The organism is Loktanella sp. DJP18, assembly GCF_049310965.1.
Lineage (GTDB): Bacteria > Pseudomonadota > Alphaproteobacteria > Rhodobacterales > Rhodobacteraceae > Loktanella.
The window spans coordinates 1-56324 of sequence record NZ_JBMERN010000018.1; the positions used below are offsets into that span (position 1 = coordinate 1).

General features: G+C 65.5%; 50 protein-coding genes, 1 tRNA gene and 1 pseudogene (1 of these 52 running past the window's edge). 25 read left to right on the forward strand and 27 right to left on the reverse strand.

All coding sequences use genetic code 11. From position 1 onward, the window contains the following. Positions 1 to 49: 49 nt before the first annotated feature. The 4 genes from ACOI1H_RS07460 to ACOI1H_RS07475 form a co-directional block, all read right to left on the reverse strand. Positions 50 to 126: transfer RNA gene (locus tag ACOI1H_RS07460), tRNA-Arg, on the reverse strand. Between the two features lie 60 nt (positions 127 to 186). Continuing rightward, entirely contained in the window at positions 187 to 1587 is a 1401-nt protein-coding gene (locus ACOI1H_RS07465; protein WP_422436315.1) for a sensor histidine kinase, read from the reverse strand. 12 nt (positions 1588 to 1599) lie between these two features. Beyond that, positions 1600 to 3018 carry a dihydrolipoyl dehydrogenase family protein gene (locus tag ACOI1H_RS07470; RefSeq protein WP_422436316.1) on the reverse strand — a complete coding sequence of 473 codons (1419 nt, stop codon included), beginning with the start codon at positions 3016 to 3018 and terminating at the stop codon, positions 1600 to 1602. A gap of 2 nt (positions 3019 to 3020) precedes the next feature. Further along, positions 3021 to 3773 carry a TVP38/TMEM64 family protein gene (locus ACOI1H_RS07475; protein ID WP_422436317.1) on the reverse strand — a complete coding sequence of 251 codons (753 nt, stop codon included), beginning with the start codon at positions 3771 to 3773 and terminating at the stop codon, positions 3021 to 3023. A 281-nt stretch (positions 3774 to 4054) separates the two neighbouring features. Here ACOI1H_RS07475 and rpmH point away from each other — a divergent pair, with 281 nt between their 5' ends. Genes rpmH through yidD form a run of 3 tightly spaced genes read left to right on the forward strand, consistent with a single transcriptional unit; the run spans position 4055 to position 4811 of the window. Then, a complete protein-coding gene (gene rpmH / locus ACOI1H_RS07480) occupies positions 4055 to 4189 on the forward strand; it encodes a 50S ribosomal protein L34 (protein WP_422436319.1) in 135 nt (44 codons plus the stop codon). A 23-nt stretch (positions 4190 to 4212) separates the two neighbouring features. Further along, positions 4213 to 4593 (forward strand): ribonuclease P protein component, encoded by a 381-nt coding sequence (gene rnpA, locus ACOI1H_RS07485; RefSeq protein WP_422436409.1) that lies wholly within the window; start codon positions 4213 to 4215, stop codon positions 4591 to 4593. Beyond that, a complete protein-coding gene (gene yidD, locus ACOI1H_RS07490; protein ID WP_422436321.1) occupies positions 4590 to 4811 on the forward strand; it encodes a membrane protein insertion efficiency factor YidD in 222 nt (73 codons plus the stop codon). The genes rnpA and yidD overlap by 4 nt, the downstream gene beginning before the upstream one ends. A 73-nt stretch (positions 4812 to 4884) precedes the next feature. Here the strand turns inward: yidD and ACOI1H_RS07495 are convergent, their stop codons facing one another. Next, on the reverse strand, positions 4885 to 7350 hold the full coding sequence (locus ACOI1H_RS07495) for a heavy metal translocating P-type ATPase (RefSeq protein WP_422436322.1): 2466 nt from the start codon (positions 7348 to 7350) through the stop codon (positions 4885 to 4887). Between the two features lie 135 nt (positions 7351 to 7485). Here ACOI1H_RS07495 and ACOI1H_RS07500 point away from each other — a divergent pair, with 135 nt between their 5' ends. The 5 genes from ACOI1H_RS07500 to ACOI1H_RS07520 all read left to right on the forward strand — a co-directional run bounded on the left by ACOI1H_RS07500 (position 7486) and on the right by ACOI1H_RS07520 (position 10347). Beyond that, a complete protein-coding gene (locus ACOI1H_RS07500) occupies positions 7486 to 7683 on the forward strand; it encodes a heavy-metal-associated domain-containing protein (protein WP_422436324.1) in 198 nt (65 codons plus the stop codon). Between the two features lie 84 nt (positions 7684 to 7767). Then, a complete protein-coding gene (locus ACOI1H_RS07505; protein WP_422436325.1) occupies positions 7768 to 8520 on the forward strand; it encodes an energy-coupling factor ABC transporter ATP-binding protein in 753 nt (250 codons plus the stop codon). Next, positions 8495 to 9097, forward strand: a complete 603-nt coding sequence (locus ACOI1H_RS07510) for an energy-coupling factor transporter transmembrane component T family protein (RefSeq protein ID WP_422436327.1) — start codon at positions 8495 to 8497, stop codon at positions 9095 to 9097. The genes ACOI1H_RS07505 and ACOI1H_RS07510 overlap by 26 nt, the downstream gene beginning before the upstream one ends. Positions 9098 to 9121: 24 nt before the next feature. Continuing rightward, on the forward strand, positions 9122 to 9667 hold the full coding sequence (locus ACOI1H_RS07515) for a biotin transporter BioY (RefSeq protein WP_422436328.1): 546 nt from the start codon (positions 9122 to 9124) through the stop codon (positions 9665 to 9667). Beyond that, positions 9664 to 10347, forward strand: coding sequence for a nitroreductase (locus ACOI1H_RS07520; RefSeq protein WP_422436330.1), 684 nt, complete (start codon positions 9664 to 9666; stop codon positions 10345 to 10347). The genes ACOI1H_RS07515 and ACOI1H_RS07520 overlap by 4 nt, the downstream gene beginning before the upstream one ends. Here ACOI1H_RS07520 and ACOI1H_RS07525 read toward each other — a convergent pair. From ACOI1H_RS07525 to ACOI1H_RS07540, 4 genes are all read right to left on the reverse strand, one after another. Further along, positions 10344 to 11438, reverse strand: coding sequence for an acetyl-CoA C-acyltransferase (locus ACOI1H_RS07525; RefSeq protein WP_422436332.1), 1095 nt, complete (start codon positions 11436 to 11438; stop codon positions 10344 to 10346). The genes ACOI1H_RS07520 and ACOI1H_RS07525 overlap by 4 nt on opposite strands. Beyond that, positions 11435 to 12553, reverse strand: a complete 1119-nt coding sequence (locus tag ACOI1H_RS07530; RefSeq protein WP_422436333.1) for an ANL family adenylate-forming protein — start codon at positions 12551 to 12553, stop codon at positions 11435 to 11437. Before ACOI1H_RS07530 ends, ACOI1H_RS07525 begins: the two co-directional genes overlap by 4 nt. A gap of 67 nt (positions 12554 to 12620) precedes the next feature. After that, the gene (locus tag ACOI1H_RS07535) at positions 12621 to 13418 is read right to left on the reverse strand and encodes a metallophosphoesterase family protein (protein ID WP_422436335.1); all 798 of its coding nucleotides are present in this window, start codon (positions 13416 to 13418) and stop codon (positions 12621 to 12623) included. Further along, positions 13418 to 14329, reverse strand: coding sequence for a diacylglycerol/lipid kinase family protein (locus ACOI1H_RS07540; RefSeq protein WP_422436337.1), 912 nt, complete (start codon positions 14327 to 14329; stop codon positions 13418 to 13420). The genes ACOI1H_RS07535 and ACOI1H_RS07540 overlap by 1 nt, the downstream gene beginning before the upstream one ends. A 151-nt stretch (positions 14330 to 14480) precedes the next feature. Between ACOI1H_RS07540 and ACOI1H_RS07545 the strand changes: the two genes are divergently transcribed. Continuing rightward, positions 14481 to 15305, forward strand: a complete 825-nt coding sequence (locus tag ACOI1H_RS07545; protein WP_422436339.1) for a phosphogluconate dehydrogenase C-terminal domain-containing protein — start codon at positions 14481 to 14483, stop codon at positions 15303 to 15305. Here the strand turns inward: ACOI1H_RS07545 and nanR are convergent. Continuing rightward, a complete protein-coding gene (gene nanR, locus ACOI1H_RS07550; protein ID WP_422436341.1) occupies positions 15298 to 16017 on the reverse strand; it encodes a transcriptional regulator NanR in 720 nt (239 codons plus the stop codon). The genes ACOI1H_RS07545 and nanR overlap by 8 nt on opposite strands. 120 nt (positions 16018 to 16137) lie before the next feature. Here nanR and ACOI1H_RS07555 point away from each other — a divergent pair, with 120 nt between their 5' ends. The 3 genes from ACOI1H_RS07555 (at position 16138) to ACOI1H_RS07565 (ending at position 19392) form a co-directional block, all read left to right on the forward strand. Beyond that, the gene (locus ACOI1H_RS07555; protein ID WP_422436342.1) at positions 16138 to 17481 is read left to right on the forward strand and encodes a four-carbon acid sugar kinase family protein; all 1344 of its coding nucleotides are present in this window, start codon (positions 16138 to 16140) and stop codon (positions 17479 to 17481) included. Further along, positions 17478 to 18740 (forward strand): ribulose-bisphosphate carboxylase large subunit family protein, encoded by a 1263-nt coding sequence (locus ACOI1H_RS07560; RefSeq protein ID WP_422436343.1) that lies wholly within the window; start codon positions 17478 to 17480, stop codon positions 18738 to 18740. The genes ACOI1H_RS07555 and ACOI1H_RS07560 overlap by 4 nt, the downstream gene beginning before the upstream one ends. Before the next feature lie 94 nt (positions 18741 to 18834). Continuing rightward, positions 18835 to 19392: a L,D-transpeptidase gene (locus tag ACOI1H_RS07565; RefSeq protein ID WP_422436344.1), complete on the forward strand. Its 558-nt coding sequence runs from the start codon at positions 18835 to 18837 to the stop codon at positions 19390 to 19392. A 58-nt stretch (positions 19393 to 19450) separates the two neighbouring features. Here ACOI1H_RS07565 and ACOI1H_RS07570 read toward each other — a convergent pair whose 3' ends face one another. From ACOI1H_RS07570 to ACOI1H_RS07580, 3 genes are read right to left on the reverse strand one after another with little or no spacing between them, the layout of a single operon-like run. Next, a complete protein-coding gene (locus ACOI1H_RS07570; protein ID WP_422436346.1) occupies positions 19451 to 20548 on the reverse strand; it encodes a C45 family autoproteolytic acyltransferase/hydolase in 1098 nt (365 codons plus the stop codon). After that, entirely contained in the window at positions 20545 to 21588 is a 1044-nt protein-coding gene (locus ACOI1H_RS07575) for an alpha/beta hydrolase family esterase (RefSeq protein ID WP_422436347.1), read from the reverse strand. The genes ACOI1H_RS07570 and ACOI1H_RS07575 overlap by 4 nt, the downstream gene beginning before the upstream one ends. Positions 21589 to 21627: 39 nt before the next feature. Then, the gene (locus ACOI1H_RS07580; RefSeq protein ID WP_422436348.1) at positions 21628 to 22044 is read right to left on the reverse strand and encodes a CopG family transcriptional regulator; all 417 of its coding nucleotides are present in this window, start codon (positions 22042 to 22044) and stop codon (positions 21628 to 21630) included. A gap of 167 nt (positions 22045 to 22211) precedes the next feature. Here ACOI1H_RS07580 and ACOI1H_RS07585 point away from each other — a divergent pair. Next, positions 22212 to 23499, forward strand: a pseudogene (locus ACOI1H_RS07585) (PQQ-dependent sugar dehydrogenase). Between the two features lie 12 nt (positions 23500 to 23511). Here ACOI1H_RS07585 and ACOI1H_RS07590 read toward each other — a convergent pair. From ACOI1H_RS07590 to pobA, 5 genes are all read right to left on the reverse strand, one after another. Then, positions 23512 to 24399 carry a transglutaminase family protein gene (locus tag ACOI1H_RS07590; protein ID WP_422436350.1) on the reverse strand — a complete coding sequence of 296 codons (888 nt, stop codon included), beginning with the start codon at positions 24397 to 24399 and terminating at the stop codon, positions 23512 to 23514. 4 nt (positions 24400 to 24403) lie between these two features. After that, a complete protein-coding gene (locus ACOI1H_RS07595; RefSeq protein WP_422436352.1) occupies positions 24404 to 26830 on the reverse strand; it encodes a circularly permuted type 2 ATP-grasp protein in 2427 nt (808 codons plus the stop codon). Further along, positions 26788 to 30135: a DUF2126 domain-containing protein gene (locus ACOI1H_RS07600; RefSeq protein WP_422436354.1), complete on the reverse strand. Its 3348-nt coding sequence runs from the start codon at positions 30133 to 30135 to the stop codon at positions 26788 to 26790. The genes ACOI1H_RS07595 and ACOI1H_RS07600 overlap by 43 nt, the downstream gene beginning before the upstream one ends. Positions 30136 to 30239: 104 nt before the next feature. Further along, the gene (locus ACOI1H_RS07605) at positions 30240 to 31241 is read right to left on the reverse strand and encodes a zinc-binding metallopeptidase family protein (RefSeq protein ID WP_422436356.1); all 1002 of its coding nucleotides are present in this window, start codon (positions 31239 to 31241) and stop codon (positions 30240 to 30242) included. Positions 31242 to 31434: 193 nt separating this feature from the next. After that, the gene (gene pobA, locus ACOI1H_RS07610) at positions 31435 to 32604 is read right to left on the reverse strand and encodes a 4-hydroxybenzoate 3-monooxygenase (RefSeq protein WP_422436357.1); all 1170 of its coding nucleotides are present in this window, start codon (positions 32602 to 32604) and stop codon (positions 31435 to 31437) included. 78 nt (positions 32605 to 32682) lie between these two features. Here pobA and ACOI1H_RS07615 point away from each other — a divergent pair, with 78 nt between their 5' ends. Beyond that, positions 32683 to 33510: a helix-turn-helix domain-containing protein gene (locus ACOI1H_RS07615; RefSeq protein ID WP_422436359.1), complete on the forward strand. Its 828-nt coding sequence runs from the start codon at positions 32683 to 32685 to the stop codon at positions 33508 to 33510. Positions 33511 to 33546: 36 nt separating this feature from the next. Here ACOI1H_RS07615 and ACOI1H_RS07620 read toward each other — a convergent pair whose 3' ends face one another. The 3 genes from ACOI1H_RS07620 to ACOI1H_RS07630 all read right to left on the reverse strand — a co-directional run bounded on the left by ACOI1H_RS07620 (position 33547) and on the right by ACOI1H_RS07630 (position 36490). Continuing rightward, entirely contained in the window at positions 33547 to 34323 is a 777-nt protein-coding gene (locus ACOI1H_RS07620; RefSeq protein WP_422436361.1) for an ATP-binding cassette domain-containing protein, read from the reverse strand. Next, a complete protein-coding gene (locus ACOI1H_RS07625) occupies positions 34323 to 35333 on the reverse strand; it encodes an ABC transporter permease (protein WP_422436363.1) in 1011 nt (336 codons plus the stop codon). The genes ACOI1H_RS07620 and ACOI1H_RS07625 overlap by 1 nt, the downstream gene beginning before the upstream one ends. A gap of 134 nt (positions 35334 to 35467) precedes the next feature. Continuing rightward, positions 35468 to 36490: a substrate-binding domain-containing protein gene (locus tag ACOI1H_RS07630; RefSeq protein ID WP_422436365.1), complete on the reverse strand. Its 1023-nt coding sequence runs from the start codon at positions 36488 to 36490 to the stop codon at positions 35468 to 35470. A 160-nt stretch (positions 36491 to 36650) separates the two neighbouring features. On the opposite strand from ACOI1H_RS07630, the gene ACOI1H_RS07635 reads away from it, so the two are divergent. Then, the gene (locus ACOI1H_RS07635; protein WP_422436367.1) at positions 36651 to 37847 is read left to right on the forward strand and encodes an ROK family transcriptional regulator; all 1197 of its coding nucleotides are present in this window, start codon (positions 36651 to 36653) and stop codon (positions 37845 to 37847) included. A gap of 2 nt (positions 37848 to 37849) precedes the next feature. Here ACOI1H_RS07635 and ACOI1H_RS07640 read toward each other — a convergent pair whose 3' ends face one another. Beyond that, positions 37850 to 38923: a Hint domain-containing protein gene (locus ACOI1H_RS07640; protein WP_422436369.1), complete on the reverse strand. Its 1074-nt coding sequence runs from the start codon at positions 38921 to 38923 to the stop codon at positions 37850 to 37852. Between the two features lie 119 nt (positions 38924 to 39042). After that, positions 39043 to 39954, reverse strand: a complete 912-nt coding sequence (locus ACOI1H_RS07645; protein ID WP_422436370.1) for a lipid A-modifier LpxR family protein — start codon at positions 39952 to 39954, stop codon at positions 39043 to 39045. A gap of 273 nt (positions 39955 to 40227) precedes the next feature. Here ACOI1H_RS07645 and glgB point away from each other — a divergent pair, with 273 nt between their 5' ends. Genes glgB through comE form a run of 8 tightly spaced genes read left to right on the forward strand, consistent with a single transcriptional unit; the run spans position 40228 to position 51380 of the window. After that, positions 40228 to 42432 carry a 1,4-alpha-glucan branching protein GlgB gene (glgB, locus tag ACOI1H_RS07650; RefSeq protein WP_422436411.1) on the forward strand — a complete coding sequence of 735 codons (2205 nt, stop codon included), beginning with the start codon at positions 40228 to 40230 and terminating at the stop codon, positions 42430 to 42432. 19 nt (positions 42433 to 42451) lie between these two features. Further along, on the forward strand, positions 42452 to 43723 hold the full coding sequence (gene glgC, locus ACOI1H_RS07655; RefSeq protein ID WP_422436372.1) for a glucose-1-phosphate adenylyltransferase: 1272 nt from the start codon (positions 42452 to 42454) through the stop codon (positions 43721 to 43723). 3 nt (positions 43724 to 43726) lie between these two features. Continuing rightward, positions 43727 to 45160 (forward strand): glycogen synthase GlgA, encoded by a 1434-nt coding sequence (gene glgA, locus ACOI1H_RS07660; protein WP_422436374.1) that lies wholly within the window; start codon positions 43727 to 43729, stop codon positions 45158 to 45160. Beyond that, the gene (glgX, locus tag ACOI1H_RS07665; RefSeq protein ID WP_422436375.1) at positions 45157 to 47283 is read left to right on the forward strand and encodes a glycogen debranching protein GlgX; all 2127 of its coding nucleotides are present in this window, start codon (positions 45157 to 45159) and stop codon (positions 47281 to 47283) included. Before glgA ends, glgX begins: the two co-directional genes overlap by 4 nt. A gap of 45 nt (positions 47284 to 47328) precedes the next feature. Further along, positions 47329 to 48954: an alpha-D-glucose phosphate-specific phosphoglucomutase gene (locus tag ACOI1H_RS07670; protein WP_422436377.1), complete on the forward strand. Its 1626-nt coding sequence runs from the start codon at positions 47329 to 47331 to the stop codon at positions 48952 to 48954. A 55-nt stretch (positions 48955 to 49009) separates the two neighbouring features. Next, entirely contained in the window at positions 49010 to 50329 is a 1320-nt protein-coding gene (hisD, locus tag ACOI1H_RS07675; protein ID WP_422436379.1) for a histidinol dehydrogenase, read from the forward strand. Beyond that, entirely contained in the window at positions 50326 to 50829 is a 504-nt protein-coding gene (locus ACOI1H_RS07680; protein ID WP_422436381.1) for a sulfopyruvate decarboxylase subunit alpha, read from the forward strand. The genes hisD and ACOI1H_RS07680 overlap by 4 nt, the downstream gene beginning before the upstream one ends. Continuing rightward, on the forward strand, positions 50826 to 51380 hold the full coding sequence (comE, locus tag ACOI1H_RS07685) for a sulfopyruvate decarboxylase subunit beta (RefSeq protein ID WP_422436382.1): 555 nt from the start codon (positions 50826 to 50828) through the stop codon (positions 51378 to 51380). The genes ACOI1H_RS07680 and comE overlap by 4 nt, the downstream gene beginning before the upstream one ends. Here the strand turns inward: comE and gcvH are convergent. After that, the gene (gene gcvH, locus ACOI1H_RS07690) at positions 51377 to 51736 is read right to left on the reverse strand and encodes a glycine cleavage system protein GcvH (RefSeq protein WP_422436384.1); all 360 of its coding nucleotides are present in this window, start codon (positions 51734 to 51736) and stop codon (positions 51377 to 51379) included. The two genes, comE and gcvH, sit on opposite strands and share 4 nt — an antisense overlap. A gap of 121 nt (positions 51737 to 51857) precedes the next feature. Between gcvH and ACOI1H_RS07695 the strand changes: the two genes are divergently transcribed. Then, a complete protein-coding gene (locus tag ACOI1H_RS07695; protein ID WP_422436386.1) occupies positions 51858 to 53045 on the forward strand; it encodes an acetyl-CoA C-acyltransferase in 1188 nt (395 codons plus the stop codon). On the opposite strand, the gene ACOI1H_RS07700 is transcribed toward ACOI1H_RS07695, so the two are convergent. From ACOI1H_RS07700 to ACOI1H_RS07710, 3 genes are read right to left on the reverse strand one after another with little or no spacing between them, the layout of a single operon-like run. Further along, positions 53042 to 53152, reverse strand: coding sequence for a DUF2474 family protein (locus ACOI1H_RS07700; RefSeq protein ID WP_422436387.1), 111 nt, complete (start codon positions 53150 to 53152; stop codon positions 53042 to 53044). The two genes, ACOI1H_RS07695 and ACOI1H_RS07700, sit on opposite strands and share 4 nt — an antisense overlap. Further along, a complete protein-coding gene (cydB, locus tag ACOI1H_RS07705; protein WP_422436389.1) occupies positions 53152 to 54156 on the reverse strand; it encodes a cytochrome d ubiquinol oxidase subunit II in 1005 nt (334 codons plus the stop codon). Before cydB ends, ACOI1H_RS07700 begins: the two co-directional genes overlap by 1 nt. Before the next feature lie 12 nt (positions 54157 to 54168). Beyond that, positions 54169 to 55581 carry a cytochrome ubiquinol oxidase subunit I gene (locus ACOI1H_RS07710; RefSeq protein ID WP_422436391.1) on the reverse strand — a complete coding sequence of 471 codons (1413 nt, stop codon included), beginning with the start codon at positions 55579 to 55581 and terminating at the stop codon, positions 54169 to 54171. Positions 55582 to 55834: 253 nt separating this feature from the next. On the opposite strand from ACOI1H_RS07710, the gene ACOI1H_RS07715 reads away from it, so the two are divergent. After that, positions 55835 to 56324, forward strand: partial view of a TRAP transporter substrate-binding protein gene (locus ACOI1H_RS07715; RefSeq protein WP_422436392.1) — the 5' portion only. It continues 560 nt past the right edge of the window; the window shows 490 of its 1050 coding nt (coding positions 1-490); its start codon is at positions 55835 to 55837; its stop codon lies beyond the right edge, outside the window.

Below are 56324 nucleotides of genomic sequence, written 5' to 3' on the forward strand. Positions count from 1 at the left end.
ACAAAACGTTGATTGTAAACCTAAATAAAAATTTCATAACGAAATTTAATGGCGGACTGGGGAGGATTCGAACCCCCGACCCCTTGATTCGTAGTCAAGTACTCTATCCAACTGAGCTACCAATCCGCGTGGGTTGGGATTTAGCGGGCGCGTCCGGGTGATGCAAGGGGCTAATCGCAGAAACTTTCAGGCTGCCGCGGGGGCAAGGGCGAAGTCGGCTTTGGGAAGGGCGACTTCGAATGCGGTGCCGTCGGTGCCGGTGCGCAGCAGCGTCAGTCGCCCGCCATGACCGCGTACCAGATCGCCGGATATCACCAGACCAAGCCCGGCCCCACCCTTGCGGGCACCACCCTGGAACGGCTGGAACAGGTGATCCCGCGCCTTTGGCGGCAGGCCCGGTCCGGTGTCGGACACGATGATCCGCCAAATCGTGTCGTCCTCTTCTCCGCGCAGGCAGATTTCGCCGGGCTCACCGGTGGCCATGATTGCCTGGCGCGCGTTGCGCACGAGGTTCGACAGCACGCGGTAGATCTGTTCGCCGTCCGCCCGCAATGTCATCGTGGCCGGAATGTCCTCGGCAAAGGACAGGGCGTAGTCGCCAGCGGCAAGGCGTTCGCTCTCCACGACCTCGTCCACGATCTGCGACAGGTTCACGCGGCTCAGGCGCGGGGCAGGCTCGTCCGCCCGACCGAAGGCCAGCGTGCTTTCGCACAGGTGGACGGCACGAGTGATGGACCCCACGAGCTTGGGGGCCATGCGTTTGACAAGCGGATCGTCCGATCCCTCGATCCGGTCCGTGAACAACTGCGCCGAGGTCAGGATGTTGCGCAGATCGTGGCTGACCTTGGCAACCGCCCCGCCCAGTTGGGCCAGCCGATCTTTCTGCCGCAGCGCCGACGTCAGCTGCGTCTGCATCATCTGCAAGGCATTCTCGGCGTCGCGCAGTTCGCGAACCCCGGCGCTTGGCTCGATGATGCGGCGCGCATCCTCGGGCGCATCGGCATAGCTTTGCATGTGACCGATGACGCTCTTGATCGGCCGCACGAGGAAGGCCTGCACGGCAAGAAACAGCAGGAACGCGGTGATGACAGAGATGATCGCGGACAGGGCCAGCACGTTCAGCCCGTATTCGATCATCGCGGCGCGCAGCGGCATCTGCATCATCGTGACCTCGATCAGCACGCCCGCCCCTTGCACGGGATTGCCGATCACACGGATGATGCGCGGTTGGGTATCCCACAGCGTCGCAAGCGCATCGCGGATCAGCCGGACGCCAGAGGGATCGCGCATGTCGTAGGTAGCGGCAATGGGCGAAGGGATGGGAGAGGACAGCGCCAGTTCGCGCATGTCGTCACGCCGCAGCACCACATTGAACACGCCCGCGTTCTTCAGGAGTTCCGCCTCGAGATCGGGTGCGATCATGTCGGTCGCCTCGACCGCGAGGGACGCGATCTGCGCCCGTTCCAGACGCGACAGCAGGTAATCCTCGCGGAACCGGGCGACGGAAGGAACGAAGATGAATACCTCGGCCAGCATCACGAAGACGATGGTCAGGATCAGGAACCGACCTGAGAGGGTATTCAGCATTCCGCCTCCGTGTTACGGGATCCAGCGCTGCACCAGACCCACGATCCGTTTTACCATATCACTTTCGAACAGCTTGGGGCTGAAATACGCCCCGGCGGCCCGTTTGTTCAATTCCATATAGGTCGGATAGGGCAGAACGGTATTGCTGATTGCCGTCATCTTCAGCCTGTTGGCAATCGCCATCGCCCACATCCCGATCAGTTCAGCCGCGAGATGTCCGACGATAGAGGCACCGACCGGCTTGCCGCCGACGACCATGACCTTGATCAGGCCCGTCGTGCGCAGTTCGGTGTTTGCGCGGTCGTTGTGCGCATATTCGGACCGCACGACCGTCAGCTTCTGGCCGTGTTTCTTGCGTGCCTGCGCCTCTGTCAGGCCGACATGCGCCAGTTCGGGGTCGGTGTAGGTCGCCCAGGGCAGGTGGTCGGTGCGCGCCTTGGCGGGCAGGGCGAACATCAGCGACCGGACAAGCTGGCCACCATGATAGCCCGCGACATGGGTGAATTGCAGGCCGCCGGCGACATCGCCCGCCGCATAGACGCGTTTGTTCGTGGTGGACCGCAGGCTGGCATCGACCTTCAGTCCCTTCCTGTCATGAGCCACGTTGCCTATTTCCAGACCGAGCCCGTCGACATTCGCCGCGCGTCCTACGGCCACCAGCAGATGAGAGCCGGTGAATTCGCCTTTTGGCGTGTAAACCGTGATCGCGCCGTCGCTTCCGCTGACGCGGCTGGCTTGTGCATCCTCGACAATCTCGACCCCCTCCGCGCGAAGCTTGTCCAAAACGATCGCCGCCAGTTCCGGGTCGTCCTTGCCCATGGCCTTGGCCCCTTCGATCACCGTGACCTTGCACCCCAGCCGCCGGTGCGCCTGCGCCATCTCCATGCCGATGGGGCCGCCGCCGATGACCAGCAGGTGGTCTGGCTTGTCGCGCAGATCGAAGATCGTCTCGTTTGTGTGGACGATCACGTCGTCCAGCCCGTCTATCGGCGGCACGAAGGGGCGCGACCCGGTCGCCACGACAAAGCGGCGGGCGGCGATGATGGTGTCACCGGCCTGCACCTCGGTCTCGGAAATGAACCGGGCATGGTCGCGGATCACGGTGCAGCCCAACGCCTCGAAGCGGTCCTGGCTGTCGACCGGGGCTATGGCATCGATGACGCGGTGGACGTGATCCTTGGCGGCGGAATAGTCGACCTGCGGGCGGACTTCTGCGACGCCGTAGGCCGGATTGTCGATTCCCGAATGGGCGTGCTTGGCCGATGCAATCAGCGCCTTGGACGGGATGCAGCCGTAGTTCAGGCAGTCGCCGCCCATCTTGTGACCTTCGATCAGAACGACGTTTGCGCCCATCTGGGCGGCCCCTGCCGCGATGGACAGGCCGGCAGAGCCTGCCCCGATGATGCAGAGGTCGGCTTTGATGCGTGTCATGGTCACAGGCCTTTCTTGCCGCGCAGGGCATTCAGGATCAGCGGCAGCGCCGCCAGAAGGGACAGCCCGAGGATCGGCAGCAGGATCGCGGGCTGAAAGATGATGCCGAGGTCCGGGGTCTCGCCACGGGCAAAGACCTCGCCGAGACCCGCCCCGACCGAGGTATAGACCACGGCCCCCGGCATGATGCCGAAGAAGGTCGAGACGGCAAAGCGGTAAAGCGGCACGCCGACCAGCGCGGGCACAAGGTTTGCCACGAAAAACGGCACGGCGGGGACGAGGCGGATCAGGAACAGCATCGACCACTGATTGCCCTCGTCGTCGATGCCGTCCTTGATTCGCTTTACCACGCCGTCGCTGGCATTCATCCGCTGCGCCAGCGTCTGCCCCAGCCCCCAGCGCGCGGCCAGAAACAGCAGGATCGCGCCGACAGTGGCTCCGGTGACATTGTAGATTGCACCGGGCAGGACCGGAAAGGCGTCGGGAAAGCTGCCGAACAGGAATCCGCCCGTCAGGGTGGCGATGGTCGACCCCGGGAGGCTGAAGGCGACGATGACCGCATAGGCCGCGATGAAACCCAGCACACACAGCACATAGTTCGCATCGCGAAAGGCCAGAAGCGATTCCCGGTTCTGGCGCAGCGCGTCGAATGACAGGTAATCGCGCAGCAGCCACGCCCCCAAAGCGGCCACCACGATGAGGCCGATCAGCGGCAGGCGGCGCAGAACGGAGTTGGCGGCAATAGGGTCTGACATGGCGGCTCTTTCTGCCGCAGGCGGCACTGGTCTGGCAACCTACATGGCGCAGCATGGCCCGGTCGCATAGCAGGTTCACGGGCCATTGATCGGATCGGTCCTGGATTTGGCCCGCGGGGTAAGAACTGTAACATTTCGCGTGACCGGAAAGTGTGGCCTGACACAAAACTTCCCCCGAACCGGCGTTGACACAACACCGTGCGCCACTTAAAGGGCAGGTCTGAATGAATGACGGGCCTCGAATCCATCCCGGGTTTGGCCCCCGAACCGGAGGACACGCGATGAAGCGCACGTTCCAACCCAGCAACCGCGTCCGCAAGAACCGTCACGGCTTCCGCGCCCGGATGGCGACCCCGTCGGGCCGCAAGATCATCAACGCCCGCCGCGCCAAGGGCCGGTCCAAGCTGAGCGCGTAAGCGCACCCTTGACGATGACCGACATGCCGCCGCCGGATGCGCCCGATCAGGGTGCCCCGGCGGTTTTGTCATGTCCGCAAGTCCTGACGAAGCGGCGTGATTTCATCGCGGCCAGTCATGGTCGGCGGCACGGCACACCCGGTATCCATCTGCAAGGCCTGCGCCGCGATGACGGCGATGACCTGATGCGCGTCGGTTATACCTGTTCCAAGAAGGTCGGCAACGCCGTCGCCCGCAACAGGGCCAAGCGGCGCCTGCGCGAGGTCGCCCGCCGCGTCCTGCCGCACCACGGCAAGCCCGGATGGGACTATGTCCTGGTCGGTCGGCCCGATTCGACAGCGTCACTCCCGTTCGAGCAGCTTCAGCGCGATCTGATCCATGCGCTGGCCAAGGTGCACGCGTGACGCCGTTGGCGCATGTGATCGCTCTGCCGGTCCGCGCCTACCGCTTGTTGCTGTCGCCCTGGGTCGGTCATGGGTGCCGCTTCCACCCGACCTGCTCGGCCTACGCGCTCGAGGCATTGCGCCGTCACGGTGGCATCCGAGGCACATGGTTGACGCTGCGCCGGATCGGCCGATGCCATCCCTGGGGTGGCTCTGGCATCGACAACGTCCCGGACTAGAGGCCGCACCGATGTGCGTCGCGGCCGGGGTTGGGCCGCGATCCCGCCATGTTGTCACAATGCCAGGCCCCGATCACCCCGGCGTGGCAAAGGACTTCAATCCCCGCAACCGCAGGGCATTCGTCAGCACGAAGACGCTGGACAGCGCCATGGCACCCGCAGCAAGCGCCGGCGACAGCAGCGTGCCGTTCAGCGGATAAAGCACACCAGCCGCGACGGGGATCAAGGCGACGTTGTAGCCAAAGGCCCAGAACAGGTTCTGGCGGATATTGCGCATTGTTGCCCGACTCACATGCAGCGCGTCCACGACCGCCCGCAGGTCGCCGGACATGAGGACCACGTCGGCGGTCTCGATCGCGACGTCGGTGCCGGTGCCGATGGCAAGGCCCACGTCGGCGCTTGCCAGCGCAGGCGCGTCATTGATCCCGTCACCGACAAAGGCGATCGGGCCATGCGCGGTGCGCAATCGGTCGAGCGCCGCGACCTTGCCGTCCGGCATGACCTCTGCCACGACGTCGTCGATCCCAAGGGTGTCCGCAATGGCCCGTGCGGTAACCGCGTTGTCGCCCGTGATCATCGCGACCGTCAATCCCATGTCCCGCAGGGCCGCGACGGCGGCGGGCGTGCCCGGCTTCACCGGGTCCGCGACGCCCAGCAGTCCCGCAAACCGTCCGTCGATGGCCACGTAAAGCGGCGATACGCCCCGCGCGGCGAGTCCGGCGGCGTTCGGTGCGGCGGTCATGTCCACACCCTCGCGCCGCATCAGCCGATCGGCACCGGCCAGCACCTTGCATCCTTCAACGGTGGCCGCGATGCCCAGACCCGTGATCGACACGAAGTCGGTGGCGGGCGGGATGTCGAGCCCCTTTTGAGCGGCACCGCGCCGGATCGCGCTGGCGACGGGATGCTCCGACGCGGACTCGGCCGCCGCCGCCAGCGCCAGCACCCGGTCAGGATGGAAGCCGTCGGCATAGATCGCATCCGTCAGTTCCGGTCGCCCGGCGGTCAGGGTGCCGGTCTTGTCCAGCGCCACGACCCGCACACCCTGAAGCGTTTGCAGCGCATCGCCGCGCCGGAACAGCACGCCGGCGTCGGCCGCGCGCCCGGTGCCGACCATGATCGAGGTCGGCGTTGCAAGGCCCATCGCACAGGGGCAAGCCACGATCAGAACCGAAACCCCGGCGACCAGCGCATGTGCCACGGTCGGCGCGGGCCCCAGGATCAGCCAGACGGCGATGGTCAGCGCGGCCAGTGCGATGACGGCCGGCACGAACCACAGGGTGATACGGTCCACCAGTCCCTGAATGGGCAGCCGGGCCGACTGCGCATCCTCAACCATCTGCACGATCCGGGCCAGAACGGTGTCGGCCCCGACTCGGGTGGTGCGAAAGACCAGCGCGCCTGTGCCGTTCACGGTGCCGCCCGTCACCGCCGCACCCTCTCGCTTGTCCACCGGCACGGGTTCGCCGGTGATCATGCTTTCGTCGACCCAGGACGCACCCGCGGTCACGATACCGTCCACGGCCAGCCGTTCGCCGGGGTGGACATGGACCAGATCTCCGACCGCAATCTGTGCCACATCTAGGCTCGCGACCTGCCCGTTTCGTTCAACTTGGGCGGTAGCGGGCCGCAATCCGACAAGGCGGGCGATAGCCGCCCCGGTGCGGCCCTTTGCGCGCGCCTCCAGCGTGCGGCCCAGCAGGATCAGCACGACGATCACGGCCGCCGCTTCGAAATAGACGACGCGACCCTGCGGCGGCAGAAGGCCCGGCGCAAAGGTCGCGACCGTCGAATATCCCCAGGCCGCAGCCGTGCCCAATGCCACGAGGCTGTTCATGTCGGGGACCGCGCGCAGCAGGGCAGGGATGCCCTTGGCAAAGAACGACCGGCCCGGCCAGGCCAGCACCAGCGTCGTCAGCACGAACTGCATGATCCAGGCCGTCTGCATCCCGATGGATGTGGCGATAAGGTGATGCCAGGCCGGAAAGACGTGGCCGCCCATCTCGGTCACGAAGATGGGCAGGGTCAGGACCGCGGCGATGATCATGCGCCGCCGCAGGTCGGTGGCCTCGGCGTCCTTGCGGGCGGCGAGGGCGGTGGTGGCGTCGCCACCCTGCGCCCCCTGCGCGATGGTCGCAGGGTAGCCCACAGCCGTGGCCGCCGCGATCAGGGCTGCATCGGTCACGGCACCGTCGATGTACTGGACCTGTGCCGTCTCTGCCGCAAGGTTCACGCTGACGGATGTCACGCCGGGCAAAGCCAGCAGGGCACCTTCGACGCGGCCTACGCAGGACGCGCAGGACATGTCCGCAATGGTCAGGACGGTGGTCGCGGTGCGGGTGGGATAGCCCGCCTGCGCCAGCACGTCTGCCAGACGTACCGGCCCGACGCTGCCGGTGATCCGCGCGGTCTCGGTCGCAAGGTTCACCTCGGCGTTTGTGACGCCCGGTTCTGCCGCCAGCGCACGTTGCACACGACCGACGCAGGACGCGCAGGACATCCCCGTGACGGGCAGGGTGATTGCTTGGGTATCAGACATCATGACCTCGGGTGGCGGGATACCTCACAGAAAGGGTCCCTGCAGGACGGGGTCAAGGATCGCGCCCGGCGATTTTACAGTTGACCCTGTCGGCAGACATGCGCCCATGAGCCTGACAAGGCAAGGAGGCCCGCCATGACGACCTATGGAGTTCCCGACATGAGTTGCGGTCACTGCAAGGCCACGATCGAACAGACCGTACTGGCGCAGGACCCCGGCGCGACGATGTCGTTCGACATGACCGCCCGCACCGTGACCGTGCGGACTGCCACAGATGAGGCGGCGCTGCTGCGATCCCTCCACCAGGCCGGCTATCCCGCGACCCCGGTCTAGCGTTCCCCGCGTCCCAGCGTCGTCCAAGACTTGAAACTGTGCCGTGGTCCGGCGATACCCCGGCGGGACAAGAAGGGGACGCGCATGACGCAGGGTGCGGCAAATGGCGGGCAGGGGATTGCGGATATCGCACTCTCCTCTGTCTGGCTGGCGCGGGGAGACCGCGATGTGCTCTGCGACGTGACCCTGTGCAGCGATGCGCGCCGGATCGGCATCGTCGGCCGCAACGGGTCCGGCAAGACGACACTGGCGCGGGTCATGGCAGGGCTGGTCCCGCCGGATCGCGGCACCCTGCGCCTGTGCGGCGTCGACGTGGTCCGCGACCGCAAGGCCGCACTGCGCACCGTTGGCATCCTGTTCCAGAATCCTGACCATCAGATCATCTTTCCCACCGTGCAGGAGGAGCTGACTTTCGGCCTGGCCCAGATGGGGCAACCGAAAGACGCCGCCGCCGCCCGCGTCGCCGCGATCCTGTCTGATTTCGGCAAGGCGCATTGGGCAGACGCCAATATCCACACGCTGAGCCACGGACAGAAGCAGCTTGTCTGCCTGATGGCCGTCGTCGCGATGGCCCCGCGCATCGTCGTTCTGGACGAACCGTTCTCGGGCCTCGACCTCGTGACGCGAATGCAACTTGGCCGCTATCTTGATCGGCTGGACGCCACCGTCGTGCATGTGTCCCATGATCCCGAGGTGTTGCGCGACTACGATCATGTCGTCTGGCTGGACGCGGGTCGCGTGCAGCAGCAGGGACCGGCCGATGCGGTTCTGGACGCCTATATCGCTCGAATGACGGCATTGGGGGCGGGCGATGATCTCTCTCACCTCGCCGGTTAGGACCCGCGCGCACGACTGGCCGGCGGGGGTGAAACTGGCGCTTTTGTGCGCTGCGACCGCCGTGTTGTTCGCGCGGAATGATCTGGCGTTCCACCTCGGCGCCTTTGCGTCAACGCTCGTGATCCTCGCGCTGCCGGGCCGGCGCTTTGCCGGTGTCGGGCTGCGCGCACTTTGGCGGTTGTGGCCCTTCGTCCTGTTGCTCGCTGGCTGGCACTTTGTCACGGGCACACCGCAGGCCGGCGCGGTGATTGTGCTGCGCCTGCTGACCGCTTTCGCGCTGGCGAACCTCGTCACCATGACGACCAGTCTGTCGCAGATGATCGCCGTGGTGATGCGGCTGACCGCACCGCTGGCGCGGTTGGGCGTCAACACCCGTCCATTGGCCCTTGGCATCGCACTCGTCGTGCGCTTTACACCCAGCCTGGCGGACAAGGGCGCGGCCTTGATCGAAAGCTGGCGCGCGCGGTCGCCGCGCCGGGCCAGCTGGCGGATCGTGATGCCATTCACGGTGCTTGCCATCGACGACGCAGAACACGTGGCCGAGGCGTTGCGCGCTCGCGGCGGCCTGAACCCTTGAGCTGAACCCCTGAAAGGGACACCGATGGAACGACACCTGACACTGATCGCCCTCTTTGCCGCGCTGATCGCCGCGCTGGGCCTGATCCCGCAACTGACGCTCGCCTTCGGCGTCCCGGTCACGGCGCAAAGCCTTGGTGTCATGCTTTGCGGCACCGTGCTGGGCGCCCGGCGCGGCGCGCTCGCGGTGCTGCTGTTTGTCCTGCTGGTGGCGTTGGGCTTGCCTCTGCTGGCCGGCGGTCGCGGCGGGCTTGCGGTCTTCGTCTCGCCGACGGCCGGGTTCGTCATCGGCTTTCCCTTCGCCGCCTTCGTCACCGGGCTGATCGTCGAAAACTTTCGCAACGGTCCGCTGGCGCTGGTTGCCTCCATTGCCGCGATCTTTGGCGGCATCGTCGTGCTTTATGCCTTCGGCGTCACCGGAATGGCCTGGGCGCTGCAGAAATCGCTGCCCGAGGCGGCCTTGCTCATCACCGCCTTCCTGCCAGGCGACGTGATCAAGGCCGTGCTGGCGGGCCTGATCACCGCCGCACTCGCCCGCGCGCGCCCCGACAGCGTGTTGTCGCGCGCATGACGCAGACCGGGGTGGAACAGCTTCTGGCCCAGCGGCGATCGGTCCGCGCCTATCTGCCCATGCCCGTTGCCGCCGCCGATGTGACGGCGATCCTGACTGCCGCCCGCCGCGCGCCCAGCGGGGCCAATCTGCAACCGGGCGGTTTTGTCGCACTGACCGGTGCCCCTTTCGCCGACCTGAAGGCGGCGCTGGCCGACGGCATCGCGCAGGACCGGCCCACCGTCAGCGAATACGACTACTTTCCAGATCCGATGCCCGCCCACCTGAAGGACCGGCAGCGTGCCGCGGGCTTCGGACTTTACGCCGCGCTGGGCATCGACCGGCGGGATACGGCGGGGCGGCGGGCGCAATTCGCCCGCAACTATGCCTTCTTCGATGCGCCGATCGGCATCGTCGTGACCATTGACCGGGCGATGGGCAAGGGCTGCTGGATGGACCTTGGCATGGCGCTGATGGCGCTGTTTCTCGCGGCCGAGGCGCGCGGGTTGGCGACCACCGGCATCGGTGCGTTGGCCCGATACGCGGACCTTGTACATGACGCGCTGGAGCTGCCGGACGACCAGATGGTCGTCTGCGGCATAGCACTGGGTCACGCGGACCTGGACGCCCCCGTCAACGCGTTCCGCACCGACCGGGCGGTCTTGGACTCCTATGCGACGTTGCGCGGCTTCAACACCTAGACCCGCAGCAACAACGCCGTGCCGATTCCGCCTGCCGCCGCGATGGCGGCCAGTCCGTTGCCGCCCCGGCTTTGTAACGTATGGAACAACCGCACCGCGTTGATCGCCCCCGATGCCCCGATGGGATGTCCCCGCGCCAGTGCGCCGCCGCCAATGTTCACGCGCGCGGGATCGAGGCCGATCCCCTGCACGCAGGCGATGGCCTGCACGGCGTAGGCTTCCATGATCTCGGCCACCGCAAGGTCATCGGCTGTCAGCTGCGCGTCCTGCAAGGCACGCCGCGCGGCGGCAATAGGGGCAAGGCCGGGGAGGTCAGGCTGACCGCCCAGGGTACGACCCCCGACGATCCGTGCCTGCGGGCGGGCCAGCCTCTTGGCGATGCGGGCCGACACGACAACGACGAAAGCGGCAGCATCGGCGGCGACGGCGGTATTGGCGGCGGTCACGTCACCGGCCAGCACGCGAGCACGCGCGCAGGTGCGCGCGGTCAGGACGCGGGTGAAGGCATCTTGCGTCAAGCCGGCGAGCGCGACGACCTCGGCCGCAGGCCCGGCAGTCCGCGTCTTGGCGTGGCTTTGAACCGCCCAGTCGTCCTGCGCTGCGCGCGTGATCCCAAGGGCGCGCGCCAGCCTGTCTGCCGCCTGCGCCATGGCGGGGTCGCGGTCCGGCCATGGGGTAAAGGCGGCCTGATCGTAGGCCTCGGGTGATCGCCCGTCCGGGAATGTCCGCAGGCGCAGTGGGCGGCGTGATGTGCTTTCGGTACCGCCTGCGATGACGACTTCTGCCCGCCCCGCGGCGATCAGTGTGTCGGCTAAAAGGATCGCGTCCAGTCCGCTGACGCACTGGCGGTCGATGGACAGGCCCGCGACCGCCTCCGGCAGGTCCGCCGCCAGCGCGCAAAGCCGTGCGGGGTTGCCACCGGCCCCAAGGGCATTGCCGACGATGACCTCATCCACCTGTGCCGCATCCAACCCCGCGTCAGACAGGCACGCAAGGATCACCGGGGTGGACAGCGCATGGAACGACAGGGCGACAAAGGCTCCGCCTGCCGGCGCGACAGCGGTGCGACGGGCGGCGACGATCACGCTCATGCAAGCCACTGCGCGACGGCGGTGATCGCGGCATAGTCGGGTTTGCCGGACGGCAGCATCGGCAGGACATCCATCAGGTGGATGCGGTGCGGTGCCGCGTGGGGGCCAAGGGCGGCGCGGCAGGCGCGCGCCAGATCCTCTGGCGCAGCGGCAACGGGACCGGCGATGCAGGCCACGAGCCGGTTGCCACGTAGGTCGTCCGGCAGGGCGATGACGGCCACGGTGGCACCGGGCACCATGTCGGCCAGGCAGACCTCTGCCGCTTCTGGAAATACGTTGTGATCGGCGACCGTGACCATGCGGCTGCGGCGCCCGAGGATGAAGAGGTTGCCAGCGTCATCGCACCGCCCCACCTCGCCCACCGATAGGAATCCGTCCGACCATCGCGTGTCTGCGCTGCTGCCGGCGGCATAACCCTCGAACAGGTAGGGGCTGCGCACCCAGATCAGACCGTCGTCGTCCAGTCGCAGGGTCACGCCGGGATAGGGCTTGCCCACCGATCCCGGCGGCGTGGCATCGTCGGTCCAGGTGACGAAGCTCGTCTCGGCGGCGCCATAGAACTGGGTCAGCCGCGCGGCAGGGCAGATCGTGCGCGCCGCAGCAGCAGCCGCAGGGGACAGCGTGCCGCCGCCGACAAGGATGTGCCGCACATCGGGCAGGATGCGGCCCGGCTTGCACAGCAGCGCCAGCTGCGTCGGGGTGATGTAAAGCGTTGCGTCGCCATGATCCGCGAGCGTGCTGGCCCAGTGCTGCGGCGGGGTCGTGGCCAGCGAGACGAGCGAGGCACCGTGATGTGCGCCCTCCAGCGCGCCATAGAGCGCCAGCGACGCACCGAAGCCCGAAAAGACCGCGACACAGTCCTGCGGGCCAAGCCCGAGGGCGACACTGTTCACCGCGAAACTGGCCTGCCAGGAACCGACGCTGCGGCGGATGACCTTGGGCCGGCCGGAGCTGCCGGAGGTTTCGCACAGCAGCCCTGACCCCTCATGCGTCGTGACCCCGTCCTGCCCGCAGCGCAGTCCCTTGCGGGACAGAACGGCATCGCGCAATGCCGCAAGGTCGCGGGACGCAAGGGCGATGCGGGCGCTGGTGTGCCAGTGAAACGTGGCGGGCATGATCTGCGGGTCCTGCAAGTGGTCTTGTCGGACAAACCGCATTTGGCGGGTCTGCGCAATCGCGGCGTCAGACCTGCTCCTGCCACCCCTGCTCCATCTCGCGATAGACGTGCCGGCTTTCCTGCGCAAAGGTCAGCGTTTCGGCGGTGGCGGTCATCCGCGTCGCCGTGACCTGATGGCCCGCGATGTCGATGACCGCGTATTCGTTCGGATCGCCCCGCAGCCGCGTCGACAGGCCGGTGCCGCAATGGACCTGCAACGTCATCGACCGGCTTTTCTGCGCGACGAAAGGCTCGACCGTCCAGGTATGCAGGTGGCCGGACAGTATTACGTGCGGGCCGCAGTTGGTCCAGTGTTTCAAGGCGCGGGCACCGCCCTTCATCACCTTCTTCTCGACCTCGGGGCGCTGGTGGAACGGGTGATGCGCCATGACGATCACCGTGCGGTCGCCGGCATCGGCGATGATCCGGCAGACCCGGTCGATCTGCCGATTGGTGATCAGGCCGCGCTGATGGCTCCATCGATGGGTCGTATCGACGCCGACGATGATCGCAGTCTCTGTTTCCACCATCGGTTCCGTCTCTGGCGCAATCCAGCGGCGATAGGCGGCACGGGGCCACAGGGCGCGGGCAATCGGATTGAACAGTGGGATGTCATGATTGCCCGGCACCGCGATCCACGGATGCCGCAGTCGTGCGACGAAATCGCGGGCGTCGCGGTACTGGCTGGCGCGGGCGCGCTGCACGAAATCGCCCGCAATCACCACAAGGTCCGGATCGGCCGCCGATATGCTGTCAAGCAGGGGCGGCACAAGGTCGGGCAGGGCGCGTCCGAAATGCAGGTCGGTCAAAAGCGCCAGCCGCATCAGGCCGGTGTCCCGTCATCCCGTGGTCCGCGCACCATGATGGCATTGCGGCGCGTGGTGAACCTGTAGGGGCCCTCCATGCGGGCGTTCTCTCCGTCGCGCGCCACGAGGCGACGTTTGTGCCGCGTTTCGATCGTGATCTCGTTGCCGATGTGCATGATGTAATCTTCATCGCGATGGATCGCGCCGACCAGGATCTTGGCCGACCGCCAGAGCAGGCGGAGGCGGTTGGAATCCGGCGCGAGGATCAGCGCCAGCTTGCCCTGTCGCACGGCATCGGCCCCGTCGAACTGATACTGTTCAAGCTGGTAGGCGCTGCTGGCCACGAAGGCCATCGGGGACCGCAAACGCATGGACTTTCCATCGACCGTGACGGTCATGTGCAGGGGTCGATACAGGGTCAGCATCGCCTTGATCACCGACCAGTAGGCCGCGATCCGGCTGCGGCCCCACCGCTTGTAGACGCCTTCGCGCACGTCCAGCACCGTGGCATAGGCCCCAAGACTGGCGTTATTCAGAAAGATGCGGCCATTGACATCGCCAAGGGTCATCGGGCGGGCTTCGCCGTCCAGCGCGATTTCAAACGCTTCTTCAGGGTCTTCGGGAATGCCCAGACCGCGTGCCACGAAGTTGAATGTCCCCATCGGCAGCACGCCCAGTGTGACGCCGGTATCGACGAGACAGGCGGTCACGCCGCCGATCGTGCCGTCGCCACCGGCGGCGACGATCGTCTCGTAGCCATCGGCCACCGTGTCCCGCACGATACGATCAAGATCGTCCGCCTTGTCGAGAACCTTGAGGTCCGCGCGAGGATCGTTGCGGATGCGGTCGATCAGGGCCGCGGTGTGTGCATCGTCTTTTTTCTTGCCTGAGGAGGGGTTCAGGATGACGCAGGTCTTTGGCTTCGCCATCGCAGGTCCCTTTGTGTCGTGACGGTCTGAAATGCACTGGACCGCCCGGATGTTCCATCGGTCCCTGCGATTGGTGCAGGTTGATCCCGATTGACGTCGGCACGACAACTTATCATACCAGTTGACAAGATCACATAAGGGAGGGGCGGGCATGAAGCTGGCATTGTTCGGGGCAGGCGGAAAGATGGGCGTGCGGTCGGCTCGCAATCTGACGAAGACGGATTTCGACGTCGCCCACGTCGAGGTGTCGGAGGCCGGGCGGACCCGGCTGAAAGACGCCATCGGTGTCGACTGCGTGTCCGCCGACGTTGCGCTGAAGGGCACCAAGGTCGTCGTGCTGGCCGTGCCGGATACCTTCATCAGGCAGGTCGCGGCGCAGATCATCGACCGGGTGGAACCGGGGGCGATGATCGTCTGCCTGGACGCGGCAGGTCCCTTTGCAGGGCATCTGCCGGCGCGGGACGATGTGACCTATTTCGTGACGCACCCTTGCCATCCGCCGATCTACAACGACGAGTCGACGCCGGAAGGGCGGCGCGACTACTTTGGCGGGGTCGCGGCGCAGCAGGGAATCGTGAACGCGCTGATGCAGGGGCCAGAGGAACACTACGCCATCGGCGAAAAGGTCGGGCGCGCGCTCTATGCGCCCGTCGCCCGCAGTCACCGTGTCACGGTCGAGCAGATGGCCCTACTGGAGCCGGGCCTGTCGGAAACCGTCTGTGCCTCACTTCTCGACGTGATGAGAGAGGCGATGGACGAGGTCGTCGCGCGGGGTGTGCCGAAGGAAGCCGCCCGCGATTTCCTGCTGGGTCACATGAACATCCTGGGTGCCGTGATCTTCGGTCAGGTAGAGGGCGTGTTTTCGGACGCCTGCAACAAGGCCATCCAGTTCGGCAAGCCCGCGCTGATGCGCGACGACTGGAAACGGGTGTTCGAGCCGGAGGAAATTGCCGCCAGCATCCAGCGGATCACCTAGGGGCGTGCCTGATCTGATCGGCAGAGCGTTCGAGATGCACCCGCATCAGGCGTGCTGCTTCATCCCCATTGCCTTGTGCAATGGCGCCGATGATCTGCGCATGTTCGGTCAGGGTGACATCCTCTTGCCCTGACCGGATCAATTGCGCCGTGTGATAGCGGAACAGCCAGTGCAGCATCGCGTCGGATACGGCGCTGATGATCGGATTGCCGGCAATGCCCGCAATCGCCCGGTGCAGCGCGATATCGGCCGCGACAAAGGCACCGGGGTCGCCAAGTTGCGCCACTTGCGCCGCATGAAGATCGCGCAGCCGGGCGATGTCGGGGTCCGTCCGCCGCTCGGCGGCCTGACGGACCATCCCGACCTCGAACAACAGGCGCGCGGACTTCAGATGGTCCAGATTTTCGGGCACCGCCGACAGCAGAAGTTGCGCGATGGCGTCGGCTTGCTGCATCGCAAGGCTGGCGTCCAGCGGGTTCACGCGGCTGCTTTGGCCATGTGATACGGTGATCAGGCCCATCGTGTGCATGGTCTGCAACGCCTCGCGGACGGCCGGTCGCCCGACGCCGAACCGGTCCATCAGGGCGCGTTCCGAGGGCATCGGGTCGTCTGGCCTGATTTCACCGCTCAGGATCATCTGGCGCAGACGGTCGAAGACTTCGTCCGACAGCTTGCGGCGCACGATCCTGTCCTGTGAGGTCTCGTTGGGCATGGGTTCCAGCGTCCTTTGCACCGCACTATCGGACATGGGCTCGGGGCAGGCAATGCGATATCAGGTTGACCACTGGTATGATGAGTCGATAAGTCCGCTGCAACGGATGAAGGAGGCCCCGTGACGCGTCTGATTGCATGGCTGGGCGACGATTTCACCGGTGCCGCCGCCGTGATGGAGGCGTTGGCCTTCGCCGGTCTGCCCGCCGTCCTGTTCCTTGACCCGCCCACGCCTGACCAGATTGCGACATTTCCGGCGGACGCCAGCATCGGCATTGCCAGCATGGCGCGCACGCAATCGCCCGACTGGATGGAGGCGAATCTGCCGGACCTTTTTTCGGTCCTGCGCGGCACCGGTGCGGCATTGCTGCACTACAAGGTCTGTTCCACCCTCGATTCCGCGCCGCACATCGGGTCCATCGGGCGCGCGATGGAGATCGGGGCGCAGATGACGGGCGCGCAGGTCGTGCCGATCGTCGTGGCGGCCCCGCAGATGCGGCGGTATCAGGCTTTCGGGCATCTGTTCGCAGGTGCGCCGCAGGGGGTGTTCCGGCTCGACCGGCACCCTGTCATGGCGAATCATCCGGTGACGCCGATGGCCGAATCCGATGTCGCCGCGCATCTCGCGCGGCAGACGGACATGCCTGTTGGATGCCTTGATCTGGAAATGCTGCATGATCCGGTTGCTGCCGCGCGTGCCTTCACCGATGGGCCGACAGCGCGCGGCCTGACCTGCGACATGATGGGACCGTCCGACGAGGCGGCAGTCGGCACTCTGATCTGGACGCACCGGGGCGAGAACCCCTTTGTCGTCGGTTCACAGGGGGTCGAATATGCCCTCATCGCGCATCTGCAAGCCACCGGCGCATTGGACCCCGCACCCCGCGTCGCCAGTGCCGGACGGGTGAACCGGATGGCGGTGGTGTCCGGCTCGGTCTCGGGCATCACGGCGGACCAGATCGGCTGGGCGGCGCAGCACGGTTTTGCCACGATCCCCTTCGCCGCCGAGGCGGTCTGCAGCGATCCGGCCACGCTAGCCGACACCGAGGCCCGGTGCCTTGCGGTGGCATTGGCCGCGCTGGACCGGGGTCAGGTTCCGCTGATCCAATCGGCCGCCGGACCGCAGGACGCCGGCATTGCACGGCTGACGCAGGCGGCGGCGGGCCGCGACATGACGCAGGTGAACGATGCGATCGGCAAAAGCCTCGGGCGGATGCTGCGGGCGCTGGTGGACCGGGCGCGACTGACGCGTGTCGTGGCCTCTGGCGGCGACACTTCGGGCCATGTGACGCGGGCGTTGGATGTCTTCGCGCTGACGGCGCTGGCTCCGACCATTCCGGGTGCCGCGTTGTGCAAGGCCCACGCGATGGGGGCGACACACGGGCTGGAGGTTGCCCTGAAAGGCGGCCAGATGGGCAGCGCCGACTATTTCGGCTGGATCAGGGATGGGGGCGGCGCGCGATGACCGACAGGTTGACGGCAACCTATGACATCGAAACCCCGGTGGGGCTGGACCGCGCCGCCGCCGTGCTGGCGGGCGAGCAGTCGACCGGCACCTTCGTGCGCCTTGCAGCCGAGACCGACGCCCTGCGAGACCGGTCGGCCGCGCGGATCGAAGGCATCGTCCAGACCGATGAGCGCGATCGCCCGTCGCTGCCCTGCCGCCTGTCCGGCACGACCTTCACGCGGGGGCGCGTCACGGTCAGCTGGCCCACCGGGACGTTCGGCACGTCCCTGCCGAACATCATGGCCACCGTGGCGGGCAACCTCTTCGAGCTTGCAGAGCTGAGCGCATGCCGCCTGCTGGACCTGCACATTCCCGACAGCGTCACTGCGGGTAATCCGGGGCCACAATTCGGCATCGCGGGCACCCGCGCGCTGATGGGCGTCGTGACCGGGCCGATGATCGGGACCATCGTGAAACCGAGCGTCGGGCTGAGCGTAGACGAGACGGCGGCGCTGGCGGCGACGCTGGCCCCTGCGGGCATCGATTTCATCAAGGACGACGAGTTGCAGGGCAACGGCCCCTTCAACCCGCTGCCCGACCGCGCACGTGCCGTGATGCGGGTGCTGAACGATCATGCCGAAGGGACAGGGCGCAAGGTGATGTATGCCTTCAACATCACGGACGAGATCGACGCGATGAAGCGTCACCTCGACCTGCTGGCGCGACTGGGTGCGACCTGTGCGATGGTGTCCTTGCAGTCCGTCGGTCTGGCGGGGCTGCGGGCGGTGCGCGACCACGCGGCGCTGCCGATTCACGCGCACCGCAACGGCTGGGGCCTGCTGTCGCGGTCCCCCGACATCGGGATCGCCTTTCCCGCGATGCAAAAGCTGTGGCGCATGGCGGGCGCGGACCATCTGCATGTGAACGGTCTGAATAACAAGTTCACCGAAGACGATGCGACCGTGATCGCCTCGGCCCGTGCGGTGCAGTCGCCTGTCGGTGCCGCTGGTCCGGGGGCCGTGCCGGTCTTCTCTTCGGGTCAGACGATCTGGCAGATCGGCCCGGCGGCACAGGCGCTGGGCAATGACGATTTCCTGTTCTGCGCCGGTGGCGGCATCATGAGCCACCCGGCCGGTCCGGCGGCGGGGATCGTGGCGCTGCGGCAGGCCGCAGAGGCGCATGGGTCCGGTCGCGACATCCGCGATCATGCGCGCGATCACCCGGAACTTGCTGCAGCACTGGCGGCGTTCAAAGCCCCGCAAATCGCAGGAACGTGACCGATTTTCTCTGCCGTGGCTTGCCGTTTCATGGTATGGGCTGCGCCAACGGGCACCGCGAAGCCGGGCTTGGGCAGAAGACAGGAATTTCCTCATGACACAGACATTCACACGACGCACGGCGCTGGGCATCGCCCTTGGCGGTCTGGCAGCCCCGACATTGTTGCGCGCACAGGAACTGCCCGGCGGCGTGACCCGCAACGTGGCGGCCTTTCGCACCTACGGGTGGCAGGACCATTTCGACGCGCTTTCGGGAATGCCGATGCTTGTCGCGGACACGCAGGCCCGCGCATTGCACTACTGGGATGCAGATGGCATCGACTACCGCGTCTATCCTACCTCCGTTCCCAAGACCGATGAGCTGACGAAGCGTGGCTATACCGAGATCGTGCGCAAGAAGGTCGGACCGGACTGGACCCCGACGCAGTCGCAACGCGAGCGTTTCGGCTGGGAATACATTCCGCCGGGGCCGGACAGCCCGATGGGCACGCATGCGATGTATCTGGGCTGGCCCGCCTATGCGATCCACGGCACCCATGACACGCGCAAGATCGGCCGCCCGTCGTCGGACGGCTGCATCGGCCTGTATAACGAGAAGATCGCTGAACTGTTCGAGTTGTGCCCGATCGGGTCCAAGGTCCGCGTCATCTGACTTCGGCCCCATGCCGGGCAAAGGGCCGCCGGGGATGACCCCGGCGGCCCTTTTCGTTTCAGGCCGGTAAGTAGGTCTCGATCGCGCGGCCTTGACCCGCGGCATAGTCGTTGGCGACCTGCGTCCAGTCGATCCGCGCTGCCGCAGTCCAATCCGGTTGACCCTTTCCGACATCATCCGCCGTGCCGCTGAGATAGGTCACGACGCGCTGGCCGTCGCGAAAATCGTCAAGGCTTTGCGACCAGGTGCCTTCGGGCAAAGTCAGCTCCAGCGTCAGCGCCCTGGGGTCATAGGCGGCGGTGAACAGCGTGCCAAAGCCCGCTGTGTAGCGGTCCTGCAGCAACGGCGCGCGGCGGAAATGATGCGACAGGGTCCGGGGGGCCGCGCGCAGCCCGCGCAGGTGGCCGTGGCGTTCGTGAGTGCGGGTGAACGCGGGGCGATCCGGTTGCGATCCATCGCTTTGATGATTGGTTGCGATGGCCTGCGGCATCCGCCGTGCGCCGCCCCCCGGCGAGAGTTCGACGCTGGCGGTGTCGCCACCCGCATCCGCGATCACGACGTTGTAGGCCATGTGCGACGGCACACGGTCCAGCACGGCAAGCGCCTGTTCCACCGTGTCGCAGGTTTCCAGGACGTAGCGCAGGATCGTCGTGATGCCGAAGCCACGCCCGGTCTGCGTGCGCCCGCCGTAGGCCAACGCGATGGACAGGCCCGCGTCGTTGATCCCGTCTGACAGGCCCCACAGGAATTCGACCATCCCCATGACCCGCCGTCCGGTCCAGGCGGTGTGCAGCATCAGGCCCTCGTTCAGATCGGGCGACAGGTCGTAGTTGCGCACCAGCCGCACGTCGGTCCCGTCCGACAGGGCCGCCAGCGAACAGCCGCCAAGGTATTGCGGCGGGCACCAGGTCGACAGGAACCGCGCGGCGCGATCGCCGCCGCCGGCAAGGGCGCACAGGCGGTCGTAGGTCGCCAGCAGCTCTGGCATGTGATCGGCGATGGCCGATCGGCATTCCGCACGGCTGGGTCCGGCGTCGCCGCCGCGGGCAACGAACCACGGCTCGTAGGCGGGCCAGGATCGCGCCCAGCGGGCCGCCCATTTCGGGCCGGGGGTCGCCTCGGACACGGCGTCGAAGGTCAGGGTCATTGCGGTCATGTCAGCGCCTTTCCGGTCGTCTCGAAGAAGAAGCGCAGCATCTCGGCGCTCGCATCGGGGCCCTTGGCGTCGGTATAGCTGCCGCCGGGTTGTCCGCCGGACCAGGCGTGGCCCAGCCCGTCGACGACCCAATGTTCCAGCACCGCACGACTTTTCATGTCGGCAGAGGTGCGCAGGTGCCAGCCGCGCCCATTTGTGGTGCCCGTTGCCTCTGTCTCGATGGTCTGGCCGGTCCGGCTGACGGCGTGGGCGGCGATGCGCTGACCGTTCACCGGATTGACGGTGCTGTCCCCCGTGCCGTGGAACACGATGGTCGGGATCGCCGGTCCGTCGGGTGCCGCAACGTCCGCCCCTTGACCGCCCATCGCGGCAAAGGCTGACGGCACGTCCCGCGCGGCGGAATAGGGCAACCCGGAGTGTGCACCGACAGCGGCGAAGACGTCGGGGTAGGTCTGACCCAGGATCACGGCCATCGCGGCCCCGGCGGACAGCCCGGCGACAAAGGTCAGGTCCGCGCCGATGCCGTGCTGCGCCGCGATCTCTTGCGTCATGCCGGCCAAGATCGCGGGTTCGCCCTTGTCGCGCAATTGGTCGCCCCGGCTGAACCAGTTCCAGCAGGACTGCGCGTTGTCGCCGCGCGATTGCTGCGGGTAAAGCACGATGAAGCCGTCCCGGTCCGCCAATGCGTTCATGCCCGTCCCGGTGGCGAAATCCGCCGGGTTCTGCGTGCAGCCGTGCAGCATGACGACCAACCCCTTTGCCCCGTCCTTTGCAGAGGACGGCACGTGCACCAGGTAATCCCGGTGACCGGACGCACAGGTAAAGGTGCCAGCTGTCATGCCGTGGGGCATCGCGCCCGAGCGGTCGGTCATGCCGGTCCATTGGGACAGGTCGGGCATCGCCATACGGGGCAGCCCGGAGGGCATGCTGCCCGTCGTGATCCCGTTCTGCGCCAGCGTTCTGCTGACAAGGTCGTTGGCAGCGGCAAGGCGTGCATCACCGGTCGCCGGGCGCATAGCGCTTGCGTTGAACTTGAACATTTTTTCTTCCTTGTGATGGCCCGCGTCGGGGCCGAAAAATTACTGGATCCGGTCGGCGAGGGCCGCCTTCACTTCTGCGCTGGCCTGAAGCGCGCCCAGCACGGTGATCGAACCGATCGTGGCCAGCGCCAGCTCTGGCGTGACGTCACCGGCGATGCGGGCAAGCCCCACCACCTTCACATGCAGCACCTCGCCGGCGCGTTGCAGGCTTTCAAGGTCCGCGCGGGTGTAGTCGCGCAGCCCCAATTCCATCGTGTGCCGCTCGATGGATTTTGCGACCGCCTCGGTGTGAGTGCCAAGCTGGTTGCGGATCGCCGTGCGGATGAAGTCCGTCCGGTTGGAATAGAACCCTTCCTGCACCAGAAGATCGACGCGCCCCAGATCGACGTAACCGAGGTTGATCGTGATCTTCTCGCTGTCGGGTGTCTTTTCGCGCAGCTGTCTGATGTTGCTCATGGTCCAATTCTCCATCTGTATGGATGGTATATGGATGTCACGTCCTGCCGCACAACCCCTGCGCCGCGCATTGTCGAAAGAACGCGCCAACCCTTGCGGTTTCGCAAGATTGACGATTGTATCGCGCGGTGCCGCGATGGGCACGCAGATGACAGGGAACGACACGCATGGACTTCATGGCACGCGCAACGGCACTGGTGGGCGGCACGATGGTGATGATGCGTCGCATGTCCGCCCCGCGCGAACAGGCCTTCGGCAACAGCCCCACGATCCCCGAGGCGAAGAAGCAGGGCCTGATGACGCTGAAGATGCCGACGGCACAGGGCTGGGGGCAGGGACAGACGCCGACCCCAGCGCCGGGTTTGGCGGTCAATGCCTTTGCCAGTGACCTGCTGCACCCGCGCTGGATCGAGGTTCTGCCGAATGGCGACGTCCTCGTCGCCGAGGCACTGCAGGAGGCGGGCAAGCCCACCAGTCTGATGGACCGGGCGATACAGGCGACCATGCGTCGCGCCCGTGCACTGGGCATCAGCGCGAACCGGATCACCCTGTGGCGCGATGCGGATGGCGACGGCGTAGCCGAGGAGCGGCACGTCTTCCTTGAGAACCAGAGGCAGCCCTTCGGCATGGCGCTGGTGGACGGCACCTTCTACGTCGGCAACACGGACGGCATCGTGGCCTTCGACTATACGGATGGCGCGACAAGCCTGACCGGTCCGGGGCGCAAGCTGGTGGATTTCAAGCCCGGCGGCCACTGGACGCGCAGCCTGATCGTCTCGCCCGACCGCACAAAGATCTACGCCGGCGTCGGATCGCTGACCAACATCGCGGACGAAGGGCTCGCGGCCGAGGATGGCCGCGCCTGCATCTGGGAACTGGACCTTGCGACCGAAAAGGCGCGCGTCTTTGCCACCGGCCTGCGCAACGCGGTCGGCATGGCGTGGGAGCCTGCGACTCAGGCGCTATGGACCGTGGTGAACGAACGCGACGGATTGGGGGATGAAACGCCGCCCGACTACCTGACGCGCGTGCAGGACGGTGGATTCTACGGCTGGCCGTTCTGCTACTGGGGTCAGATCGTGGACGACCGTGTGCCGCAGAACCGTGACCTCGTGGCGCGGGCGATCACGCCCGACTACGCCTTGGGCGGACATACGGCCTCGCTGGGTCTGCTGGGTGCCGGACGGCACGCTGCCCGGCTTCGGCGCAGGCATGGCGATCGGCCAGCATGGGTCGTGGAACCGGTCGACCCTGTCCGGCTACCGGCTGATCCATGTGCCGTTCAAGGACGGTAAACCCTCTGGTCCGTCGCGGGACATCCTGTCGGGCTTTCTGTCCGCGGATGAAAAGGTGTCCTACGGGCGGCCCGTCGGGGTGACGGTGGGCGCTGACGGCAAGTCGCTGCTGATGGCGGACGACGTGGGCGATGTCATCTGGCGCGTCACAGGGGCCTGACACCTCGAGGGCCTATGCCCCTTCGTCCAAGGGGATCACGTCAACCGACTGGCGGCTGCGCTGGCCGCCGGTGACGCGCAGGATGCCCCGGATCGGCGGCACGTCGTCGTAGTCGCGCCCATAGGCCACGACGATATGCGACGCGTCCGCGATCCGGTCGTTGGTGGGGTCGAACGCCAGCCAGCCCGCCTGCGGCCCGCACCAGGCCCGTACCCAGGCGTGCATGGCATCGGCCCCTTCCAGTCGCGGCTTGCCCTTGGGCGGGCGCGTGCGCAGATAGCCGCTGACATAGCCCGCCGGTATCCCGATCCCGCGCAGGCACGCGATCAGGATGTGGGAATAGTCCTGACAAACGCCGTGCCGCTTGGCAAACGCCTCTGACGCCGGGGTGTCGACGGTGGTGGCCTTGGCGTCAAAGGTCATGGCGGCGCACAGTGCGCGACCGACGGCCACGACAGCCTGTGCGGCATCCATGCCCGGCGAGATCTGGCTGCGGGCAAAGCGGATCATCGCCGGGTCATGCGGCACGCGGGACGAGGTCGCGATGTAGTGGACTGGGCTGTCCGGCCCCATGTCGCGGCAATCGGACAGGGCCGCTGCCAGACGGTCCAGAGACAGCGCCCCGGCGGACATGTCGCCCGCAGCGTGTCGTTCGACCCGCGCCGTGACCGCGACCTCGACCGCGTTGTGCGATCCGTCGATCGCGAAATCGACCGTCGCGTTGCCGAAGAAGTCGGTCCGGTCGTGGCGCTGACCGGGCAGGGGGTGCAAACGCAGCAGACCCGCGACCAGACGCTGTTCCGGCCCGAGATCGCGCGGCATGACGCAGACCAAGTGCCGACCCGACGACGCGGCCCCTGCGTAGTCGTAGGCGATGGTCAGGCGTATGTCGTAGATCATGGCATCAGTGCAGGAATGCGGCGTTCAGCGTGACCGACAGCGCCCAGATATCCGACAGCGCCTTGCGCAGCGCGGCGGTGTCCAGCGTGTCGACGGTGTGGACGGCGAACGCTGTCTGCAAGATGCGCACCCCACGTTCGAAATCCGTGATGTGTCCCTGCGGCGCATCGTGGGTCATGTCGGCGACGCGCACCAGCAGCGCGTCAAGCTGGAAGCGGATCGCGCGCGGATTGCAGGGATCAAGTGCCAGCAGGTCGATGACGGTGTCGCGGCTGATGCCCATCGCATAGCGCTGGCGGTGGACGATGATGCTGTCGCCGATCTCGACCGCGAGGTCGAGCGCGCCGCCGGGTGCAGCGGGATCGGCCAGATCCGCCAGTAGCCCCGCGGTCATCGCGGCACGTTCCAAGGCGCGCCCGACGGACAGGAACTGCCAGCCGGCGCTGCGATACATGTTCTCATGCGTCAGACCGGCAAAGCCGGCTGCCTTGCGCAGCAGGACCCCGGTGGCCAGGGCCGCATCGTCGCCGGGCCGCGCGGTGACCTGCATCCGGGACAGGGTCTTGTCCATGTCGGTCAGGGCCGCCCAACCGTCGACGCTGAACCGGTCGCGGATCTGGCTGGCGGACCGCACGGCGGACCACAGGGTCTGGCGCAGCCCGTCGGGGATCGGCGCTGCGGCCTCTACCCCGTAACGGTCCAGCATCTCGACAATCAGGTCGGGCAGGGCACCACGCACGCCTTCGGACCGACGCCCGTGATAGGCCCTCAGCAGGCGCAGCAGGCCCTCCGTCCGCTCGATATAGCGGCCAAGCCAGAACAGGTTGTCGGCCGCCCGGCTGGGCAGCGCCTCCGGCGTGGCGCGGGTGAATGGCGTTGCGGGGTCAGAGACCAGCAGCGTCGGCGTGGCAACGGGACGGTCCGCGACGACCCAGACGTCCGCCACAGCGCCGCCGCGGCGCATCGACACGGCGGATGTGTCGCGCCCCGTCCCGATCCGCGCAAAGCCGCCGGGCATGACCTGCCAACCGTCCGCCCCCCGTGCCAGAAAGACCCGCAGGGTCATGGGGCGTGGCACCAGCGCGCCCTTTTCGTAAACGGGCGTCGTGGACAACGTCACGAGTTCCTTGGCCATCAGGTTCTGTGCGTTTGCGGACAGCCAGGGGGCGACCTTTTCGCCTTGGGCCCCGAACATCGACCCGCCGATCGCATGGGCGGCCTGCGTGTCATAGGGCATCCGGGTGGCCAGGGCCGGGCCGATCATCATGCGCGAGGCGTGGCGCTGCACATGCTCCAGCTCTCGCGGTTGGCCGCACCACCAGGTCGCGACGTTGGGCAACTTCAGGTCCGCGCCGGTCAGGACCTGCGCGATGGACGGCAGGAAGGCCATCAGCGCCTGAGTCTCCAGCACGCCGACGCCCAGCGCATTGACCATCGTCACATGCCCTTCGCGGATCGCCGAGATCAGGCCCGGCGTGCCGAGGCGGCTGTCGCTGCGCAGTTCCAGCGGGTCGGACCAGATGCCGTCCATCCGGCGCCAAAGGACTTCGACAGGGATCAGGCCCTTGACCGTACGCACGAAAAGTCGCCCGTCGCTGGCGGTCAGATCGCCGCCTTCCAGCAGCGACAGGCCAAGGTAGCGCGCGATATAGGCTTGTTCGTAATAGGTATCCGTCAGCGGTCCCGGCGTCAGGATGCCGACACGGCTGTCCGGGCTATCCTTCAACCCGGTCAGCGCCTGCCGGAAATCCTGAAAGAACCCGGCAAGGCGGTGCACGTTCGCCCGTTCGAACAGGTCGGGAAAGACATGGGTCGCGGCGATCCGGTTTTCCAGTGCGAAACCGGCACCCGAGGGGGCATCGGTCAGGTCTTGCAGAACCCACCAGCGGCCGTCGGGGCCGCGCCCCAGTTCGAAGGCGCAGAAGTGCAGGAAGTGTCCGCCGCGCGGGCGTGTGCCGACCAACGGACGCAGCCATTCCGGGTTGGACGCGATCAGTTGCGCAGGCAAGTGACCGTCGGCGACAAGCCGGTTGGGGCCATAGAGGTCAGCGGCCACCTGTTCCAGCAGGTCGGCGCGCTGGATCAGGCCATCGCCGATGGTGTCCCAGTCGGTCTGGGACAGCACCACGGGGATCGGGCTGTACGGCCAGTTCCGGCTGGCCGCCGTCTGGTCGCCATACTTGCGAAAGAACACGCCTGCATTCGCAAGGTGCTGTTCGCCCCGTGCAAAGGCGGTGGCCGCGTCGTTGCGCGTCAGCCCCGACAGATGGTCGATCAGCGGTGCCCAGCCGGACCGCATCCGCCCCTGCGTGTCGCACAACTCGTCCGGGACTCCGGGTAGTGGTCGATAGGCGTCGAAAAGCGAACGCTGCACCGAAGGGTCGGGCGTCACAGTCCGGGCTTGCGGCGCAGATCGAGCGTCATCGGACATGAGGGATGCGGCGTTTCCGGGAGGGGTTCATAGTCCCCGGCACTATGGCCATGCGGTTCGAACCGGGCAAGGCGGCGCGCCTCCGCCTCGTTCCCGTTGACGGGGAATGTATCATAATTGCGTCCCCCCGGATGTGCGACGTGGTAGGTGCAGCCGCCGATCGCGCGACCCGTCCACGTGTCATAGATGTCAAACGTCAAGGGCGCGTTTACAGGCAACTTCGGATGCAGGGCAAGCGGCGGCTGCCACGCCTTGAACCGCACGGCGGCGACGCTTTCGCCGTTTCGCCCCGTCGGCTGCATCGGCATCGCCCGCCTGTTGCAGGTGACGGTATAGCGGCCGGGATCGGTCGCGGTCAGCTTGGCCTGCAGACGTTCGACGGAACTGTCGGTATAACGCACGGTGCCGCCGATGGCCCCGGTCTCGCCCATGACGTGCCAGGGTTCCAGCGCTTGCCGGATTTCCAGATGCACGCCCTCCACGGTGATCTCGCCGCAGAACGGGAAACGGAATTCTGCCTGCGCCTTGAACCAGTCGGGGTCGAGGTCGAAGCCATGCTGCTTGAGGTCGGCCAGCACTTCAAGAAAGTCCTGCCAGACCATTTCGGGCAGCATGAAACGGTCCAGCAGGGTCGTGCCCCAGCGGGTCAGCCTGCCCTTGATCGGGGCCTTCCACATGCGCGCGATCAGGGCGCGGATCAGCAGTTGCTGTGCAAGGGACATGCGCGGATTGGGCGGCATCTCGAACCCGCGAAACTCTACCAGACCCAGCCGCCCGGTGGGGCCGTCCGGGGAATAAAGCTTGTCGATGCAGATTTCCGCCCGGTGTGTGTTGCCGGTGACGTCCACCAGCAGGTTGCGGAGCAGACGGTCGGTCAGCCAGGGGGCGGGCACGTCGCCTTCCTCCGGCGTACGGATCTGGTCGAGGGCGATTTCCAGCTCATAGAGGCTGTCCATCCGGGCCTCGTCGATACGCGGGGCCTGAGAGGTCGGACCAATGAAAATGCCAGAAAAGAGGTAGGACAGCGAAGGGTGCCGCTGCCAGTGCAGGATGATCGACCGCATCAGGTCCGGCCGGCGCAGGAACGGGCTGTCGGCGGGGGTGACGCCGCCCACGACGACGTGGTTGCCGCCGCCGGTGCCGGTGTGGCGGCCGTCGATCATGAACTTGTCGGCACCAAGGCGCAGTTGCCGCGCCTCTTCATAGACCACTTCGGTGGTGTTCACGACGTCATCCCAAGTGTGGGCCGGGTGGATGTTGACCTCGATCACGCCGGGGTCGGGGGCGACGCGGATCACGTTCAGGCGCGGGTCGGACGGTGGGCCGTAGCCTTCGATATGCACCGGCACGCCCAGCTTTTTCGCCGCAGCCTCGGCAGCACCGACGAGTTCGAGGTAATCCTCCACCTCTTCCACCGGCGGCATGAAGATGCACAGCCGCCCGTCGCGCGGTTCGACCGACACGGCGGTCCGCACACGGCCCTTCAGGTCGCTGATGACCTGCTCGGTGCGATCCTGCACCGGCTCGCTTGCAGTAAAGCTGGCGCGGAGTTGCTCTGGAATTTCCTCTGATCGCGGGTCGGGGGCGGGGGTCTGCCCGGCCTGCACGTCGCGCGACGGCAGGGGGCCGCGGTCCTGCATCGGGTCGCCGACGATGACATGCGGATAGGCGGCCTCTGGAATATGTTCCAGCGACCCCAGCGGCAGGCGATATCCGACGGGGCTGTCGCCGGGGACAAGGAACAGGTGGCCGCGCCGCATCTCCCAGACCTCGGACAGCCATTGCGACTTGGCCTGCACCTGCCACTTCTGGACCGGGAGGACGTAGCCCGAAGGTTCCGTCAGGCCGCGGGCAAAGACGCGGGCCATGCGATGACGCGCCTCGGCGTCCTTCAGCGCGTTGTTTTCGGGTGTGACGTTGATCGGCAGGTTGCCTTCCTTCAGCACCCAATCGGCCGGGTCCTCATAGGCGGGCAGGACGTTGGCGGGCGGCACGCCCAGCGTTTCGGCCATGCTTTGCAGCACGGCCTTGGCCTGTTCCTTCGTGGCACCCGTGGCATCCTCTGCCGCAATCAGGTCGGGATCGACCCAGATCGGCGCGCCGTCGCGCCGCCAATAGAGCGAAAACGTCCAGCGCGGCAGTGTCTCGCCCGGATACCACTTGCCTTGCCCGTAGTGCAGGAAACCGCCGGGGGCAAAGCGCGCCTGCAAACGGCGGATCAGTTTGTCGGCAAAGACGCGTTTGGTCGGACCGACGGCACCGGTGTTCCACTCCTCCGCCTCGAAGTCGTCGATGGACACGAAGGTCGGCTCTCCGCCCATGGTCAGGCGCACGTCGCCGTCGGCCAGCGCCTTGTCGACCGTGTGGCCAAGCGCGTTCAGCTTGTCCCAGGCGGCGTCGGAAAACGGTTTTGTGATGCGCGGGTGTTCGGCCACGCGGGTGACGGTCATGTCGAAATCGAACGTGACTTCGGCATAGCTCGCCATGCCCGAAATCGGTGCGGCATTGCTGTAATGCGGCGTCGCGGCCAGCGGAATGTGGCTTTCGCCGGTCAGAAGGCCGGACGTCGGATCGAGGCCGACCCAGCCCGCACCGGGCAGGTAGACCTCGCACCAGGCGTGCAGGTCGGTGAAATCCACCTCGGTACCTTGCGGACCGCTGACGGCCTTCAGATCGGGCTTCAGCTGAATCAGGTAGCCGGAGACGAACCGCGCGGCCAGTCCCAGATGCCGCAGAAGGTTGACCAGCAGCCAGCCGGTGTCGCGGCACGACCCCTTGGCCAGTTGCAGCGTCTCCTCCGGCGTCTGCACGCCGGGTTCCATGCGGACGATGTAGCCGATGTCGCGGGCCAGACGGGCGTTCAGGCCGACGACGAAGTCGATGGTGCGCTGCGGGTCGCGGCTGATGGCGGCGAGGTAGTCGCGGAACAGCGGTCCTTCGTCCGTCGTGCGCAGGTAGATCGACAGGTCGTCGCGGATCGCCTCGGGATAGGCAAAGGGAAACTCCTGCGCCGTGTCCTCCACGAAGAAGTCGAAAGGATTGTAGACGCTCATGTCCGCGACCAGATCGACCTCGATCTTCAGCTCGTCCACCGGGTCGGGAAAGACATAGCGGGCCTGCCAGTTGCCGTAGGCGTCCTGCTGGTAGTTCACGAAGTGGTTCGCCGGCGTGACCTTCAGGCTGTGGCTCAGGACCGGCGTGCGGCTGTGAGGCGCGGGGCGCAGGCGGATGATCTGGGGGCCGAGCGTGACGGGGCGATCGTATTTGTAATGGGTCAGGTGGCGGATCGCGGCAAGGATCGACATGGGCTACCTTTCGAAGATGTTGACACCGATCTTTCCACGATGCGCGCCACACCTCCACCCGCATTCGCGCGCATGGCGGGCAGATCGCCGAGACTGCTCAAATCTCAGGCGACTTTCGCGGCATGGATCAGATCGTTGATGAATTGCAGCTTGGCCATGACAGGCTTGTTCAGGACGAAAGGATAAAGGTCCGGCTGCCCCATCGCCCGGTTCATGTTATTCAGCGCGACAGTGACCGGCACCCAGGCCTCGATCACCGGCTGCACCTCGGTCGCGGTATAGGCGTCCTCGGTCACCTGCCGCCCGTCCAGCGCCATTTCATAGGCGGCGGCCGTTTCAATCCCGTCGGCGATATGCATCCAGTGCGCCCAGGTCTCGGCAAAATCCTCCCAGGGGTGGGATGTCGCGTAGGCGCTGATGTGGCTTTGCTGCCAGCCGACCGGGGCGCCGTTGTCGTAGTGTCTTTGCAGTGCCGTGGCGTAGTCCGCCCGTTCATCGCCGAAAAGCTCGCGATAGCGGTCGATCTGCGGGCTGCCTTCGACGAGCATCGCCCAGTAGAAATGGCCGACCTCGTGCCGCATGTGACCGATCAGCGTGCGGTAGGGTTCGTCCATCGCGGTCCGCCGCGCGACCCGCACGTCATCGTCACTTTCGGCGATGTTGATGGTGATCAACCCGCTTTGATGGCCGGTCATCACGGGGGTCACGCCGTTCGGCCCCTGCCGGTCGGCAAGGAAATCGAACGCGAGGCCCAGGTTCGGGTCCTGCAGGCGCGTCGGACGCGGCAAATTCCAGCGGATCAGGCCGTAGATCAGCTTGCGTTTGGCCAGTTCGACCTCGCGCCAGCGCAGGGTATTGCCGGCCATGCTGGCATCGGGGACGATGTGGTTGTGCTGGCAGGCCAAGCAAAAGCTGCCCGGCGTCGCCACGACGGCCAGCCAGTTGCAGCCCGCATCGGGCGCATTGGCGCACAGCACGACATCGGGGCCGACAGCCTGCATCGTCATGGCGTTGGCGTCGAAGCCAAGCCGCGTGCCGCAGTTCACGCAGGACTGGTTGCGAAAGTGGACCTCTTTCGCACAGGTGGGACAGGTAAATCGTTTCATCGTTCAGGCGCGCCGTTCAGGTCAGAGAACCGAACGTAGTCCGTGGGCGGACTTGGGCAACGGGCTCTCCGCATCGCGATCGCCGGTCCTTGAGCACGGTGCGATCTTCATGCTGTTCGCCGTGCGTCTTGCGGTGTTCATGTCGTTCAGCACGGGGCTGGGGCCGACGGTGATCCGCGACGGCGATGTGGCGCTAGAACGGCAGGCCGACGTAATTCTCGGCCAGATTGCGCTGTGCCGACACCGAGGTCTGAAGATGTCGCAGTTCTGCGTCCTGAATGGCCTGATCGAAAGGCGTCTGTTCGGGAAAACGGTGCATCGTGGTGGTGAACCACCAGCTGAACCGGATCGCGTTCCAGACCCTTGCCAAGGCGGTCCGCGAATAGCCGTCGATGCCGCTGTCGTCGCCCTGCGCGTAATGCAGCTTCAGCGCTTCGAACAGGTAATGGACGTCGGATATGGCCAGGTTCAGGCCCTTGGCCCCGGTCGGCGGCACGATATGCGCGGCGTCCCCCACAAGGAACAGCCTGCCCCAGCGCATCGGATCGGCGACGTAGGAACGCAGCGGCGCGATGGATTTTTCGATGCTGGGACCGGTCACCAGGGCCTCGGCGGCGTCATGTGGCAGGCGGCGGCGCAACTCGTCCCAGAACGCGTCATCGGTCCATCTGTCCAGCGGGTCATCGACCGGGGCCTGAATGTAATACCGGCTAAGCTGCGGGTTGCGCATGGACGCGAGGGCAAAGCCGCGTGGGTGGTTGGCGTAGATCAACTCGTGGCTGACCGGCGGGGTTTCCGACAGTACGCCGAGCCAGCCGAAGGGATAGACCCGTTCGTATTCCGTCAGCACGTCCTTGGGGATCGCCTGCCGGGACGGGCCGTGGAACCCGTCGCAGCCCGCCACGAAATCGCAGTCGATCCGATGCTCTGCACCGTCCAGCGCATAAGTCACATAGGGGGAAGCGGTGTCGAGGTCGTGAGGCCGCGTGCCTTCGACCCGGTGAATGACGGTGCCGCCTGCCGCGTCGCGCGCGTCGTAAAGGTCGTGCGTCACCTCGGTCTGACCATAGACCATGACCCCCTTTCCGATCAGCGCATCGAAGTCGATGCGAAACCCGGTGTTCTGCAGGGCAAGGAAGGTGCCCGAATGAGGCAACCCTTCGACATGGACGCGGTCGGCGACCCCGGCCTGTTCCAGCATGGCGACGCTGCCGTATTCCAGCACGCCCGCGCGGATGCGCGACAGGACATGGTCGTGGGTCTGTCGTTCCAGAACGACGGACGCGATGCCTGCGCGGTCCAGCAATTGCGACAGCAGCAACCCCGATGGCCCACCGCCGATGATGCAGACCTGCGTGCGCATGAGCGTTTCCCTTTGTGGTGCAACCATGCAAATCTGGACCGGACCGGCCCCGAATACAGGCAGGATCGGAGCTTATACTTGGACGATGCAACCAGACCCAGCCCGGCGTTCGCGCTTTACGGCGAAGGCCGCATCTTTCCCGACGTCCTGCATTGCGAGACGATCACAGCCCGCGCATCGCGTCACGACTGGAAGATCGCGCGCCACAGGCATCCGGACCTGCACCAGTTCTTTCTGTTCGAAGCCGGTGCGGTGACGTTGCGGTTGCGTGGGGGCGACCGGGTGCTGACGCCGCCGGTGGTCATCTCGATGCCAAGTCAGTGCGACCACGGCTTTGCCTTCGCGGCCGGGACGGAAGGGTTGGTGGTCACCGTGCCGACAGCGACACTTCTGAACCAAGCCGTCCTGGATCTGGACCGGCTTCATGTCGGTGCCGTGCAGACGCGGGTGCTGTTGCTGTTTCAGGCGATCGCCAGCCGTCATGGGGCAGCTGGCGGTCAACGCGACACGGCACTGCGGGCGCTGAGCGTCGCACTGGCCTGCGATCTGGTCGGTGGCGACAAGCCGGCGACGGCCCGCAATCCGACCGCGACCCTGTTCGCAAGGTTCGAAGCCGCCATCCGCGATCATGCCCATGAAAACTGGCGGGTCGCCGACTATGCAGGTCATCTGGGCACATCGCCGACACAGTTGAACAGGGCGGTGCGGGCCCATTCGGATCAATCCGTACAGAGTGCCGTGCAAGCGTTTCAGCTGGGTGAGGCGGCCAGACGACTGGCCTATACCCGCCAGCCCGTCACCACGATTGCCTACGATCTGGGTTTTTCCGACCCGGCCTATTTTGCGCGCGTGTTTCGCAAGGGTCTGGGCGTATCGCCGCGGGCCTACCGCAAGCGGTTCGATTGAAGTGGCGGTCACCACGCGGGCGACCGCCGTGGCCGATTACGCCATTTCCATCTCCTGATCCGGCTCTTTCGCCCCGGTCATGTAGGCGACGGCATCGGACATGGAGTGGTTCTTGGGGTCGATGACGCACAGCCGCTTGCCCAGACGGTGGACGTGAATACGGTCTGCAACTTCGAAGACGTGCGGCATGTTGTGGCTGATCAGGATGATCGGCACGCCGCGCGACCGCACGTCCTGAATCAGCTCTAGCACCTTGCGGCTTTCCTTCACCCCCAGCGCCGCCGTCGGTTCATCGAGGATGATGACCTTCGACCCGAAGGCTGCCGCCCGCGCCACGGCAACGCCTTGCCGCTGGCCACCCGACAGCGTCTCGACCGCCTGATTGATGTTCTGAATCGTCATCAGGCCAAGGTCGCTCAGCTTCTGGCGGGCGAACTTCTCCATCGCGGGCCGGTCGAGCTGGCGCAGCCACTTGCCCCGGAACCCCGGTTTGCGCAGCTCGCGGCCCATGAACATGTTGTCGGTGATCGACAGGGCGGGCGACATGGCAAGCGTCTGGTAGACCGTCTCGATCCCCGCCTCGCGCGCCTCGATGGGCGAGGTGAAGCGGATCTTCTTGCCTTCAAGAAAGACTTCGCCGTCGTCCGGGATGATGGCCCCGGACACGGCCTTGATCAGGGATGACTTGCCGGCACCGTTGTCACCGATCACGGCAAGGATCTCTCCCGGATAAAGGTCGAAATCGCAGTGGTCGAGGGCAGTTACCTTGCCATAGCGCTTGACCAGATTGCGGCCCTTGAGAATGGGTTCCATTATGCAGACACCTTTCTGATCCATTGGTCCACGGCGACGGCGACGATGATAAGCGCGCCGATGAAGAGATAGGTCCACTGCGCATCAGCCCCGGCCAGGCGCAGGCCCAGCGTGAAGACACCGACGATCAGCGCGCCGAACAAGGCCCCCATGATCGACCCGCGCCCCCCGAAGAGGGAGATGCCGCCGATCACCACGGCTGTGATGGACTGGATGTTCGCCTCTTGCCCCGACGTGGGCGAGACCGAGCCGATGCGCCCGATCAGGGCCCATCCCGCAAAGGCGCAGATCAGACCGGCCAGTGCATAGACCGCGATCAGCGTCTGTCGCAAAACGTAGGCCAGGATGGCGACAAGAAGCAGCATGAAGATGACGCCGACGGTGAAGGTGGCACCGCCCTGACCGGCCTCGTCCGCGCCGATCTTGAAGGTCGTGCCAAAGAACTGAAGGATCGGTGCCTCGGTGCGGATTTCCTGACTGCGAATGGTCTCGTTCGCGGAATAAAGGAAGTTGGCGGCCAGGATGATCTGCCAGGTGCCCAGCGTCACGATGAAGGGCGGCAGCTTCATTTTTGCGACAAGCCAGCCGTTGCAGGCCCCCAGCGCGGTCCCGATCACAAGTCCGCAGAGGATCGAGATTTCGGCCGGTATACCGTAGCGAAAGGTGAACTGCCCCATGATCACCGACGACATGACCATGATGGCGCCGACCGAGAGATCGATGCCGGCGGTCATGATGACAAGCGACTGCGCGGCGGCGACGATGCCGACCAATTGCACCTGTTGCAGCACCAGCGTCAGGGAAGACGCGGAAAAGAACTTGCTGCCCAGCAGTGCTCCAAAGACCGCGATGGAGATGAGCAGCACGATCAGCGGCACCAGCGACGGCGTGACATGCAGCGCATGCTGCAACTGCTTCACGAAACTCTTGTGGTCGTCGCGGAACTCGGCAACCGATTCCTCGCGCCTGGCCTTGACCACGGATTCATAATCGTCGGACTGCGATGCCATTGCGTACCTCCTCCTCTAGCTGCGTGTGATGTGTCGCCGGTCGTGGCGACACAGGCCTCCCCGGACTTTTGCAATCGGGGCGGACCTTGGTCCGCCCCGATCGATGTCAACTGGTCTGAACCGAACGGATCAGCCTAGCCCCAGCAGATGTCCATGCCTTCAGCAGACGTGATCGATTCCACACCGTCAACAGGCTTGTCGGTGATCAGCTTCACGCCGGTATCGACGAAGTCCTTGCCTTCGGTCGGCGTCGGCAGGGTGCCGTCGGCCCCGAACTGGGCAATCGCCTCGACGCCAAGCTTGGCCATCTGCAGCGGATACTGCTGGCTTGTGGCACCGATCACGCCGTCGGCCACATTCTGCACGCCGGGGCAACCGCCGTCGACGGACACGATCAGCACGTCGTTTTCACGGCCTACGGCCTTCAGTGCCTCGTAGGCACCGGCGGCGGCGGGTTCGTTGATCGTGTAGACCACGTTGATTTCCGGATCGACGGCAAGCAGGTTCTCCATCGCCGTCCGACCGCCTTCTTCGTTGCCAGAGGTCACGTCGTTGCCGATGATGCGGGCGTCGTCTTCGTCGCCGATGACGTTCGGGTCACCCAGTTCGATGCCGAAGCCTTGCAGGAAGCCCTGATCGCGCAGAACGTCGACGGTGGGCTGGCTGACGGACAGGTCCAGCATCGCGATCTTGGCGTCGGCGGCAGCGTCGCCCATCGCACCCTTGGCCCATTCACCGATCAGCAGACCGGCTGCAAAGTTGTCGGTGGCAAAGGTTGCATCGGCGGCGTCGGCGGGGGACAGCGGGGTGTCCAGCGCGATGACCAGCAGACCGGCGTCGCGCGCCTTCTGGACCGAATCGACGATGGCGGACGTATCGGACGCCGCAATCAGGATACCCTTCGCGCCGTCAGCGATGCAGGTCTCGATGGCGGCGACCTGGGTCTCGTTGTCGCCGTCGACCTTGCCGGCGTAGGAGTTCAGTGTCATGCCGAGTTCGGCGGCCGCGGCCTCTGCGCCTTCCTTCATCTTGACGAAGAAGGGGTTGGTATCGGTCTTGGTGATCAGACACGCGGTCATGCCGGTGTGCGACTCAGCCGAGGCGGCACCGGACAGTGCGATCATCGCAAGTGCAGTGCCTGCAAGCAGTTTTTTCATGGAAGCCTCCCAAAGTTGAAGCGGTGTCGACCGCCCGTGCCCCGCGCCCTCCCGGCTGGGGACTGACGCAAGGGAACAGGAACCAAAGTGATTCGTCAATAAATAAATAAACTTGATTTATTAATTAAGACCGCACAGGATCAGGGCAGGAGGACCGACGATGTCTGACACCGATGTGCGCGATCCGGGGGTGGGGCGAAACCAGCGGACGCTGCGGGACCACAACGAAAGACTAATCCTCACCACATTGTTGCGCAATGGGGCTTGTGCGGGCAGTGATGTTGCGCGGCGCACCGGGCTTTCGCCCCAAACCGTCTCCGTCATCATGCGCGGGCTGGAGCAGGACGGTTTGCTGTCGCGTGGCGATCCGCAGCGCGGCCGTGTAGGAAAGCCGTCGATCCCGATGGACCTGTCACCGGACGGAGCCTACGCCGTCGGGCTCAAGATCGGGCGCCGCAGCGCCGATCTAGTGCTGACCGACATGATCGGCGGGATCAAGGCGGAACGGAACCTGACCTACCGCTATCCGATGCCGGAACCCATCCTGATGTTCTTTCAGACCGGTCTCGCGGCCTTCGGCGATCTGTTGGGGGCAGCCTTCGTGGGCCGGATCGCCGGTATCGGTATCGCGAAGCCCTATGAAATCTGGAACTGGCACGACACCATCGGCGCACCGGCGGATGAACTCGCCGCATGGAAGACCTTCGATTTTGTCGCGGCCATTGCAGATTTTTCGGCCCTGCCGGTCTTTGTCGAGAACGATGCGACCGCCGCCAGCCGTGCCGAGCAGATCTACGGCGTGGGACGTAACTGGCGCGACTATGCCTATTTCTTCGTGGGGTCCTTCATCGGGGGCGGCGTGATTCTGAACCATTCGGTCTTCGAGGGGCCGACAGGAAACGCCGGCGCCTTCGGGTCGCTGCCGATGCGATCCAGCGATGGCCGGGACATCCAGTTGATCGACACCGCATCGCTCCACCTGTTGGAGTCGGCGCTCGTGCGCGCAGGTCACGACCCCAAGGTGATGTGGACCCAGCCGCAGGACTGGCGGGCCTTCGATGACATCGTTGCCGCGTGGATCGATGCCGCGGCAGAGCAGATCGCCCTCGCGTCGCTGATGGTCTGTGCCGTCATCGACTTCGAGGCCATCGTGATCGACGGCGGCTTTCCCGACGACGTGCGCGACCGGTTGGTCGCCCGCATCGCCATAAACCTGCAAAAGCTCGACATGCGCGGATTGCAGGCTCCGGCGGTGGTGGCCGGCAGCATCGGACCGAACGCGCGGGCGCTTGGGGCGGCGGCGACGCCAATCCTGTCGCAGTTCTTCCTCAACAGTCACGGAGAGCAGGGGGCCTGACGTCAGCCCCTGATGCGCCCGATGTCGTATTGCAGCACAGCCGCTTCGCTGACCGACAGCACACGGCGGGCATGGCCGCCATAGGCATGGGGGTCGCCGCGCAGGTCCGGCATCCGGTCGAACAGACGGTCCTGATCGTCCTGCCCCATGCTGGCCAGGGCGGCGCTGGCGGGATGAAAGCTTTCGGTCGGCACGTTGTTGGCAAAGACGATCTGGTGCTGCGGCAGCATCATGTGGATATAGACGACCTCGCGCGGGGTGCGGTCGCGCAGGATCGTGGCATCGTCGACAAGGTCGCGGGCGGTGACCAACACCTCGTCCGCGTTGAACAGTGCGCGTGCGCGAGGACCGCGCAGCACGATCCGGTGGTCCGGCGACACCAGCAGACCGGCATCCGGTACATCGCGGTCGAGCGCGCCGGCGCGCAGGCGCACCGGGGCAAGCTCTGGCATCGCCAGCATCCGCGCACCGGTCACGCGCCGCTTGCCGATCCAGAGGACTTCCGACGGGCCGTTGTCCTGGGTCTGGACCCGGTCGCCTTCGCCAAGGTCCGCCACGTCGCGCGGCCCGTCCGGCGTCAGGATCATCGTGCCGGGCGTAAAGCAGATGACGCCCTGCGGCGACGTGTCCGCCTCTGACCGGGTTGCGGCGTCGATTCCATGCCGCACGATCCACAAATCGGCCCCGCGCGGCGGAATGTCATCAAGGAACATCAACAAGGGTTTGCGTCCGGCCCCGCGCGGGATCAGCGTCACGTCCCATGTCGCCTGCCCGTCCGTGACGGTGAAGGATTTGTCGAACAGCGGGTCCTGCAACACCATGGGTGCGGACCGCGCGGGAACCTGTGTCGACGCCAGAAGCCGCCGCACCGTCAGTGCGGCCCGCTTGCGCAGGTCTGCCTCTCCCTCCGACGGTCCTAGCGGCAGGATGGTGCTTGGCCCATCCACGCGCACCGACTCTCCGGTCCAGGACCAGACAGCACCAGTGCGAATATAGCTGACCGGGGCAGAGCTGCGCCCGTCCAGTTCCGTCTGTGACCAGGGAACGACAAACGTGCCGGAAAAGCCCGTCTTCATGCCTGAAATCTTGCCTCGCTCATGTCCCGCGTCATTCATCGCGCAGGATCTTGCGATAGATTAACAAGCCGGGAGCCGCAGGATCAAGCGCGGCCTGCTGCGGCGCGTCGCATTTTTTCCTAGAAGTTGAAGTTCAGCTTCAGCGAACCCACGACCTGACCTTCGTCCTGCCCCTTGAATTCGGGGCTGAGGTAGGTCGCGCCGTAAAAGAAGGTCATGCCCGGCACCGGCTGCCAGTTCAGTCCGGCCCTTGCCCGCGTGCGGGTTTCGGTGGGCGCGTAGCCTTCGCTTTCGGGCAGGAACAGGCTGCCGTCCACCGCCGTCACATCCCCGCCGACGACAAGACTGACCCCCGTCCGATCGTCCTGCGTGCCGCGATAGAGTTGCCCTGTTGTCACATCGCGCAGCAGAAGGTCGTTCTGCCCGACCGGTCCCATGATCAGGTCGGCACCGGCGCGCAGCAGGTTTTCCGCGCCGGTCTGACCCTCGACAAAGGGGCGCAGGCTGGTTCTGGGATTGAGCCGGTAGGTATAGCGCGCCTCTCCCGTGGCTTGCAGGGCGAACTGATCGGACAACTGGTTGCGGGTCGGCGGGCGAGGCAGGCTGAACACCTCGTGATACGCCCGCTGGAAATCAGACAGCCGGGTCTGCGGGCCGATCGCCAGAACATCGGCACCCAGGCTGATCTCGGCCGGGCCGAATGTGTGGTGCGTGTGGGCACCCAGGCTGATAATCCCCGCATAGGGGCGGTCCCGGGTGCGACGAGTCGGCGCGATGATCTCGGTCCGGAACCGATACTCCATGACTTCGCCGAACCCCTTCGGCGCGCTGTCATAAGGCACCGCTGACCGCAGGTGGCTGAAAACGTATGACCCCGTGCGCCAGCGGTCATGTCCGTCACCGAACAGGTCGTTGCTGAACAGGCGACCATTGCCGATGGCAACCCTGGCCCCCGGTGTGGACTGGGCCGAAACGACGTCCGCAAGCGGTGCGGCAAGAAGGCAGAGAAGGATCAGGGCCAGATGGCGCATGAGATATCCTGATTGAGCGTGGCCCGGTTCGAGCCTTGTTAGAAAACATGGGCGAGTCGGACCAGCCAGAGGAATCCGATATTTCAGCTTATGGCAGCGCGGCCACACCCCGGCCGCATCCCTTCCACACCCATGCAGGAGGGAGCATGTCGCAGAATTGGTTAAGATGGCGTCAACGCTTGCCTTTGCATGCGGAAGCAGATGGAATGACCCGATATGCCTGAGCCGCAAGAGGCCATTCACGCGCAGCCCGATCCGACGAAAGCCGACTTCATGTCAAAGACGATTTCCTTGCCCGCAGAGGCCCTTGTCGATCATAACGCGGCGCGTGCGATCGCCAGCGGTCATTGCGCCGACCCCTTCACGCAGCTTGGGCTGCAGGACCGTGGAAATGCGGTGCTGCTGACGGTTTTCGTTCCCGGTGCGGATGCGGTGACCTGCCTGACCGGCAAGATCGAGACAGTGCTGACGCCGCTGCACGACTATCCGGGCATGTTCATTGCCCGCTTCGACAAGCGGCCCAAGACCTACCGGCTGCGCGCCACCGCGCAGGGTCATGCCTGGGATTTCGAGGATCCCTACCGGTTCGGCCCCGTGCTGACGGACGAGGACATCCATTATATCGGCGAAGGCAGGCATCGCCGTCTGTGGGCCGCACTGGGCGCGCATGTCATGACACGCGACGGCGTTGCGGGGACGCATTTCGCTGTCTGGGCCCCGAACGCGCAGCGGGTGTCGGTCGTGGGCGATTTCAATGTCTGGGACGGACGCCGCGCGCCGATGCGCAGGCGGGGCGGCGGCGTCTGGGAAATCTTCATTCCGGGCGTGGCACCCGGCGACGTCTACAAATACGAACTGATCGGTGCGCACGGCACCCGCCTGCCGTTGAAGGCGGACCCGATGGGCTTTGGCGCCGAACACCCGCCGCGCACCGGGTCGGTCGTGCGGGATCTGTCCCATGCGGACTGGCACGACGCGGCCTACCTGAAACGGCGGGGTGCGGCACAGTCCATCGATGCGCCGATCACGATCTACGAGGTCAACCTTGCCTCCTGGAAGCGGGCGCCGGGCAATCGCCCACTGTCCTACCTCGAACTTGCGACAGACCTTGTCGACTACGCGGCCTGGATGGGCTTCACGCATCTCGAACTGATGCCGATCTCCGAACACCCGTTCGACGGGTCGTGGGGTTATCAACCGGTCGGCATGTTCGCCCCCACGATCCGGCACGGCACGCCGGACGAATTCCGGGCGCTGGTGGATGCGGCCCACGCCATGGGGCTGGGCGTGCTGCTGGACTGGGTGCCGGGGCATTTCCCGATCGACGATCACGGGCTGGGCAACTTCGACGGTACGCATCTCTATGAACACGCCGATCCGCGCGAAGGCTTCCATCAGGACTGGAACACCCTGATCCCGAACTTCGGACGCAATGAGGTTGCGAATTACTACACCTCCAACGCGCTGTATTGGCTGGAGGAATATCATCTGGACGGCATCCGAGTCGATGCGGTCGCGTCGATGCTGTATCGCGACTATTCGCGCCAGCACGACGCCTGGGTGCCGAACAAGGACGGCGGCCGCGAGAATTTCGAGGCGATTGCCCTGCTTCAGAACATGAACACGCTGACCTATGGCGAGGTGCCGGGCATCATGACCGTCGCTGAGGAGAGCACCGCCTTTCCGGGCGTGTCGCGGCCTGTGGACTACGGTGGCCTCGGCTTTGGGTTCAAATGGAACATGGGGTGGATGAACGATTCCCTGCGGTACATGGAAAAGGACCCGATCCACCGGCGGCACCATCATCACGAGATGACGTTCAGCCTGCATTATGCCTTTGGCGAGAATTACGTTCTGCCGATCAGCCATGACGAGGTCGTGCACGGCAAGGGGTCGATGCTGCACAAGATGCCGGGGAATGCCTGGGAACGCTTTGCCAACCTGCGCGCCTACTACGGCTTCATGTGGACCCATCCGGGCAAGAAGCTGCTGTTCATGGGGCAGGAGTTCGCGCAGTCAAAGGAATGGAACCACAACCAGAGCCTTGACTGGCACGAATGCGACGATGGGCGCCACAAGGGCATGCAGATGTGGGTGCGTGACCTGAACCGGTTCTACCGCGCAACGCCCAGCCTGTATCTGAACGACACCCGGCCCAGCGGTTTCCAGTGGCTGGAGGCGAACGATGCGGACCGGTCGGTCTTTGCCTATGTGCGCCACGGCGGGCCGAACGATCCGAAGGTCGTGGTCGTGATGAACATGACACCGGTGGAACGCCCGGGCTACCGCGTCGGCCTGCCGCTCGCGGGACGCTGGCGCGAAGCGCTCAATTCCGATGCCGAAGCCTATGGCGGCGGCGGTCGGGGCAACATGGGCGGGGTCATGTCGGAAAATGTGCCCCGGATGGGACAGGATCAATCGGCGGTGATGAACATTCCTCCGCTTTCGACGGTTATCTTCATACAGGACGCCAAATGACATTTCTGGGAGGAATCACATGAAGCCGACGCCGAACACCCGCCTTTCCAACCGTGCGCTGGCCTTCGTGCTGGCGGGCGGCAGGGGCAGCCGCCTGAAAGAGCTGACCGACAACCGCGCCAAGCCTGCCGTCTATTTCGGCGGCAAGACCCGGATCGTGGACTTTGCCCTGTCGAACGCGCTGAACTCCGGCATCCGCAAGATGGCGATCGCCACGCAGTACAAGGCGCACAGCCTGATCCGCCATTGCCAGCGCGGCTGGGGATTCCTGCGGGCGGAACGGAACGAATTCCTGGATATCCTGCCCGCGTCGCAGCGCATGGACGAGACGAAGTGGTATCTGGGCACCGCCGACGCGGTGACGCAGAACATCGACATCATCGACAGCTATGACGTGGACTACATCGTCGTGCTGGCTGGCGACCACATCTACAAGATGGACTACGAGATCATGCTGCAACAGCATGTGGACACGCAGGCCGACGTCACCATCGGCTGCCTGACCGTCCCCCGAATGGAGGCCGTGGCCTTCGGTGTGATGCATGTCGACGAACACAGCAGGATCACGGACTTTTTGGAAAAGCCGAAAGACCCGCCCAGCATCCCCGGCGACCCCGATCATGCCCTCGCCTCGATGGGCATCTACATCTTCGACTGGCCATTCCTGCGCGAACGTCTGCTGGCGGACATGGAGGATGCGAATTCCGGTCACGATTTCGGGCACGACATCATTCCCCAGATCGTCAAGCACGGCAAGGCGATGGCTCACCGCTTTGCCGACAGCTGCGTGACCTCGGGACTGGAAACCGAGCCCTACTGGCGCGACGTCGGAACGATCGACGCCTTCTGGCAGGCCAACATCGACCTGACGCAATTCACGCCGCCGCTTGACCTCTACGACACAAGCTGGCCGATCTGGACCTATGCCGAAAGCGTGCCGCCCGCGAAATTCATCCACAACGAGGATGGCCGTCGCGGGTTTGCCGTATCGTCGATGGTCAGCGGCAACTGCATCATCTCGGGCTCCGAGGTTGCGGAATCGCTGCTGTTCACGGGTGTGCGGACCCATTCCTATGCCAGCCTGTTCCGCGTCGTCGCCCTGCCGGACGTCCGTGTGAACCGTCACGCTGACCTGTCCAATTGCGTCATCGACCGGGGCGTCGACATTCCCGAGGGGCTGGTCGTCGGCAAGGACCCCGAAGAGGACAAGGCCAATGGGTTCCGCGTCTCCGAGGGCGGCATCGTGCTGATCACCAAGTCGATGATTGCCGCTTATTCCGAAAGGGCCTGAGCCATGCCGGGGCGCGTCCTGTCCGTCGCTTCCGAATGTGTCCCGCTGGTCAAGACCGGCGGGCTGGCGGATGTGGCGGGCGCGTTGCCCGGTGCCCTGCGAGGCCATGGCTGGGACATGCGCACCCTGTTGCCAGCCTATCCCGACCTGATCGACAAGGCGAAGGCCAGCGCAGAGATATGGTCCGATCCCGATCTTTTCGGCGGGCCGGCGCGGGTCCTGATGGGGCAGGTCGGTGACGCCGCGATCCTGCTGCTGGATGCGCCGCACCTTTACGACCGCAAGGGTGGACCCTACGGCAACCCGACGGACTTTCCCGACAACCCGCAACGCTTTGCCGCCCTGTCATGGGTTGCCGCGCGCATCGCCGTGCAGGGGGGGTCGGACGGCTGGGTGCCGGACATCCTGCACGGTCACGACTGGCAGGCAGGCTTTGCACCGGCCTATCTGCGGTTCACCGGCCAAAGCCGCGTCAAATCGGTGATGACGATCCACAACATCGCGTTCAAGGGCGGCGCCTCTGCCGCGATGCTGGGTGAACTGCGGTTGCCGTATGAGGCGTTCAATACCGACACGCTGGAGTTCTGGGGCCACCTGTCCAGCCTCAAGGCCGGTCTTGCCACGGCCGACGCCATCACCACGGTCAGTCCGACCTATGCGGCAGAACTGATGCGCGCCGATTTCGGCATGGGGCTCGAAGGGTTGATCGCGCACCGCGCGGGCGACCTGCACGGCATTCTAAACGGTATCGACGACGCCGTCTGGAACCCGCGGACCGACCCGGAAGTGAAGCCCTATTCCAAGGCAAATCTCGCGAAGAAGAAGCCCAACCGCGATGCACTGCTGGCGGAATTCGGTCTGGCGGACGTGACCGGACCGCTGGCCATCGTTGTCAGCCGCCTGACCGACCAGAAAGGCATCGACCTGATCGCCGCGACCGCCGCCGGCTTCGTGGCGGACGGTGGCGGCCTTGCGATCCTGGGGGCCGGCGAGGCGCATCTGGAAGAGGCGCTCATGGACCTGGTCAAGGCGCACCCCGGCAAGATCGGTCTGCGCATCGGCTATGACGAGGCATTGGCCCACCGGATGTTCGCGGGTGGCGACGCGGTGCTGGTGCCGTCCCGGTTCGAACCCTGCGGCCTGACCCAGCTTTACGGATTGCGCTATGGTTGCGTGCCGGTCGTGGCACTGACCGGCGGGCTGGCCGACACGGTGATCGATGCCAATCCGATGGCGATGCAGGCCGGGGTGGCAACCGGACTCCAGTTTCACCCGGTCGATGCATTGGCGCTGAGTCAGGCCCTGCGGTGGTTGATCGATCTGCATGCCGATGCAAAAGGCTGGACGGCCATGCAAAAACGCGGGATGTCTCAGGCGCTGGGATGGGATACATCTGCAGCAACCTATGCCGAATTATACGAGTCCCTGACCGCGTGAATGCACATCTGAACCAAGGTATTCCGACACGGCTGCGCGACCATCCGTTGGCGGGGGGTTGCCCCAATCCCTTGGGTGCCACCTTTGACGGGCAGGGCGTGAACTTTGCCGTCTTTTCGGAACATGCCGACGCCATCGACCTGTGCCTTTTCACCGATGACGGTCGCAAGGAACGCGCGCGCATCCCGCTGATGGAACGCGACGGCGACATCTGGCACGTCTACGTCGCGGGCATCACGCCGGGCACGAAATACGGCTTTCGCGTCCAGGGGCCCTATGACCCGGAAAACGGTCACCGATTCAATTACAACAAGCTGCTGCTGGACCCCTACACCAAGCGCATCGCGGGCAAGCTGCGCTGGTCGGATGCCGTGATGGGCTACAAGGTCGGCAGCCCCCGCGAAGACCTGAGCTTTGATAACCGCGACAGCGCCTTTGCCATGCCGCGCAGCATGGTCGTGGACCCCTCCTTCAACTGGGGCGACGACAAGCCGCCCGCCGTCACGGCGTCCGACACGCTGCTGTACGAGGCGCACGTCAAGGGCCTGACGGCGCGCATGCCAGGCGTGTCCCCGATGACGCGGGGCCGGTTCCTTGGCATGGCGTCGGAACCCGTGCTGGAACACCTGACCCGCATCGGCGTGACGACCGTGCAGTTGATGCCCGCGCAGGCGTTCGTGGACGACCACTTTCTTGCACGGCAGGGGCTGCGCAACTATTGGGGTTACAACACGATCGGGTTCTTCGCACCCGAACCCCGCTACATGACCGACCAGGGCATCTGGGAATTCCAGACGATGGTACGCCGGTTCCACGCCGCCGGGATCGAGGTCGTGCTGGATGTCGTCTACAACCACACCGCCGAAGGCAATGAGATGGGGCCGACCCTGTCGTTCAAGGGCTTCGACAACCTGTCCTACTATCGGCTGATGGACGACAAGCGATTTTATGTGAACGATACCGGCACCGGCAACACGCTGCGGGTCGAACATCCGATGGTGCTGCGCATGATCATGGATTCCATGCGCTACTGGGTCGAGGTCATGCACGTCGACGGCTTCCGCTTCGACCTTGCGACCATTTTGGGACGAGAAGAGAACGGCTTCGACCGGCAGGGCGGTTTCCTTGATGCGCTGCGGCAGGACCCGGTGCTGGGCAACGTCAAGCTGATCGCCGAACCCTGGGACCTTGGTCCCGGCGGCTACCAGCTCGGCAATTTTCCGCATCCGTTTCTGGAGTTCAACGACAAGTTTCGCGACAACGTCCGCAAGTACTGGCGCGGCGACAAGGGGATCACCGCCGATCTGGCGAAACGCATCGTGGGCTCTGCCGAGCAGTTCGATCATTCCGGCCGCGCCGCCACCTCGTCGATCAACTTCGTGACGGTCCACGACGGTTTTGTGCTGGAGGATCTGGTCAGCTACAACGTCAAGCACAACGCCGCCAACGGCGAGGACAACCGTGACGGCAAGGACGACAACTATTCCGACAACATGGGCCACGAGGGCCCGACCGACGACGAGATGATCCGCGCGGGGCGCGCGCAGCGCAAGCGCAACCTGCTGGCGACGGTGTTCCTGTCCCAAGGCACGCCGATGCTGCTGTCCGGGGACGAGATCGGCAATTCGCAGTGGGGCAACAACAACACCTACGCGCAGGACAACGATCAGGGCTGGGTCAACTGGCACAAGCCCGATCACAAGCTGCTGGCCTTCGTCGAACGCCTTGCCAACCTGCGTCGCGCCCACCCGGTATTGCGGCAGTCCCGGTTCCTGCACAGCCGCGCGCGGCGCACCGATGGCAAGCCCGATCTGTTCTGGCGGATGCCCGACGGGCGCGCGCCCTCGGCCTCCGACTGGCAGAACCCCGACTGGCGCGCACTGTCGGTCGAGGTACGCACCTCCTCGGACACCCCCGAATACGCCGCATCGACGGATACGCTGTTCCTGACCTTCAACGCGGGGGACGAGGTGACGGTTACGCTGCCCGACTGCCCGCCCGGTTGCCTGTGGGAACTGGTGCTCGATACCGCCGCCCCGGAGGACGGGCCGCAGTGCATTGCAGGCACCACGGCAAAGATCGCCGCGCAGTCGGTTTGCGTCTTTGCCCAGACGCCGGCGTGACCTAGCTTTCGGTTCAGTCCAGCTTTCGGTTCAGGAGGACCGCCCATGCACACCGTCAGCACCCGACCGATCGAAGGGCAGAAGCCCGGCACATCCGGCCTGCGCAAGAAGACCCGCGTCTTCATGCAACCGCATTACCTCGAAAACTTCGTGCAAAGTGTCTTCGATGCCATTGGCGGGGCAAAGGGCAAGACCTTCGTCGTCGGCGGCGACGGGCGTTACTTCAACGACCGTGCCGCACAGGTGATCCTGCGCATGGCTGCCGCCAATGGGGCCGCGCATATCATCGTGGGGCAGGGGGCGTTGCTGTCAACGCCCGCTGCATCGCATCTGATCCGCCTGAACCGGACCAACGGCGGACTGATCATGTCAGCCAGCCACAATCCGGGTGGCGAGGATGAGGATTTCGGGATCAAGTTCAACGGTCCCAACGGCGGCCCGGCGGCCGAGGGTCTGACCGACCGCATCTTTGCCCGGACGACCGAGATCACGGAATACCACATCACCGACGCGCAGGACGTGGACATAGCCACCTTGGGTGAAACCGCGCTGGGCGACATGAAGATCACCGTGATCGATCCTGTCACCGATTATGCCGCGCTGATGGAGACGCTGTTCGACTTCACCGCCATCAAGGTGATGATCGCGAAAGGCTTCCGCATCAGTTTCGACGCGATGAACGCGATCACCGGGCCCTATGCGCGCGAGATCATCGAGAACCGCCTTGGCGCGGCAAAGGGTTCCGTGGTCCACGGCACGCCCTTGCCCGACTTCGGCGGGATGCACCCCGATCCGAACCCCACCTGGGCGCATGAGTTGATGGACACGATGAACGGTGCCGACGCGCCCGACTTTGGCGCCGCCAGCGACGGCGACGGCGACCGCAACATGATCGTCGGCCCGCAGGTTTATGTCAGCCCCTCGGACAGCCTTGCTGTGTTGGCGGCCAATGCACATCTTGCCCCCGGCTACACCGCCGGTCTGGCCGGTGTGGCGCGGTCGATGCCGACCTCTGCCGCCGCCGACCGTGTCGCGGAAAAGCTGGGGATGCCGTGCTATGAAACCCCGACGGGTTGGAAATTCTTCGGCAACCTGATGGACGACGGCCGCGTGACCCTGTGCGGAGAGGAATCCTTCGGCACCGGGTCGGATCACGTCCGCGAAAAGGACGGTGTCTGGGCCGTGCTGATGTGGCTGAACATCCTGGCCGCGCGCGGCATGTCGGTGGCAGCGATCATGCACGATCACTGGCAGACCTACGGGCGCAACTACTATTCTCGCCACGATTACGAGGCGATCGAGACGGAGGTCGCCAACGCGCTGGTCGCCGACCTGCGCGGCAAGCTGGCCGATCTGCCGGGGCAAAAGGTGCAGGGGCGCACGGTCGCCACCGCCGACGACTACACCTACCACGATCCGGTCGATCAGTCGGTGTCCGAACATCAGGGCATCCGCGTGATCTTTGACGACGGCGCGCGTTTCGTGATCCGCCTGTCGGGCACCGGAACGTCAGGGGCGACCCTGCGCCTCTACCTCGAAGCGCTGGAGCTTGACCCCGCCAATTTCGACCGCGATCCGCAGGACGCGCTGGCGGGCATCGTCGCGGCGGCAGAGGAGATCGCGGGCATCACGGCCCGCACTGGCCGCAGCGGCCCGGACGTTACAACCTGACGCTTGCCAATCGCCCTGCGCCGGACGCAGGATGCCGCGAGGCAGCGGAGGGGCTATGACGCGGACTTATCTGAAACAGGCCACGCGCAGGCCGCAAAACGATGCCTCTGACGTGCGTCACATCGTGCAGGACATGCTGACCCGGATCGAGGCGGGCGGCGATGCGGTGGCGCTGGACTATGCCCGCCAGTTCGACCGCTATGATGGCCCCATCGTCCTGACCACCGATCAGATCGCCGCCGCCTGCGCCCGCGTGCCCGAAGCGGTCAAGGCCGACATCCATTTTGCCCACGCCAATATTGCCCGCTTTGCGCAGGCACAGCGGGCAACGGTGCAGGACCTGACGATCGAAGTGGTGCCGGGCCTGACTGCCGGACAACGCAACCTGCCTTTGGGCAGTGCCGGCTGCTACGTTCCCGGCGGGCGTTACAGCCATATTGCCAGCGCGATCATGACCGTGACCACCGCAAAGGTCGCGGGCGTGGGTCACATCACCGCCTGTTCGCCACCGCGCGGCGATGACGGGATCGACGACGCGCTGATCTTTGCCGCTGACCTGTGCGGTGCCGATACCATCGTGGCGATGGGCGGGGTGCAGGCGATCGCGGCGATGACCTTCGGGTTGCTGGGCCTGCCGCCCGCCGACATCCTCGTCGGGCCCGGCAACCAGTTCGTGGCCGAGGCCAAGCGTCTGCTGTTCGGGCGTGTCGGCATCGACATGGTCGCCGGTCCGACCGACAGCCTGATCGTCGCGGACCGCACGGCCGAGGCCGCCATCGTCGCTGCCGACCTCGTGGGGCAGGCGGAACATGGCTACAACTCTCCCGTCTGGCTGATCACCGACGACGAAACCCTTGCGCGCGATGTCATGGCGCGCGTGCCTGCCCTGATCGCTACCCTGCCAGAGGTCAATCGCCTGAACGCCGAAGCCGCCTGGCGCGACTGCGCGGAGGTGATCCTGTGCGACAGCCGCGAGAACATGGCCGCGACGTCCGACGCCTATGCCCCCGAACACCTGCACGTGCAGGCCGCCGACCTGCCGTGGTGGCTGGACCGCCTGCGCAACTACGGCAGCCTGTTCCTGGGCGAAGAGACGACCGTGGCCTTCGGCGACAAGGCCAGCGGCACCAATCACGTCCTGCCCACCTCGGGGGCCGCGAAATATACCGGCGGACTGTCCGTGCACAAGTTCATGAAGATCGTCACATGGCAGCAGGCCACCCGCACCGGGTCGCGCCCGGTGGCCGAAGCCACGGCGCGCATCTCTCGGCTGGAGGGGATGGAAGGCCATGCCCGCACCGCCGACGTGCGCCTTGCCAAGTATTTTCCCGACTTCGACCCCGCCACCACCCAGATCACGAAAGAGATCCTGTGAACATTTCCGAAAAACTGGTCGCGGATTTCGCGGCGAACGACGTGGGGTTCATCACGACCGTCCCCTGCAAGCAACTTGCCGGCGTCATCGACGCGGTCGACGCCCATCCCGCGATCCGGCACGTCCCTGCCAACAAGGAAGACGAGGGCATGGGCCTGTGCGCCGGGGCCTTCATGGGCGGGGTGCGCAGCGCGATCATCATGCAGAACACCGCGATCGGCGTGACGATCAACACGCTAGTCACGCTGATCCAGTATTACCGGATGCCGCTGCCGATGCTGATTTCGTACCGGGGCGAATTGCGCGAGCCCGTCGCCTGCCAAGCGGAAATGGCGGTGCATACCAAGGCGCTGCTGGCGCAGCTGAACATCCCGACCTATCATTTCCACAGGACCGGCGATGCCGACGAATTCGACGCGATCCTGAAATACACCTTCATGTGCAACAAGCCGGTCGCAATCCTGACCGATGCGTCCTTCTGGGGAGGATACGGCGAATGATCCGCTCCGAAATCTTGAAGGATATCGCCCCGATCCTGAATGGCCGGCTTGTCGTCTGCAACATCGGCATTCCCTCGCAGGAACTGCACGCGATCCACGATCAGGCCAGCAACTTCTACATGCTCGGCACGATGGGGCTGGCCTCAAGCATCGGTCTGGGCCTCGCGCTTGCCCAGCCCAAGACCGTGATCGCCATCGACGGCGACGGATCGGTGCTGACGAACCTCGGGACCCTGCCGACCATCGCGAACAACGTCGCCGACAACTTCATCCTGCTGATCGTGGACAACGGCAGCTACGGATCGACCGGCGACCAGCCGACCTATGCCGGGATGAAGACAAGGCTGGAGGACGTGGCCGTGGCCTGCGGTTGCGACAACGTGATCTCCTGCAAAGCCGAGGAGACGGCCACGACCCTGCAAGCCGCCATCGATAGCGGCAGGCAGACCGTCATCGTGTGCAAATGCGACAGCGGCAACGCCAAAATGCCGGTCATCACGATGGACCCGGTCACGATCCGCGACCGATTCATGGGGGCGGTGCGGGCCTAGCCCACGAACTTCTTGTAGGCCCCTTCGTCGAGGAATTCGTCCAGATCGTCCATGTCCTCGGGTGCGATGGCGAACAGCCAGCCGTCGCCAATGGGATCGTCGCTGAGCAGGCCGGGGTTGGTGACCAGCGCCGTGTTCACGTCGACGATCTCGCCCGCGATGGGGGCAAGGATGTCAGAGGACGTCTTCTCGCTTTCGATCACGGCGCAATCGTCGTCGCGGGCGACGGCGTCGCCTTCCTCCGGCAGTTCGACAAAGGAAATCTCGCCCAGCTCGGTCGCGGCGAAATCGGTGATGCCGACCACGACAATGTCATCCTCGATGCGCAGCCAAAGATGTTCTTCGGTGAATTTCATGGGGCTGCCCTTCATCATCTGATCCGCGTCAATTCTAGAATAGGTGTGACGCGCAGGTGTTCAAGCGGCCTTGCGTCAGGTTTTCTGCCGCGCAAGGATGCCGTGATCCAAGGAGGCTTTCATGACCCACATCTACATTACCGGTGCTGCCCGCACACCGCTTGGCGCATTCCAGGGTGCGTTCTCAGGTGTCACGGCACCGCAGCTCGGCAGCGTGGCGATCCGCGCCGCGCTGGACCGCGCCGGGCTGGACGCAGCCCAGGTGGGCGAGGTCCTGATGGGCAATGTGCTGCCCGCAGGGCTGGGCCAAGCCCCGGCACGCCAGGCCTCGTTGGGGGCCGGGATCGGGATGGAGGTGCCATGCACGACGGTCAGCAAGGTCTGCGGGTCGGGTATGAAGGCTGTCACGCAGGGCATGGACGCAATCCTGGCCGGTAACGTGGCGACCGTGGTGGCCGGTGGCATGGAGAGCATGACCAACGCGCCTTATCTCTTGCCCAAGGCCCGCGGCGGGGCGCGGATCGGCCATGACGTGATGCTGGATCACATGATGCTGGACGGGCTGGAGGACGCCTATGCCCGCACCAACACCGGCGCGCGCCGGTCGATGGGCACCTTCGGCGAGGACTGCGCCGCGCACTACGGGTTCGACCGGGCGGCGCAAGACGCCTTTGCCATCGAAAGCGTGCGCCGGGCGAAGCAGGCTGCGGATGACGGGCTGTTCGACTGGGAAATCGCGCCGGTCATGGCGGGACGCAAGGGCGACGTGGAGGTGCGGCGCGACGAGGGCCCCGACCGGATCGACCCCGCCAAGATCCCGAACCTGCGTGCGGCCTTTGCCGAAGGCGGCACGATCACCGCAGCCTCGGCGTCCTCGATCAACGACGGCGCGGCGGCGCTGGTGCTGATGTCGGGCGATGCGATGCGCGACGCGGGTGCCGCGCCGTTGGCCCGCATCGTCGGCCATGCGGCCTATGCGGGCGAACCGGGATGGTTCACCACCGCGCCGATCTTTGCCAAGCGCAGGCTCGCGGAGCGGATCGGATGGGATCTGAGCCAGGTCGATCTGTTCGAGATCAACGAGGCCTTTGCCGTCGTGCCGATGGCCGCGATGGCGGACTGCGGAATCGACCATGATCGCGTGAACATCCACGGCGGCGCGGTGGCGCTGGGCCATCCCATCGGTGCGTCGGGCGCGCGGATCGTTGTCACGCTGCTGGGGGCGATGCGGGCGCGCGGTGCGCGGCGCGGCATCGCCAGCATCTGCATCGGCGGGGGCGAGGCGCTCGCCCTCGCGCTAGAGGTCTAGAGGATCGCGAGCCGGATCGCGAAGGCCACGACCGTCAGCGCCGCGACACTGGCGATCCAGATAGCCACGAACCACGCGATCCGCGTCCAGGGTGAATTGCTGGCCATCAGTGGTATCCGGCGTCCGGGTCCATCTTGCCCCGGAATACCCAATAGGCATAGGCTGTGTAGCCCAGGATCAGCGGAATGAGGACGACCGTGCCGACCAGCGTGAACTTCAGGCTGGAATCGGGGGCCGCCGCGTCCCAGATCGTCAGGCTGGGCGGGACGATGTAGGGATAGAAGCTGATCCCGATCCCGATGAAGCTGATGACGAACAGCGCCTGCGCCGCAAGGAACGGCGTCACGTCACGCCCGCCGGACAGGCCGGTGAACAGCTTGTAGATCGCAAAGACCAGCAACGCCGGGATCGGCAGCGTATAAAGGAACCCCGGCATGGCGAACCACCGTTCGAAATACACGAAGTTCTGAAAAGGCGTCCAGACGCTGACGGCCGCAATGAATCCCAGCGTCGCGATCGCCAGCGGACGCGCGTAGTCGCGCATCTGGTGATGCACCGGCCCCTCGGTCTTCATCACGATCCAGGTCGCGCCCAGCAGCGCATAACCCACGACGACGGCCACGCCCGTCAGAATCGAGAACGGCGTCAGCCAGTCCCACCAGCCGCCGGAATAATGGCGGTCGGTGATCTCGATCCCCTGCACCAGCGCGCCGAGGGCGATGCCCTGACTCAGCGCTGCGACGGTCGATCCACCAAAGAAGGCCATGTCCCAGACCCATTTCCACCGCTCGGTTCGCCAGCGGTATTCGAAGGCAACCCCCCGGAACACCAGCGCCAGCAGCATCAGGATGATCGGCATGTAGAGCGCCGACAGGGCGGTGGCATAGGCGAGCGGAAAGACCGCGAACAGCCCGCCACCGCCCAACACCAGCCATGTCTCGTTCCCGTCCCAGATCGGCGCGACCGTGTTCATCATCGTGTCGCGGTCGCGCTTGTTGTGTGCGAAGGGGAACAGGATGCCGACGCCAAGGTCGAAGCCGTCCAGCACGACATAGGTCAGCACGGCAAAGGCGATCAGCCCGGCCCAGATGAATGCGAGATCGAATTCCATCGTCGTCGTTCCTTATTCGGCCGGTGTCGGCGAGCGGTTCGCCGGCTGCTGCGCGGGGGTGATGCCCGCCGTGCGGATCGGTCCGTCGTTCAGCCCCAGCTTGGGCGTGCCAGGAGTCTTGCCCATCATCCGCATGATGTAGAACGTGCCCGCGCCGAAGACGAAGAAGTAGACCACGATGAAGGCGATCAGCGACGCGGCGACGGCAGGGGCGGCGACGGGGCCAAGGCTTTCGGACGTGCGCAGCAGGCCGTAGACCGTGTAGGGCTGACGGCCCACCTCGGTCGTGATCCACCCGGCCAGCACTGCGACAAAGCCCATCGGCCCCATCGCGACAGACGCGCGGTGCAGCCACCGCGTCTCGAAAAGCTGGCCGCGCCAGCGCTGGATGCCGCCCCACAGGCCGATGCCCAGCATGGCAAAGCCGATGCCGACCATGATGCGGAAGCTGAAGAAGACGATCGCGACGGGAGGCTCCTCGTCGTCGGGGATCGTGTCGAGGCCGTCCAGGGGCGCGTTCAACTCGTGCTTGAGGATCAGCGACGACAGCTTGGGGATCTCGACCGCGTAATCTACTCGCTTTTCTGCCTGGTTGGGGATGCCGAACAGGATCAGCGGGGCACCCTCCGGGTGGCTGTCGAAATGGCCTTCCATCGCCATGATCTTGGCCGGCTGATGTTCCAGCGTGTTGATCCCGTGAAAGTCGCCGGCCACGATCTGCAACGGCGTCACGATCAAAGCCATCCACATCGCCATCGAGAACATCTTGCGCGTGGCGGCGTTGGCGTGGTCGCGCAGCAGGTGCCAACCCGCAACGCCCGCGACCACGAAGGCGGTCGTCAGGTAGGCCGCCAGCACCATGTGGACAAGCCGGTAGGGGAAGGACGGGTTGAAGATGATCGCCCACCAGTCCTCTGGCACGAACTGGCCCACCTCGTTCATCGAGAAGCCTGCGGGCGTCTGCATCCAGCTGTTGACCGACAGGATCCAGGTGGCCGACATCAGCGTGCCGCCCGCAACCATTGCCGTGGCGAACATGTGCAGCCCGTGACCCACCTTTTCCCGCCCGAACAGCATGATGCCCAGAAATCCGGCCTCGAGGAAGAAGGCGCTCAGCACCTCGTAGGCCATGAGTGGACCCAGCACCGGACCCGTCTTGTCGGCGTATTCCGACCAGTTGGTGCCGAACTGGTAGGACATCACGATGCCCGACACGACACCCATGCCAAAGGCCACGGCAAAGATCTTCTTCCAGTAGTCGAAGACGATCCGATAGACCTCATTCCCGGTCCACAGCCACGCCGCGTTCAGGACCGCCAGGAAACTGGCGAGGCCGATGGAGAACGCGGGAAAGATGATGTGGAACGAGACGGTGAACGCGAACTGGAACCGCGCCAGGATCTCGGCTTCAAAGCTGCTGAGCATGGGTCTTGTCCTTGGCTGTCACCCTTTTATGGGGGCTTGGTGCCGTCGTGTCACGGTCTGCGGTCCCGTTCCATGAGGCAAACCGGCGCAGACGGGCGTGGCGGCCATCCGGCATGATCCCCGCTGCCACTGAGGCAAATTGGCCAAACACGCAGGTCACTCAAGTTTGTCGGTGACATTCATGCGACCATCTGCATGATGCGTCGCACACTGGCGCAGCTTGCGCGCCCGCGACGCATTGTCTGGGGAGGACATGATGAACACGAACCGCAGAACCCTGCTGGGGGCCGCTGGCGCGGCGATGATGCTGGCGATGACCGCAACCGGCGCGCTGGCGCAGGACGTCACACTGAAGATGCATCAGATGCTGCCGGCGCAGGCCGTCATTCCGGCGCAGCTTCTGGACGTCTGGGCCGACAAGGTCGAGGCCGACAGTGCAGGCCGCATCAAGATCGACCGTTTCCCGTCGATGCAACTGGGTGGCACGCCGCCGGAACTGGTCGATCAGGTGCAGGACGGCGTCGCCGACATCATCTGGACCGTCGTGGGATACACACCCGGCCGTTTCCCCAGCACCGAAGTCTTCGAACTGCCGTTCTTCGTCGATGACCCGAAGGCCGCCAGCTACGCCTATTGGAAGATGTACGAAGAGACGATGGCCGCAAGCGATTTCCCGGACATGAAGATGCTGGCGACCTTCGTGCATGGCCCCGGCCTGTTCCACACCAAGGACCCGGTCGAAA

Coding starts and splice junctions, on each gene's coding strand:
- ACOI1H_RS07465 (WP_422436315.1), bottom strand. CDS start 1,587: ATGCTGAATACCCTCTCAGGTCGGTTCCTGATCCTGACCATCGTCTTC.
- ACOI1H_RS07470 (WP_422436316.1), bottom strand. CDS start 3,018: ATGACACGCATCAAAGCCGACCTCTGCATCATCGGGGCAGGCTCTGCC.
- ACOI1H_RS07475 (WP_422436317.1), bottom strand. CDS start 3,773: ATGTCAGACCCTATTGCCGCCAACTCCGTTCTGCGCCGCCTGCCGCTG.
- rpmH (WP_422436319.1), top strand. CDS start 4,055: ATGAAGCGCACGTTCCAACCCAGCAACCGCGTCCGCAAGAACCGTCAC.
- rnpA (WP_422436409.1), top strand. CDS start 4,213: ATGCCGCCGCCGGATGCGCCCGATCAGGGTGCCCCGGCGGTTTTGTCA.
- ACOI1H_RS07495 (WP_422436322.1), bottom strand. CDS start 7,350: ATGTCTGATACCCAAGCAATCACCCTGCCCGTCACGGGGATGTCCTGC.
- ACOI1H_RS07500 (WP_422436324.1), top strand. CDS start 7,486: ATGACGACCTATGGAGTTCCCGACATGAGTTGCGGTCACTGCAAGGCC.
- ACOI1H_RS07505 (WP_422436325.1), top strand. CDS start 7,768: ATGACGCAGGGTGCGGCAAATGGCGGGCAGGGGATTGCGGATATCGCA.
- ACOI1H_RS07510 (WP_422436327.1), top strand. CDS start 8,495: ATGATCTCTCTCACCTCGCCGGTTAGGACCCGCGCGCACGACTGGCCG.
- ACOI1H_RS07515 (WP_422436328.1), top strand. CDS start 9,122: ATGGAACGACACCTGACACTGATCGCCCTCTTTGCCGCGCTGATCGCC.
- ACOI1H_RS07520 (WP_422436330.1), top strand. CDS start 9,664: ATGACGCAGACCGGGGTGGAACAGCTTCTGGCCCAGCGGCGATCGGTC.
- ACOI1H_RS07525 (WP_422436332.1), bottom strand. CDS start 11,438: ATGAGCGTGATCGTCGCCGCCCGTCGCACCGCTGTCGCGCCGGCAGGC.
- ACOI1H_RS07530 (WP_422436333.1), bottom strand. CDS start 12,553: ATGCCCGCCACGTTTCACTGGCACACCAGCGCCCGCATCGCCCTTGCG.
- ACOI1H_RS07535 (WP_422436335.1), bottom strand. CDS start 13,418: ATGCGGCTGGCGCTTTTGACCGACCTGCATTTCGGACGCGCCCTGCCC.
- ACOI1H_RS07540 (WP_422436337.1), bottom strand. CDS start 14,329: ATGGCGAAGCCAAAGACCTGCGTCATCCTGAACCCCTCCTCAGGCAAG.
- ACOI1H_RS07545 (WP_422436339.1), top strand. CDS start 14,481: ATGAAGCTGGCATTGTTCGGGGCAGGCGGAAAGATGGGCGTGCGGTCG.
- nanR (WP_422436341.1), bottom strand. CDS start 16,017: ATGCCCAACGAGACCTCACAGGACAGGATCGTGCGCCGCAAGCTGTCG.
- ACOI1H_RS07560 (WP_422436343.1), top strand. CDS start 17,478: ATGACCGACAGGTTGACGGCAACCTATGACATCGAAACCCCGGTGGGG.
- ACOI1H_RS07565 (WP_422436344.1), top strand. CDS start 18,835: ATGACACAGACATTCACACGACGCACGGCGCTGGGCATCGCCCTTGGC.
- ACOI1H_RS07570 (WP_422436346.1), bottom strand. CDS start 20,548: ATGACCGCAATGACCCTGACCTTCGACGCCGTGTCCGAGGCGACCCCC.
- ACOI1H_RS07575 (WP_422436347.1), bottom strand. CDS start 21,588: ATGTTCAAGTTCAACGCAAGCGCTATGCGCCCGGCGACCGGTGATGCA.
- ACOI1H_RS07580 (WP_422436348.1), bottom strand. CDS start 22,044: ATGAGCAACATCAGACAGCTGCGCGAAAAGACACCCGACAGCGAGAAG.
- ACOI1H_RS07590 (WP_422436350.1), bottom strand. CDS start 24,399: ATGATCTACGACATACGCCTGACCATCGCCTACGACTACGCAGGGGCC.
- ACOI1H_RS07595 (WP_422436352.1), bottom strand. CDS start 26,830: ATGTCCGATGACGCTCGATCTGCGCCGCAAGCCCGGACTGTGACGCCC.
- ACOI1H_RS07600 (WP_422436354.1), bottom strand. CDS start 30,135: ATGTCGATCCTTGCCGCGATCCGCCACCTGACCCATTACAAATACGAT.
- ACOI1H_RS07605 (WP_422436356.1), bottom strand. CDS start 31,241: ATGAAACGATTTACCTGTCCCACCTGTGCGAAAGAGGTCCACTTTCGC.
- pobA (WP_422436357.1), bottom strand. CDS start 32,604: ATGCGCACGCAGGTCTGCATCATCGGCGGTGGGCCATCGGGGTTGCTG.
- ACOI1H_RS07620 (WP_422436361.1), bottom strand. CDS start 34,323: ATGGAACCCATTCTCAAGGGCCGCAATCTGGTCAAGCGCTATGGCAAG.
- ACOI1H_RS07625 (WP_422436363.1), bottom strand. CDS start 35,333: ATGGCATCGCAGTCCGACGATTATGAATCCGTGGTCAAGGCCAGGCGC.
- ACOI1H_RS07630 (WP_422436365.1), bottom strand. CDS start 36,490: ATGAAAAAACTGCTTGCAGGCACTGCACTTGCGATGATCGCACTGTCC.
- ACOI1H_RS07635 (WP_422436367.1), top strand. CDS start 36,651: ATGTCTGACACCGATGTGCGCGATCCGGGGGTGGGGCGAAACCAGCGG.
- ACOI1H_RS07640 (WP_422436369.1), bottom strand. CDS start 38,923: ATGAAGACGGGCTTTTCCGGCACGTTTGTCGTTCCCTGGTCACAGACG.
- ACOI1H_RS07645 (WP_422436370.1), bottom strand. CDS start 39,954: ATGCGCCATCTGGCCCTGATCCTTCTCTGCCTTCTTGCCGCACCGCTT.
- glgB (WP_422436411.1), top strand. CDS start 40,228: ATGTCAAAGACGATTTCCTTGCCCGCAGAGGCCCTTGTCGATCATAAC.
- glgC (WP_422436372.1), top strand. CDS start 42,452: ATGAAGCCGACGCCGAACACCCGCCTTTCCAACCGTGCGCTGGCCTTC.
- glgA (WP_422436374.1), top strand. CDS start 43,727: ATGCCGGGGCGCGTCCTGTCCGTCGCTTCCGAATGTGTCCCGCTGGTC.
- ACOI1H_RS07670 (WP_422436377.1), top strand. CDS start 47,329: ATGCACACCGTCAGCACCCGACCGATCGAAGGGCAGAAGCCCGGCACA.
- hisD (WP_422436379.1), top strand. CDS start 49,010: ATGACGCGGACTTATCTGAAACAGGCCACGCGCAGGCCGCAAAACGAT.
- comE (WP_422436382.1), top strand. CDS start 50,826: ATGATCCGCTCCGAAATCTTGAAGGATATCGCCCCGATCCTGAATGGC.
- gcvH (WP_422436384.1), bottom strand. CDS start 51,736: ATGAAATTCACCGAAGAACATCTTTGGCTGCGCATCGAGGATGACATT.
- ACOI1H_RS07695 (WP_422436386.1), top strand. CDS start 51,858: ATGACCCACATCTACATTACCGGTGCTGCCCGCACACCGCTTGGCGCA.
- ACOI1H_RS07700 (WP_422436387.1), bottom strand. CDS start 53,152: ATGGCCAGCAATTCACCCTGGACGCGGATCGCGTGGTTCGTGGCTATC.
- cydB (WP_422436389.1), bottom strand. CDS start 54,156: ATGGAATTCGATCTCGCATTCATCTGGGCCGGGCTGATCGCCTTTGCC.
- ACOI1H_RS07710 (WP_422436391.1), bottom strand. CDS start 55,581: ATGCTCAGCAGCTTTGAAGCCGAGATCCTGGCGCGGTTCCAGTTCGCG.